Source organism: Shewanella sp., from assembly GCF_047975355.1.
GTDB lineage: Bacteria > Pseudomonadota > Gammaproteobacteria > Enterobacterales > Shewanellaceae > Shewanella.
The window spans coordinates 230685-274344 of record NZ_JBKEDJ010000004.1 but is presented as its reverse complement, the minus strand read 5'-3'; the positions used below and the strand labels follow the sequence as shown (position 1 = coordinate 274344).

Genomic DNA, 43660 nt, shown 5'->3' with positions numbered 1-43660 from the left:
CTCAAACCCACAGCACAGGTTGCGGAGGTTTGATAATGACCCCTGCTAAACATGTTAGCCACTTAGCGCCTAAACCTATCGTCTGGACCATAGCCGGTTCGGACAGCGGTGGCGGCGCTGGGATCCAAGCCGACTTAGCCACCATCAAGGATTTGGGCGGCCATGGATGCAGCGTGATCACCACATTGACGGCGCAAAACTCGGTGGCGGTTAATTTAGTCGAGCCAGTGAGCGACGCAATGTTATTGTCGCAGCTTTCGACCCTGTTAGCGGATCTACCGCCTCAAGCGATTAAGATTGGTTTACTGGCAAATCAGCAGCAACTGCGCCAGCTTGCCGACTGGCTAGCCGGTTTTAAAATCCAGTTTCCGCAAGTACCCGTTATTCTCGATCCCGTCATGGTAGCAAGCTGTGGGGATGGGCTAGGGGATAAGAGCACGGAGAGCACGCCATTGGATTTTACCCCATTTAAAGGTTTGATTAGCCTGATAACACCTAATGTGCAGGAGCTAGCAAGACTTACGGCGTTCACTGATAAACAACAACCATCGTCGATTTTGATTAAAGAAGAGTTCGCCGCTGCGGCAATGCAATTATCTGAGCAATTAGGCTGTAGCGTGTTAGCCAAGGGCGGCGATATTGATTTTGAGACTCTTTTTAATACAGGCATTAACTTGAGCACTGATTATCAGAGTCAGGCCGAAGATCTGCTGATCTGTCGTGATGTCACCGCTTGTTCACCACTCGACACTAATGGTTGTTTTTGGTTCAGCAGTGCACGGATAAACACGCCCCATAACCACGGTAGTGGCTGCACTCTATCTTCGTCCATCGCCTCTGTATTGGCATTTGGTTTTGTATTGCAGGATGCCGTTGTTGTAGCAAAGGCCTATGTGAATCAAGGCTTAACTCATGCGCAAGGTATAGGTCAAGGGCCTGGACCATTATCGCGCACCGCTTGGCCGCAGATATTAAACTACTATCCAAAAGTAAGTGCCTGTCCTAAGTTAACTGCCCGTCGTAAGGAGTTGAGTGAATTTAGTGGTGCGTTGCTATGTGGCGAGTTTAAGCGCCTTGATCCTGACTTAGGAATTTATCCAGTTGTCGATAACTTACTGTTACTCGAGCAGTTATTGGCGGCTGGCGTGAAGACGGTACAGCTCAGGATAAAGTCTAATGCGCTAACGTCGGACGAACTTGAGGTACAAATCCAAACCGCGATTGCCTTAGGTAAGCATTATGATGCGCAGCTTTTTATCAATGATCATTGGCAGTTAGCGATAAAGCATGGCGCATTTGGGGTACATCTTGGCCAAGAAGATCTGGCTGTTACAGATCTTAGGGCGATTCAAGAGGCTGGATTAGCACTTGGCATCTCGAGCCACGGTTATTTTGAGCTGCTTCACGCCCATCAATACGCGCCATCATACATTGCCCTCGGGCATATTTTTCCTACGACCACTAAGCAAATGCCGTCAGCGCCTCAGGGATTATTCAAATTAACTCAATATGTTGAGTTGTTAAATACGCACTATCCCTTAGTGGCAATTGGCGGTATTGGGCTTTCGAATCTTGACCAAGTTAAAGCGACTGGGGTGAGCAATATTGCCGTGGTGCGTGCAATTACAGAGGCCGCTGACCCGATTGTAGCTTTGGCGGAGTTGACGCGTGCTTGGGAGCAGGATCTATGAGTGCAGCAGAGCACCTGGTGCAATCCCTTACCGATAAAGATTTTATTCGTTATTCACGGCAAATTTTTCTGCCTGAAGTTGGTGAGACCGGCCAGCTACAGCTTAAACAGGCTCATGTGGTTATCGTTGGTTGTGGCGGCCTTGGACAATTGGCGGCGCAGTATTTGGCCTGCGCCGGTGTAGGACGCCTGACGCTTATTGATGGCGATAGGGTGGAGTTATCCAACCTGCCGCGGCAGTTACTCTTTAGTGCCTATGATATTGGCCACCATAAAGCTGTTATTGTGAAACAGAAATTGGCTGTGTTGGCGCAAGGTTGTGAGATTGATGCCTTTGCACAAAACTTGACGCTGGAGACTGCATTGCAGGTATTTGCTCAGGTGTTGAAGGAGAAAAAAAAGACGAGATTAGTACTTGATTGTACGGATAATCTTGCCGCGCGGTATTGTATTAATCAGTTTTGTATTGAGCATGCCTTGCCTCTCGTTAGCGCATCTATTGCCGCTTTCAGTGGTCAATTGTTTGCCGTTGATCAGCTGCGTTTCCCCCAGGGGGGCTGTTATCACTGCATTTTCCCCTCTAACACAAGTGCGCCACAAAACTGCGCGAGCCAAGGTGTGCTCGGCCCTAGTGTGGGCGTGATGGCTTCTATGCAGACGCTGCTGGCGATGCAACTATTGCTACGAGCGATACAGGAACCCTCAACTACACACCAAGTATTTACTTCACGGCAAACGGGAAATAAGTCTTCCGATAATCTTGAGCCGCCAACGGTTTCAGCCGAGGTGCTACTTGGACGATTTTGGCGCTTTGATGCCAAGTCACTGCAATGGCGTTCGGTTGCGTTAACCCGTGATCCAGAGTGCGAGGTATGTGCGTCAGTGCCAAGTAAAAATACCAGTCATTCAATTGATTTAGCCAAAATTCGAGGTTTGTTATGATTTTAATTCATCTCAACAATGTTCCCCAAACACTTCCACAACCGCTTAGTTTAGCTGCGTTGTTAGAGACACAAAAAATTAGTCAACAATCGGTCGCCTTGGTGCTTAACGAGGCTGTTGTTCCAAGGCATAGATGGTCATCAATTCTCTGTCATCATGAGGATAAAATTGATGTGTTCGCAGTGGTCGCGGGAGGCTAATATGTTAACAATTGCGGGTGTGGAATTTGAATCTAGGCTCTTTACGGGCACGGGCAAGTTTAGCTCAAGTCAGCTGATGCTTGAGGCGATAAAGGTTTCTAAATCACAGCTGGTTACCGTTGCGATGAAAAGAATTGATTTAAAAACTGGGGCCGATGATTTGCTATCACCGCTTAGGCAAACGGGCGTGCGGATCTTGCCTAATACTTCTGGTGCTCGAAATGCTAAAGAAGCAATATTTGCCGCCGAACTGGCGCGGGAAATGTTAGGTACTGAATGGATTAAACTCGAAATTCATCCTGATCCTAAATACCTGATGCCAGATGCGGTTGAGACTCTCGCAGCGGCTAAAACCCTATGTGAACGCGGTTTTATCGTGATGCCCTATGTACACGCAGATCCTGTGCTGTGTCGCCGCTTAGAAGAGGTTGGCTGCGCCGCCGTGATGCCACTGGCAAGCCCAATAGGGACTAATCAGGGGCTGGTGACAGAGCCTTTTATCAAGATGATTATTGAGCAGGCAAGGGTGCCAGTGGTGATTGATGCAGGGATTGGCGCGCCATCCCATGCGGCGCACGCGATGGAGCTGGGTGCTGATGCTGTGCTAGTCAATACCGCTATCGCCAGCAGTGCATCCCCCATTGAAATGGCGCAGTGCTTTAAGGACGCGGTGGATTGTGGCAGGCGAACCTTTGAAGCGGGGCTGGGCCGAGTGCAAACTCAGGCTATGCATACCAGTCCGTTAACGGGATTCCTACAGCAATGAGTTTTGTCGATCAATTTGCCCGAATAGAACGGGATAAGTTATTGCTGGCGCTTTATTCCTGCACTGCTACGGAGGTTGAGCGAGCCCTAGCTCAACCCGAAGGCAACTTGCAGAGTCTACTCGCCTTGTTGTCTCCTGCGGCAGAACCCTATATCGAGGAGATGGCCCAGCGCTCGGCAGCCCTCACTCGGCAACGTTTTGGGGCCAATATCGGACTCTATTTGCCGTTATACCTATCGAACCTGTGTGCCAACGAGTGTGACTACTGCGGCTTTAGCATGAGCAATAAACTTAAACGCAAAGTGCTTAATGAGCAGGAACTTGCGGCCGAAATGGCGATTATAAAATCCCGTGGCTTTGACTCCATCTTACTGGTGTCGGGTGAACATGAAACCAAGGTGGGGATGGATTACTTTAAGCGCATGTTACCCATTGTAAAACAGCAATTTAGTTATTTGTCCATGGAGGTACAGCCGCTTGAGGAGTCTGATTATCATCAGCTCGTCGAGCTAGGCCTAGATGCCGTGATGGTGTATCAAGAAACCTATCAAGTGGCGACCTATGCTAAGCATCACACCCGAGGCAATAAGCAGGACTTTACTTATCGACTCGCGACCCCCGACCGCGTTGCCCGTGCGGGTGTCGATAAGATAGGCCTAGGCGTCTTACTGGGCTTAGATGACTGGCGACTCGATGCTTTACTCATGGGCCATCATCTGGATTACTTAGAGCGGCACTATTGGCGCACCCGTTTTAGTATTTCTTTACCACGATTGCGGCCTTGTACTGGCGGCATTGCACCTAAAGTGCATTTAACCGATCTTGGACTCGTACAAATGATCTGTGCCTTTAGGCTTTTTAATCAGCAACTTGATATCAGTTTATCGACACGCGAGGCGTCATCGCTTCGGGATAATTTACTGCCACTTGGGATAACACAGATGAGTGCGGGCAGTTCAACACAACCAGGCGGCTATCAGGCGCCTGACAGTCAATTAGATCAGTTTGAGATAAGCGATGAGCGTAGTGTCGAGCTGGTGATGGCTCAGATGCGGCTGAAGGGATTTAACCCTGTATTTAAGGATTGGGAATCGGCTTGGATTGCGCGTTAGCATTGTGTTGAAAGTGATTTTAAAATGCCGTAAGGAAGGGGGATAAACCTGTACTTTGCCTTAGGTTTGATTAATAATTAACCCAATCATCACCAGATGCAGGAATACTCCTATGCAAATCCAATCTGCTTATGCCTCCGGTCTGCAAGGCTTGCAAACGGCTCAATCAGGGTTAACGCAGGCAACGATTGATGTGGCCAAACCTAGTCCTTCGCAAAGTGCAGCGCCAACAGAAACCGCTAAGGCGGTAGATGAACCCGATAAATCCTCGGCGTTACTGTCGGCAAACGAATCATTACGACAAGGTGAGGCCTCGACTGAGGTGCTCGAACGTGAATCTGAAACCATAGGTTCGATTATCAATATTAAGGTATAGCTATGTCGGTTATGGCGCTGTCATCTCAAATTGGCGCGCCATCCTCTTCGTTTTTGGGCGCGGATAAGTCGATTGAGCCGCCAAAAGGGGGAAAACCTCAAAGCGGGCAGACTTATCAAGGGGGAAATGGTCAGGCGGTCGTAAACCTATCCACTTCAACTGTTAGCCTGAATGCTCCTAAATTCGAAGCGAGTGGAGCACTTGAACCATCATTAAGCGGCCTAGGTGCTGTGATGGATAAAGCTGCGCCTGTGAGTGCGAGTCAGCCCGAGTTAACCATTGGTGTCGCATCTTCCCGTCCTTCTATGTCATCCAGCGTTGATGGCACATCTGCTCAAAAGGCATTCACCGATCTCGGTGCTAACGCGAAGGCTCAGCTTCATTCAAATCCTTTCGATTCAAGACTTGTTAATTCAAGGCTTGTTAATTCAAGCCTACTAGCTTCGAACAATAGTAGTTTTAGTTTACTTACTGGTGCTCGCTCGATTAGCGGATTGAGGGATGGGCAAATTGCTGCGATGCCCGCAGTGTCAGCCCTGAGTGTACCGGATGTGGGTCTGACAGCCCCGAGTAGCACTATTAACCCATTTGCTTCTCTGGCGCCCAGTTTCACGGCGGCAACGGTTGCAACGAATGGTGGCAGTGTGAATTCTGCGAGCTTGGGGCTAGCCAATATATTCTCAACATCAATTGCTACTTCACCGAGTACCACTTCACAGGGACATTCAAATGTCACCACAGCGATAAACCCTTTTGAGGCTGAGTTTGCCGGTGTCGATGTGGCAGGCACGTATTCAGGCTCTACCCCGTCAGCCTTTGCCAATCCTGGTGCACAGCCTGATAGTGATCAACCAAGCAGTCTGAGTGAGCAGTTTAATAACATCTTTGGTCAACCCGAGGCGGCAAATGGTCCAGCAGATGTTGGAACAACGGCAAATGCTCAAACGCAACAGCAGCAATCCCAAACTGAACAAAACCAAACTCAAGCTCAATTGACCCGAGATGAACAAGCCAAACAGGCGAGGGGGCAGGCTGCTCAAGAGCAAGAAAAAAAACAACAGACGTTAGCTGAAGTATTTGCTAAAGTCGACCAGAGTGAACAGGCTCAGCAAACTCAGAACGAACAAACTCGTCAGCAAGACTTAGCAAAGGAGCAAGTTAAACAGGCTCAGGAAAAGGCGATTGAGCAGCAAAAGGCTCAAGTGGAGGAGTTAAAGTCTCGGGATACAGAAGTCAAAGCCCATGAGCTTGCTCATGCGACCGTGGGCGGTCAGTATGCTCAAAGCCCCAGTTTTAAGTATGAAAAAGGCGCCGATGGTCAGCGCTATGCCACCGACGGTGAGGTGCAGATCGATGTTTCCATAGTACCTGGCGATCCATTAGCAACCATCAATAAGATGAAGCAGGTCTATGCGGCAGCGATGGCGCCCGTTGACCCATCCTCTGCGGATATTCGCGTGGCGGCGGAAGCCTTGCAGAAAATGAATGATGCCAAAGCCAAACTTGCACAGGAACGACAGCAGCAAATTATTGACCAACCCACAACGGAAACCCTGATAGGCGCTGAGGCACAGATTGAAGGTTTACCGCCGCTTAAAGAACGTCAAATTCAAGTGACGGGCGAGATTGATGCCAATGGCAATATCGCTGCGCCCCAAGACGCGCCAGCAGCCCCTGTTACAGAAGTGATTGATAAGATTAAGCAAGCCATCGCGGCGCAGGTTGCATCGAACAACACCTCAGATACTGTTAATGCCACAGAGGTTGAGCCCACAGAACCCATTGAGCCGCCAACGGCGACCCTAGCCATGGGCACTGCATCAAATAGGGATGAACCTCCACAGGTTTCTAAGCAGCGGTTGGAGTTTTCTTCTCGTTACGACAAGGACCTATCGAATACGGCGCCAAGGGACAGCAATGCGATGCGCTTCTATGGCTCGGTCGCCGTGGCAACGCTGGCAAGTAAAGAAAACGCTGAACTAAGTCAACATAGTTTGAGTGTGAACACCCTTGAGCGGATAAGCAATTCAGCGCTACCAACTCATTCGATTACCCATGAGGGGGAAAGTGTTATTTCCAATGGATTAGTGCTCGAGTCTTCGAACCGTCAAGCATCGCGCGGCCTGTTTAATCCTCAAACCTTGGCGTTACATCGTCCAAGCTTTTTAGATGTGAATGCCTAGTCTCTGATATCGCAATGCATCAGTAAATCTTAACGAAGCTAAACGTGCGCGCTTTATGCCAAATCGTTTAAGCTTTTTTGCTTGGAAACTCGTTATTTCTTTTTTAAATCAATAAGTAAGATTAATCTGTAAAGCGTCTAATTTTGCAGAGGTAAAGAGGTTAATGAGCATTTTAATCTGTTGTACTCACCCCATGGTGCTTGAGGATATAGAATGCCAACAGTTTAGAGGCGGGGCCCTGCTGGTCACGATTCGGGATCACAAGGCTTAACATAATACGCCGTTTCTGGCTACCTTGAAGGTGTAAACGCACCAGTTTGCCTGTGGCCAGTTCTTCTTGAATAAGGAAGGATGGGATCCAACAGAAACCAATTCCTTGGTTTAAAATGACTTTCGCCTCATGGAAGTTCGATACAGTCCAGCGCTGCTCGGCTTTTAGCCAGCCGATATCGATATTCGACTGCACCCCCGTGTCTTTGATTACCAGTTGCAGGTGCTGCGCCAGCAGCTTGTCATCGTCTAATGTGCCCATTTCGGCCAAAGGGTGACTTGGATGGCATACCAGATGCAGTTCCTGCTCGCATAGCGGCTCGGATAAATATCCCTTAGGGGGAATTCCTGCGCAAATGGCGATATCGACTTTATTTTGAAGGATTAACTCCTGCGTACCCGTAATGACTGAGTCCAACATAATGATGCGAGTGCCACGGCTATGGGGCAAAAAGTCACTCAGTGCACACACCAGACTTTCCATCGGATAGACGATTTCGCGAGCTATGGTCAGCGTTGGCTCCCAGCCTTGCTCAAGGTTGCTGGCGAGTTGCTCTAACTCATTCACCGCCTGAGTCACATGACGCGAACGGCGCAATAATACTTCGCCCTGTGGTGTCAGATAAGCTTTGCGACCACGAACCTCGAGCAGCTCTATGCCTAGCTGGTGTTGCAACTTAGCCACCGCATGATTGAGTGAGGATTGGCTCTTATTGAGCTTTTCTGCCGCCTGCGCGTAGCCGCCATAATCGACGACAGCCTGTAAAATACGCCATTGCTCAAGGGTGGATTTCGCGCGAGTCATGGTTGTCCTAATGTCGAAAACGACAGGTTTCTAAAAAAGCGATAGATTGACGCTTATAGTGGCGAGCTATGATCGTTTTTTCAATACTATTATTGTGTTAATTAAGAAAACGGCCATCGCGAGGCAGAGCTTTGCCGCTATGACCGTTTATCCCAATGTTTATTAGCACTGAATTAATCGATAGCTTTTGGCGTGACACCCATGGGCAAATACTTTTTGGTCGGCTTAAGCTCATTAAGATAGGGGCCGGGATGAAGCGTCTCGGGCCAATTGAGCAACATAATGGCGAGTACATTACGATGCTCGCCTAGGGCTAAATCCGGATTGCCCTTGGGTGAGGGGATAATTTGGCTATTGGCATCGAACGAGTTGGCAATGTAAGCCCGTGTTTGGGCCACGACCGGATGGTTAGTTTTACCCGCTAGCAGGAAACTAATGCCCACTTCGGCAATAATATCGTCGGTTGCCTCTTGCAAAATGCGCTCAATATTGGCGTTAAAGTAGTCTAAAATCCATGCAAATTCAGTGACATCCACCTGATGCTGATAATATTCACTCGCGGCGAAGATAAAATGCGTCATGCCATACAGCTTATTGCGAAATTGTGCTTTGCTGAGTGTGGTATCTCGCGAATCAGGGTAAACCGCAGTAAACGCTTTTTTATAGTCCTCAAGATAATCACCCACGCCTAATTGTTTGGCCCAATACACATAGTTAATCAGCTGCGCCGCCCATGCTTTAATCATCGCAGGATCGGTTAAACCTTGGCGTAAGTCGGCTTTTTTGAGGGCTTGGACCATTTGACTATGGCAAGGGCCAGTAAAGCCTAACTCATCGATACGACTGGCAAATCGCAACAGCACATCGGAGTAAAATAAAAACTCGGGAAAGGGCGCGAGGGCCTTTTTACGAGCCTTGGCCCTGGGACCATTGCCCAATTCTGCGATGGCGACCTCAGACGCTTGGCGAATAAACTCAGGGTTATCAACTTGGCAGGCATAAAAAGCTTGGGCTTCGGTTACCGCATAGAGATCGACTAACGCCGCGTTTGCATATTGCTCATCACCCGTTAGGCGATAAAGGCGGATCCCATAATGACCTTGCACTCGAGGCGGCAATTTATAGAGATTGGTTTCCAGGTTTTGTTGAATAAGCCGTGCAACTTCGTTTTGAGTTAACTGACTTTTATCTGATGCGTTTGGCTTTAACGCGCTTTTCGGCTGCTCAAGCCCAGTGCTACTTAGAGCAGCGCTGGTGGCATTAGCGAAGGCATTATTTGCCGTAAAGAATGCTAACCCGCTAAAAATCGCAATGGAGAGCGTGAGTTTGTGTAACTTGTGGGTGATTTTCAGATCCTGAGACATGGATAATCCTTTGGATAAGCGCAGCGGCATCCACGGGTTCGCCAACAATGGCGCGCAGTTGCTCGCTCAAGGTGAGTGCGGTCTCATTGACCACGAGGAGATTAAAAAGCCCAAGTTTATCTTGGCAGTGTTGTGTGGATTCATAGACAAGCTTAGCTAACTGCGCTTGCCATAGGGATTGATAATAGCGTGGACCTTCGTTGGCGATCGCATTAAAACTGTATGGATAATCAATCGCTTGTTTCCAATTTACGCCAAAGCTTTTGCTAAATTCCGCTTGTAGATCCGGATAGCTTTGCTGGTTTAAGGACTGGTAAAAGTTAAGTGCTACCTTAGCGCGAAAGACTTTAAGCTGCGTTGCATAGGCGCTTGCGAGCGTTTCTCTTGGTTGAATATATTGGGTATCAAATTGGGGAAATAGCGCTTGGCGTAATGCCTTTGCGAGCCAAAGACTCGGTAATTGATTGGTATCGAGCGTCGGGCCTAAAGTGTTGTTAAGGTAAAAATGACTGCCGCGCGCCAGTGAAGTCATTGCATCGGCGAGGGTTTGGGTAAAGCGTTCGATATCTTTGAAATTATTGAGTGTCGCGGGGAGCTCAAGCGCCTGTTGACCAAATTGCTGTCCAATCACATTTTGCCTGAGGGTGTGTTGGCTAGCATTCCTAGGTTTATTCACTTTATCTTGAGCGCCAATGGCCAGATACACTTCTCCCAATAATCTATCCATATGGTAAACGCGGAGGATCTGTTGCTGCGCTTGTGCGAGTGCCGTTTGAGAAAGTGCCGTTTGAGTAGCTGTCGAGTCCTGATGCTCGCCAATCACCTCAAAACGCAAACCAAACTGGCCTAAGGTATTCAAGCCCTTGTCGAGCAGGTCTAGAGTAATTAGGGCATTGTTTTTCGCACTAGGTAATTGCGACAAGGAACGGCCAATATCCCAAGGGGCAACCTTAATCGCTTGCGTTTGGCTGTCGAGAAATTGTTTAACCAACTCAGGGGTATTGAGTAGCTGGTCATTGAGGCTATAACTGGCGAAATCGGCAAAGCCTGCGTCATCGGCAATACTTTGTCGCAGCTCTGCAATACGATGCAAGGCGACTTGATTATGCTCCCGCGCTCGACCTTGATAGGCTTGCCACAGGGTTTGTCGACATTCGGCATTGGCTTGCTTTAACAGATAACTGGCAATGGTGTCTGAGAAGCGAGGACTTTGCGTCTCAACGGGCTTGTCTGCCGCCTCAGTATCGATATTTTCGGTATTGACTTTAGCATCGTCTGCGATGAGTTGGCATGTAGCCTCCTGGATATCCATCTGAAACTGTTGGTTGCCTAAACCTTGGCGAATCGTAGCCTGCGCCGTATGCAGCTTGGCCTTATCCATGATGGACAAATGTTGACGTAGTAACGCTGTTAATTGTTCACCGAGTAAGTACAACTCCTGATTTGGTACATCGTTATTTGCCGCAGCCGCTTGAGTCAGCTCAAAAGCCAGTTGGTTAAACTCTGTTTGGCTAAACAGATCGATCAGGCTATCGGCTAAGCGCAATTGACATTGCAGTAACCCTTGGCGCTCGTCCCCCGAGAGATTTAAACCTCGGTAGTAGGTGAGTCTGTCGTTGACATTATTCAGCCCAATGGTTTGCTGCTCTAGTACTAATGCCTTATCTGCTAGTGTTAAAGTGGAAAGCTGATGGATGCTGGCATAGTTGGCGTAGGCGCTAGCCAAGTTAATATTGGGTTGACGCAAACATTGTTCTACCAGCAGCGGCACAGGACTTGGCGCAGCATAGGCTGCACCGAGGGTGGATAAACACCAGCCAAGCAGGCTAGCCGTTAAAATGTTTTTTTGCATAGGCAACACGTTTTGCAACTGTCATTGAATGGGATGACATGGCTTCGACATGCTTAAGTCTAGGCAAAATGCCTTTTCCATTTGCAATCTGGATCGCCAGTCCTGGGCGTGCATTGAGTTCCAATAACAGCGGGCCTTTGGTCTGATCAAGCACCATATCCGTGCCTAAATAGCCCATCTCACACATCTCATAGGCGCTCGACGCGGTATGAAGCAGGCTGTCCCAATGGGGGACGACGATATCGGTGAGCTTTTTGCCAGTGTCTGGGTGAAACTCAATTGGAGCATCAAATTGCACTGCATGTAACCCTTTTCCCGTGGCAATGTCAACGCCTACGCCAACGGCGCCTTGGTGCAAGTTGGCCTTACCATCGGAGGCGGCGGTGGAGAGCCGTAGCATTCCCATCACCGGAAATCCTTTAAAGACAATCAACCTGATATCGGGCACGCCTTCGTGGCTGTAACCATCAAACACAGGATCGAATTCAATTAAGCCTTCTACAATTGCCACATCGGGTTTGCCGCCAAGGGAGAATAAACCGCTGAGGATGTTAGATACGTGTCTATCCAATTCCGATGGACTAACTTCGTGTCCACTGGGTTTATAATAACGACCTTGTTCGATATGGGTGATCACTAAGATCCCTTTGCCGCCGGAGCCCTTGGCCGGTTTGATCACAAACCCAGTGCGGCCTTTGACACGCTCTGGAATATGCACGATTTCGTGTTGCTCGCGCACAACAGCGATTAAATCGGGCACTGCGATGTCATTGGCCAGTGCCAACTGTTTAGTGAGTAACTTATCGTCCACCCGCTTGTAAAATTTGCGCGGATTATAGCGACCTATGTAATCGATATTGCGCTTATTCATATTGAGTACGCCGCGCTCGCGAAGCTCCCATGGCCAGGCAAAATTCATTAGTCGTCCCCCGCGAGTGGTTTAAAGCGTTTTAGTTCCAGCAAGCGATAGCCTGTGTATTGGCCCATTAATAGGACTAAGGCCAAGATCACTAAGTGGATACCAAGGAAGTTAAACACCCAGTGTTGTACCCAACTGGCGCTCATGGCTAAGTAGGCGAGGGTTGCGACCATTAGACTGCCACCGCCTTGCACTACCACTTCTTTCGGGCCTTCTTCCTCCCAGAGGATAGACATACGCTCGATGGTCCATGCCAAAATAATCATCGGGAAGAAGGTAATCGTCAGTCCTTCGCTTAAGCCGAACTTATAGGAGAGCAAGGTAAAGACGCCGATAATGCCTATCACGACAATGATTACCGCCGATCTTCGCGAAATCAGCAGCAAGTTTAACTGGGATAGATAGGAGCGGATCATCAGGCCACAGGCAACGATCAGCAAGAAGCCAACTAAGCCCGTGACTAAACTGGTTTGAATAAAGGCGAGGGCGATGAGGACTGGCATAAAGGTGCCTGAGGTTTTCACCCCAATGATCACCCGTAAAAACACCACCATCAGCACCCCGATGGGGATCAATAAAATGCCCTTAAATAGACTCTGCTCCTCTAGCGGTAATTGATAGAGTGAAAAATCCAAGGCATTGTTATTCATCATCATATCGATGGATGTCGCCAATGCTGAGCGAGTGTCTTGCAACATAGAAAAATGCACCTGCGAGTTTACCCCGCCCATCACATCGAGCACCGAATGGCCCGAGCGTTCCCATAGCAGTAAATTCTCTGGACGGCCTTGCTTGCCTTTGACTAAATCAAACAATACCCATTCACCGTTGTGGAACACTTCCACAAAGGGTGAGAGGGATTGACGGCGACGTTGATCCTCAAGGTAGAGACCATTGACTTCGCGGGCTGGAATACCTTTGGTTTGTAGCATATGCAAAAACACTTGCGTCGCGGTTTGGCTCGACAGCAATAACTCAATATTCTGGCTGCGCTTAGTGGCCGTGATCGCATTCATTAATTGCTGCGCGAAGGATAAGTTTGATGCACTGCGTGCCCATGTCTCGCTGATCACTTGTTCTGCGGCGGTTTTCTCGGTCGCGGGCCAGAGGTAAGGCTCTGGTTGACTTGGGATTTCGTTACTGTGGATTTGGGTGACACCCGTCGGCACTAAGGTCACTTTATAGTAGAGATCTTGTCTGCCATAGGCTTTACGAATAGACCAAATTGCACGGCGCGCGTTTTTGTCATCGCTCACCGATAACCCAAAGCCTGGGGAACTGGCGTTCTCGACCAAGACTTCATAGGCGGGATCCTGCGGTAAGGAGAAGGACACTTCGGCCGCATCGCCAGTGCCATCAAAGCTTATCTTGGCGTCTACGGCCCAGCTTTGCACTTGCTCGCCGGGTAAAAAAGGCACCTGATGTTTAAAGCCGCGGTAGATACTGGCGCTTAAACCGACAATAAAAAGTAATGCCACCAGAATGTAAAAAGGTTTACGTGAATGCATAGGTGTTTCCCATATTGCGCCAATGGCCTAAAAACGTGGTACAAACCCAAGGCATTGGCGGTTCGAAATCGACTTAACGCGTCAGATTTTGTGCGTGTCGGATTTTACGTACTTCAGACTGAGTTGTGCTATCACAAGCTTGATAGACAAATATAAAGGGCAGTCCAGCCCCATCAATCTTATCTTGTGATTAGCCTTTGGTTCAAAATAGCCTTTATTCTTTGGTGCTGGAAGCTATAGCTGACTCAGTTTTGGGTGACTGTGGTTTGGGTTGTTTGGCTTTACCGTGCACATAGCGCTGGCCGACATCGACAACCGCGATATCTTTAATAAATTTACGGCCGAGCAATAAGGGGTAGTCGAGATGACTACGGTCGGTGAGGTTAAGATCTGTCTCTGCCGCATATTGACCAATCTTTAGGTGCGCGTGGATCACGGGGCGGCGGTCGTCCTTTTCATTGGCGTCCTGCTTGATCCGCACAAAGCGCACGACCTTAGATTCGTAATTGGTCGCCGGCTGTTTTTCCCCTTGCGTATGCACATCGAAACGCACCCACTGGGCGCCATCCCGTTCAAATAGGGTGATATTACGGGCATCAATCGAGGAAGACTCGGCGCCTGTATCAATGCGAGTGGCAAAGCTGGCGTTGAGTTCATCGACAAACACATTTTCGACTTCACCGAGTATGAACTTGTCCCCAAGAGCGGATTTGGGGCATTGTCTCGGCGCTGGCGTCATTACTGCGGCTTGTTTTTGCGCGGTGAGGTTTTTTGCCGCTTGATTTAAGTTATCGATTTGCTGGCTTAACTGCTCGACTTGGCTGTTGAGTGTAGCAAGCGCCGTTAAATCGGCAGGCTGGCATTGTTGGGCAATCGTCGCCTCTAAATGGTCTTGCTGCTGATTAAGACGGGTATTAAAGGTATCGGTGTCGAGTGGTTTGGGGGCGTTGGCGGTCGGTTCTGTCGCTGCGCATCCCATTAAGCTGCTGGCAACGGCGATAGCGATCAACTGCTTTAGCATAATACTTCCTATTGGCGTTAAAACGGATGTTATGCCTAGGCGATTGCCAAGGCATAAGCGTATTAGGCCACTGGAGTTAACTCGTTAGGTCAAATCTTGATTGGGTTGATTTTTCACTGCAATAATCGTTGCGCGTTTCGGCGCGGGGTAACCTTCGATTGTCTTAGTGATATCGTTAGGGTCAAGATATTCAACCAGTGACTCATTCGGCATCCAACCGGTTCGACGTTGCTCAGCAAGGGCAGTGACATCGGTATCCACACAACGTATGTCGGTGAAATCACACTTCTTTAACCAGAGCATCAGCGCGGCAACGGACGGAATAAACCATACATTATTCATTTTCCCATATCTATCTTGAGGGACCAGAACGGCGTTTTCATCACCATCTATTACCAAAGTTTCTAACACTAATTCTCCACCCATACGTAATTGATCACGTAATTGCAACAAGTGATCAATGGGCGAACGTCTGTGATACAAGACGCCCATGGAGAAAACGGTATCGAATGCATCAAGCGGCGGCAGCTCTTCAATGCCAAGCGGGAGTAGGTGCACGGGATGATTTTCACCACTTAAACGTTTTACCGCTTCAAATTGGCATAAAAACAACGGTGAAGGGTCGATACCGACCACGCGTTTGGCACCAGCACCAAGCATGCGCCACATGTGATAACCGCTACCGCAACCCACATCGAGCACAGTGCGGTTCTGTAAGGGGGAAATATGCGGGCTTACACGGTCCCATTTCCAATCGCTGCGCCACTCAGTATCGATATGAATGCCGTGGATATGGAATGGGCCTTTGCGCCAAGGCATAAACAGGCGCAGTAGATTCTCAAGTTTTTCCTTTTCGCCGGGAGTGAGTTGCTCACCCGTGCCGACCGTGACGCTGTTTACAAAGTCAACGTGGTCGGGGGCGGGATAGTGCAGTTTATTGAGCACTTTTTCCCACTTGGGCAAATTGCCGTGTTTATGTTCTCTTTGCCACTTACCTAGGATGGCGGGCAGGGTCTCGAGCCAATGCTGTAAATTGGAATCGGCAATTTGTTGGTAAAAGGAGCTGAAACTGATCACTTGATGGCCACCATAGATGCAAAGTTAAAACATTGGAACCACATGCTAAAATGGCTAAACCCTTGGCGAGTCAAACGCTGCTGGTGGATGCTTAAGGTATCGGGCTTCATCACGTTTTCGAGCGCGCTGCGTTTTTGGCTAATTTCTAACTCGCTATAGCCATTGGCGCGTTTGAAGTCTAAGTGCAGCTCTTCGAGCACACTTTGAATTGGCGCATCATCGAAACGAATTTTTTCCGACAGCACTAAGAGGCCGCCAGGATTTAAACCATGATAAATTTTTGCGATCAGTGCTTCTCTGTCTTCTGGCGGTAGAAATTGCAGGGTGAAGTTAAGCACGACTAAGGAAGCGTTTTCGATGTGAATATCGCGAATATCGCCACAGATCAGCTCAACCTCGGTATCACTCACATAGGCATTGAGGTTTTCTTGGCAGCGCGTCACCATGGATTCGCTATTGTCCACGGCAATAATGCGACAATCGCGGCCCTGGATCTGGCGACGAATACTCAAGGTGGCGGCACCTAAAGAGCAACCTAAGTCATATACTTGGGTATTAGGCTTGACGAAACGATCCGCAAAATCGCCAATGGTATTGATAATTTGCGTATAGCCAGGCACCGAGCGGCGGATCATGTCACTAAAGACGCCCGCTACACGGTTATCAAACTGGAAATCGCTAATGTGTTCACTCGCTTGAGCGTAGATAGTATCTTGGGAAGCGTTCATTTGGGAATATCTCGAAAATTCAACCCCGCATTTTAACGAATACGGTTGACTAGCAGCAAGTCTCAGGCTAGTAATTTGCCAGAAATTTCTGTCTAATATGCATCAATAACAAAATATTTACATTGTACATCAAGTACTAGGGAATCCAGTTGAAGTTAGTGCTCCAGCTTATCGTGATCCTGTGCTGCACATTCTCAAGTAGCGCAGTAAACGCTAGTCAAGGACAGACTGAGTCACTGATTGTGGTCATGGGAGAGGACAGCTTTCCCTATCAGTTTGTCGATAACGATGGCGAAGCCACGGGACTATTGGTCGATCTTTGGAAGGAATGGGGCAAGCGTACTAATACGCCACTCGTGTTTGTTGCGCGCCACTGGAATGAGTCACTCGGGCAATTACAGCAAGGCAAAGCCCAAGTGCATATCGGTATGGGACAGACGCCAGAGCGGGAACAACTGTTTGATTTTGCAGAGCCCATTGTTAATGTCAGCACCTATTTATACCTACATAAATCCTTGCAAGGCAAAAAATTCATCAAGGAACTCATTCCTTACCAAATCGGTATAGTGAGCGGCTCATCCCATGAGGCGGAGCTGCGCCGTATCGAACCTGGGTTAGTGTTTAAATATTATGAGAGCAGGGAAAAGTTACTCGCCGGAGTGGCTGCAGGCGAGACGGTCGTGTTTGCCGGACTCGATGGGTATCTTCGCGATCCCGCGTCTAGTCAAGCGATTGCCGGCAGTTTTCCTATCAGCGCCCGCATTCCCATCAAGGCCATGCAGTTTGTGCCTGCGGTGATGAAGGGCAATCACGCCTTAGTCGAGAAGATTAATAATGGTTTCCAAGCACTCGAACCGCGTTTTATGCAACAAACCGAGCGGCGCTGGCTTGGGTATCATGGTCAAAAGGCAGGCCTAGTAGTGGCCATGCAATTGGGCGTTGAACCCTTTGTTGATCTCGGCGTTGACGGTTTGCCCCATGGGCTTTATGTGGATCTATGGCAATTATGGTCGGCAAAAACGGGTATCAATGTCGATTTTATCCCTGGCGACATGAATGCTACCGTCAACGATGTGCGTCAAGGCTTGGCCGATGCGCATATTGGTTACCCAGAAAGTGACGATCTGAAAACCGGCTTAACCCGTGCGTGGCAACTCTATACGCTCAAGAGTCGGCTGTTTTTATATCAGCAGCAATTAACTGATTTACAGAGCTTAAAAGGCAAACGTATCGGTGTTGTGCCTACGGCACCTTATTTAGTGGCGCTGCGTAAAGCGCTGCCCGACATTACTCTGCGTTATTACGACAATATGGATAACATGGTGGCGGGGGCGAGATCTGGGGAAATTGTCGGCTTTGTGGCTGCGGGGGCATGGACTTCCCATTATTTATTGCAAAATAAGGCCTGGTCAGAATTTTATCAATATCCTGAGCTTGAGTTTCCGACCGATGTGTATGTGCTCACGCGAAGTGACGATCCAGGCTTAACCCAACGCATCGCCAATGGTTTTCGCAGCATTAGCATGCAGGAATTTGCCGAAGTTGAGCAGAAATGGATGCTGAATCCAAAAGACCGTATTTTTAACCAGAAGGGATTACATGGTACTCAGCTCTCAAGAAGCGAACAGGATTACCTCGCACAATTAGGTGAAGTTAAGCTAGGTTACTTAAAACAGTGGCCACCGATGGAGTTTAACGATGACGAGGGTCAATTTGCGGGGATTAATAGTGATGTAAGCCATATCCTCGCCGAGCAATTGCAGATAAATCTTCGACCCGTTGCCTTCGATGATTGGCAATCGCTGATCAGTGCTTTACGCTCGGGGGAAATTGCGCTTGCGGGTAGTATTGCCCAAACGGCTGAGCGACAACAATATTTAACCTTCAGCGATCCCTACTGGCCATCGCCGTGGGGTTTGGTGTCACAGCTTGAGCAGGTGTCGGTATTTAATCTGGCGCAATTGGCGGGGCAAAGAGTCGCTGTGGTGGAGGGGTATCATCTTGTGGCACAACTGATGGCGTTGCAGCCGTCGCTCAAGCTCGTGTTGGTGCAAGATATCCAGTCGGGACTCGCTGCGGTCAATGAGGGTCATGCGGATGTATTTATCGACAAAGTAGTGACGCTGGCCTCTGAGTTAAAAACGGGCCAATATCCGCTACTCAAAATGTCGCTACTCAGTGATTTAGCCGATCAGCACAGCCACTTTGGACTTAATCCGCAATATGCGCCTTTGGTTCCCTTAATCAATCGTGTGTTAGCGCAAATAGACCAGCATACTCAGCAACAAATCTATTCCCATTGGGTGAGTTTCTCCCTTGATTCGGACAATAGCCGCTATGTGCAATGGATCCGCTATCTATTGGTTGGTGCGCTAAGCTTAGCGGTCGTTATGGTTGCGGTATTAATGGTGAATCGTCGCTTAAACTTGGAGATCACTTGCCGCATTGCCGCAGAAAAACGTTTACAACACGTTGCCAGCCACGATGCTTTAACCCAGTTACCTAATCGGGCACTCTTGGATGACAGATTGTCACAGGCTTTGTTGGCCCATCGGCGGGATCATAGTCATTTTGCCTTACTGTTTATCGATTTAGACAACTTTAAACAGATTAATGATCAATATGGTCACCCGGTAGGAGATGCGTTGTTATTGCAAGTGGCGGGATTACTGACCAAAGCCATTCGTCATTCTGATACAGTGGCAAGATTCGGGGGAGATGAGTTTGTGATCCTGCTAAATCGTGTGCAAGATCTCGATGCTGCCACCCAAGTTGCTGATAATATTCTGCACTCGCTTTCGTCACCTTTTAGCGTCGAAGGGGTGACAGTCGAGGTTGCCATCAGCATAGGTGTGGTGATTTATCCCCGCGATGGCGATACGGCCATCGATCTATTGAAGAAAGCCGACCAACTGATGTACCAAGCCAAAACAGCGGGTGGCCGTTGCTACCGCGTGGCTTGATGATTTTTTGAACGCTTATACGCAGATAGTGCGTTCGCCTCTAGTCAAGGGCGTAAAACTGTTTGATACTTCACCGCCTAAAAGTGAAGTACTTTGGTAATCGGCATTATTTGACTATAATGCCGCTTTTATCTCGTTTTGATTATTTCCAAAGCACCGGTTTCCGGATAAAGGATAGAGTTAGATGCGCAGTCATTATTGTGGAGACGTCAATAAGTCTCACGTTGGACAAGAAGTTACCTTGGTAGGTTGGGTTAATCGTAGCCGTGATTTGGGTGGCGTAGTCTTTTTAGATTTAAGAGACAGAGAAGGTCTGGTCCAAGTGGTTTACGATCCAGATTTACCTGAGGTGTTCAATGTGGCCAGTACGCTGCGCGCCGAGTTTTGTGTGCAGGTAAAAGGCGTGGTTCGTGCCCGTCCTGATAGCCAAGTTAACGCGCAAATGAAGACCGGCGAAATTGAAGTATTAGGTAAAGAACTGACGATTATCAACAGTTCTGAGCCGCTGCCGCTGAGCTTAGATAACTACCAAAACAACAGTGAAGAGCAGCGTCTAAAGTACCGTTATTTAGATTTACGTCGCCCAGAAATGGCGCAGCGTTTAATGTTCCGCGCGAAAGTGACCAGTGCAGTGCGTCGTTTCCTCGACTCAAACGGCTTCTTAGATATCGAAACGCCAATCCTGACCAAGGCAACCCCAGAAGGCGCTCGCGACTACTTAGTGCCGAGTCGCACTTACAAGGGCCAATTCTTCGCGCTGCCACAATCGCCACAGCTGTTTAAACAATTGTTGATGATGTCAGGGTTCGATCGTTACTATCAAATCGTAAAATGCTTCCGTGACGAAGACCTACGTGCTGACCGTCAGCCTGAATTTACTCAAATCGATATCGAAACCTCATTTATGACGTCTGAGCAAGTTATGGCTAAGACTGAAGAGATGATGCGTGGCCTGTTCCTTGAGATGCTGAATGTCGATTTAGGCGAATTCCCACGCATGACCTATAACGAAGCCATGCGTCGTTTCGGTTCAGATAAGCCCGATTTACGTAACCCATTAGAGCTGGTGGACGTTGCCGATTTACTCAAAAACGTTGAATTTGCGGTATTCTCAGGTCCAGCCAATGACGAAGAAGGCCGTGTTGCGGCGCTGCGTATTCCAGGTGGCGCGAGCTTATCCCGTAAGCAAATCGATGATTATACTAAGTTCGTGGGTATCTACGGTGCTAAAGGTTTAGCGTGGATGAAGCTAAACGACCTGACTCAAGGGTTAGAAGGCATCCAATCGCCTGTGCTGAAGTTCTTGAATGAGAGCATTGTTAACGAAATCATCAGCCGCACTGGCGCACAAACTGGCGATATTATCCTGTTTGGTGCAGACCAAGCGACCGTGGTTGCTGAATCGATGGGTGCACTGCGTCTTAAAGCCGGTGAAGACTTTAATCTGCTTGAAGGTCAATGGCGTCCATTGTGGGTGGTTGACTTCCCAATGTTTGAGAAGATCAACGGCAGCTTCCACGCGGTTCACCATCCGTTTACTGCGCCGCGCGGCGTGACACCACAAGAGCTGGAAGCCAATCCGGCTAACCGTGTGTCCGATGCCTACGACATGGTATTAAACGGCTGCGAATTAGGTGGTGGTTCAGTACGTATTCATAACCAAGAGATGCAATCTGCGGTATTCCGCATTCTGGGGATTACCGATGAAGAAGCCAAAGAGAAATTCGGCTTCCTACTCGAAGCGCTGCGCTACGGTACGCCACCACATGCGGGTCTAGCATTCGGTTTAGACCGTATTATCATGCTGATGACGGGCGCAAGCTCAATCCGTGATGTGATGGCTTTCCCGAAAACCACCACAGCGGCGTGTCCGTTAACCAATGCCCCAGGTTTTGCTAACCCACAACAATTAGCTGAATTAGGCATTTCCGTGGTGAAAGCCGCGAAGACTGAAGACTAATCTTTAGTGATAATCGAGTACCGAGGCGCAAGCCTCGGTCTATTTTTACCCCGTCATTTCATTTCTTATCAATATCTGCGTTATCGACGTCACTGAATTTGTCGTCAATCTTTGTGTAAAGGAACATAGGTATAGGAACCTCACAAGAGGCGCCGTCAAGGTTACCTTAGGCTATTGATAAGATGTGCAATGGCTATGTGTAGAGGAGAACTCCCATGGCAGGTCATAGTAAGTGGGCCAACATTAAACACCGCAAAGCAGCACAAGATGCTAAACGCGGTAAACTTTTTACTAAATTTATCCGAGAGTTAACTGTGTCGGCCCGTGAGGGCGGCTCCGATCCCGATTCAAATCCGCGTCTGCGTATCGCCATCGATAAAGCACTCGGCGGTAATATGACCCGTGACACCATCGAGCGCGCAATCAAACGTGGCGCAGGTGAGCTTGAAGGGCAACAACTCGAAACCATTATTTACGAAGGTTATGGACCGGGCGGCACGGCGGTGATGGTCGAAACCATGACGGATAACCGTAACCGTACCGTCAGCGGCGTGCGTAATGCCTTTAGCAAATCCGGCGGTAATTTAGGTACCGATGGCTCGGTTTCCTATTTATTTACAAAGCGTGGAGTGTTGTCCTATGCGCCTGGTACCGATGAAGATGCCCTGATGGACGCGGCGTTAGAAGCTGGCGCCGAAGATGTGGTGAGTTACGATGATGGTGCGATTGATGTATTTACTGAGCCTACCGAGTTTTATGGCGTTAAAGATGCCCTCGATGCTGCGGGATTTGTCAGTGATAACGCTGAAATCGCAATGATTGCCTCGACCAAGGCTGAGTTGGATGCCGAGACCGCAGAGAAGTTTATGCGTCTTATCGATACCCTCGAAGAGCACGATGATGTGCAAGAGGTGTATCATAATGCCGAAATCTCCGATGAGATTATGGAAAGTTTAGGTTAGGCCTTAACGTTAACTTTAGTTAGGTGGCCTAAAGTCAGCTGGCAAACTTAGCTCCAGAGCTGTAGAGACTATGATTGAGTTTAGCGCCAGTGTTTCGCTATAGGGCTACCTTTAATTTGTCTCAGTTTGATTTATGATTTTTTGCGCTGTTGCGAGTGCTTAAGTTAGCCGCGGAATGGGTTGTCTTAAGTCGGGCACAGGCATTAGGGATAGCATGGCGATTATTTTAGGGGTTGACCCAGGTTCACGGATCACTGGCTACGGTGTTATCCAGTGCCAAGGGCGGCAGCAACTTTATTTGGGCAGCGGCTGCATTCGTACCTCGGGTGAGGATTTACCATTAAGACTCAAGCAAATTTTTGATGGTATAAGTGAAATTATTTGCCAATATCAACCCGATGAATTTGCGATTGAGCGGGTGTTTCTCGCCAAAAACGCCGACTCGGCCTTGAAATTGGGTCAAGCCCGCGGCGCGGCTATTGTCGCTGCGACTGTGGCTAACTTACCCGTCGCAGAATACAGTGCTACCCAGATTAAAAATGCCGTAGTGGGCACGGGACGAGCCAAGAAAGAACAGGTTCAACATATGATCCAGCAATTGCTTAAGCTGCCCGCTGCGCCGCAGGCCGATGCTGCGGATGCGCTCGGCGTTGCGGTATGTCATTATCACACCAATCAAAGTTTGGTTGCCTTAAGTGGCCGAGCGACAACAAGAACATATGGACGGTACAGATGATAGGTCGTTTACGTGGCGTGTTAATTGAAAAGCAAGCGCCTGAGGTGTTGATTGATGTCAATGGCGTGGGGTACGAGTTACAGATGCCCCTCACCAGCTTTTATGAGCTCCCCGAGGTCAATCAACCGACCACAGTGTATACCCATTTTGTGGTGCGTGAAGATGCCCAGCTGCTTTACGGCTTTATCACTAAGCAAGAGCGCTCACTGTTTCGATTACTTATCAAGGCCAACGGCGTGGGCCCTAAGCTCGCGTTAACCATTCTTTCTGGCATGACCGCCAGTGAGTTTGTCGGCTGTGTTGAGCGTGATGATATAGTGACGCTGGTGAAATTACCCGGTGTCGGTAAAAAGACCGCAGAGCGCTTATTGGTTGAGATGCGCGATAAACTGAAGAGCTTGATGGAGGCATCCATGGGCTCTGAGCGTGAGTTTGTGTTGCAATCCAACTACTCACCAGCACCGACGGTCAACAGTGCCGAAGAGGATGCGATTTCAGCCTTGATCTCCCTCGGCTATAAACCACCACAGGCGAGTAAAGCCGTTTCCGCCGCCTATAAAGAAGGCATGGACAGTGAGACCTTGATTAAGGCCGCGTTAAAATCGATGCTCTAATGGCATGGTTTTTATTGAGGCGAGTGTTATATTGCGGTACGCGATTTTTGCAGCCAGTTAGGTTGCAACTGCGCCCAAATTGCAAGGTGCCGTATGCCGATGCGGTAACAGGAATAGGTAAATGATTGAAGCAGATAGACTGATCCAGCCGCAGCTGCAAGGTCAAGATGATGTTATCGACAGGGCCATGCGCCCTAAATTGCTCGATGAATATACAGGGCAGGATGATACACGTGCCCAATTAAAAGTGTTTATTCAAGCGGCAAAGAATCGCGAAGAAGCCTTAGATCATATGTTGATCTATGGTCCGCCGGGTTTAGGCAAAACAACCCTAGCCATGATTGTGGCCAATGAAATGGGTGTAAATATCAAATCGACATCGGGTCCCGTGCTTGAGAAAGCAGGGGATTTGGCTGCATTGCTCACGAACCTTGAAGCGGGCGATGTACTCTTTATCGATGAAATTCACCGCTTAAGTCCTGTCGTCGAAGAAATTTTGTATCCTGCGATGGAAGACTATCAGTTGGATATTATGATCGGTGAGGGGCCCGCAGCACGCTCGATTAAGTTGGATTTACCTCCTTTTACCTTAGTCGGCGCCACGACTCGAGCAGGGGCGTTAACCTCACCGCTAAGAGCGCGCTTTGGCATCCCGCTGCGACTCGAGTTTTATAATGTCAAAGATTTAAGCACCATTGTGACCCGTTCCGCGCAAGTGATGGGATTAGCCATTGATAGTGAAGGGGCAACCGAAATTGCTAAGCGGTCACGGGGTACACCAAGGATTGCCAACCGTTTACTGCGCCGAGTGCGTGATTATGCGGAGGTCAAACACGATGGTGCAGTGACCAAGAAAGTCGCAGAGCACGCGCTAGATTTACTCGATGTTGATGGCGAAGGTTTCGATTATATGGACCGAAAACTGCTGCTCGCGATTATAGATAAGTTTATGGGTGGCCCAGTGGGACTTGATAACCTTGCTGCGGCCATTGGTGAGGAGCGGGAAACCATTGAAGATGTACTCGAGCCTTTCCTAATCCAGCAAGGTTTTATCCAACGTACCCCACGCGGCCGGATTGCCACAAACAGAGCGTATTTGCATTTTGGTATGATAAAACCAGAGTAATCGTCTAAGACGAATAACTTTATGATGATAAAAGCGGCCTTGGCCGCTTTTTTGTCTTTGTAGCTCGATCAAAATCTAATCTCAATATGTAGATAAATATAATTTAATGATGAGCAACTCATTTTAAAAATGCGTTATTGAGCTGCTGTTTTTATTTGAATTTATTTGGTTGAAAAATAACCGTCGCTGAGTTTATAAATAATATTTAATGCTTGTGGTTAGCATTAACGAAACAAATGTATTTTTATGTTTAGATTTAATAGGACATGATTTTATATTATTGTTCATAAAATAAGCTTTTGTGGTGTGACTTATTAAGCTGTTTCATTCTATTGAATTTTTTTACTTGCCCTTTCTTAGTGTCAATTCTGTCTTTCTGCGCCTCGTTATTATTCTCGATATTAATTGACGGTAATTTGTTGCATTTGTGTTTTATGCACTCTTGTGGTGCATAAAAATCACAATTTATTCATTTTGTATCAATGCTAGGTGTGAAAATGCTGATGTTTACTTGGTTATTTGTGTTGCATCTAATGCTTATATGCATATTTCTCCATAATTAATCGACACATTATTCTGTGCGCTGGATGGTTCACCTTTTATAAAATGTGATGTGGATCACATTTATGAGGAGATGCTATGTTTTTAAAATGTTGCATTATTAACAGTCTATATCGCTATTTTTTGCGGATTTATACGGTTATTAATGCTGTAAATAATTAAATTCTAGTATTCAAAGTTTTGCTTAAACATGTGGTTAACAAAATTGGTTAATTTATTAAACAATAATTCGTTTAAGGTTAAAAAAATGAATATTGACTGAATGAAAGTGAATCCTCAGTATCAAGCGCAACAGTCGTACAGCAATAGTTGTACAAACTGTAAGCATAAAAATAATAGTAAGATCTAGGGAGCATTCATTCATGATCAAAAGAACCAAAGTTGCGTCGGCTATTAATTTAGCTGTCGTTAGCTCAATTGCTGCTGGTACATTTGTTGCGTCAAGCGCATTTGCAGCTGAAGAGACTGCAAAAGTTGAGCGTATTGAAGTCACGGGTTCACGTATTCAACGTCAAGATATGGAAACAGCTTCTCCTGTTACCGTTATTGATGCTGCTGCAATTAAAGCCGAAGGCTTCACCTCTGTAGACCAAATGCTACAAGTTCAAACCTCAATGGCAGGTGCTGCGATTGGTTCAACCACTAACAACGGTGCTGACGGTGTAGCACAAGTTGACTTACGTGGCATGGGCTCGCAGCGTACTCTCGTGTTATTAAACGGCCGCCGTATGGTGAACTCAGGTTCTGGTGCTGACAGTGCTGTGGATTTAAACTCTATTCCTGTTGCTATGATCGCTCGCGTTGAAATCCTGAAAGACGGCGCTTCAGCGGTATACGGTTCCGATGCGATCGCCGGTGTAGTGAACATTATCACCAAGAAAGATTTCGATGGTTTCCAATTAGACTTCAATGGCAGTGGCACCGACAAAGGTGACGGTCAAAACGGTGATGTCAGTGCATTATATGGTTTCAACACCGATGGTGGTAACTACACCTTTGGTGCTGCTTACTCAGATCGCCGTGGCGTGATCCAAGGTGACCGCAACTGGACTGAACCAGGTGCCAGTTCATTTATTCCAACAGGTTCTTTAGGTGGTAAAGTTCAAGACGCTAACGGCAACTGGGTTGACCGTACTTATGGCTATGACTTTACTCAAGATAGCTACTACCAAACACCAAACGAGCGTCGTAGTTTGTTCGCAAACATGACTCAAGAGCTAGGTAACGATGTGGTATTAACCGCTGACGCTATCTACACTAACCGTCGCTCAAATCAGCAAATGGCTGCTCAACCAGCAGATATTATGCTGAATGTTTGTGGTGATTCACATGTGCCTACAGGCGCACCTTGCGTAACTTTAGACAGCGCAATGACTGCAGCTGGTATCAAAGCTGATGAGAAAGGTTTAGTAAACTATCGTCGTCGTACTAATGACGTCGGTCCACGTATCTATACTCAAGATACTGACACTTGGCGTTTATCTGGTGGTTTAGCGGGTACTTTGGATGTACATACTGGTATGAACTGGGATGTCACTTACACCTATGGTAAAAACCAAGCTAAAACTGCGGTAGAAAACTCAATCAATGCTTCTGATATGGCAACCTCAATCTATGCAAGTCCAGATGCATGGTTCAGCGGTGCACCATTAACTCAGCAAATGATTAATGACATTAGCTACACAGAAGAAGCTAAAGGCGGTAACGAGCAACAAACTCTATCAGCTGGCTTAAACGGTGAATTATTCGACCTGAGCGCGGGTGCTGTAGGTTTCGCTATCGGTGCTGAATACCGTCGTGAAAGTGGTTTCTACACGCCTGACGAAGTGGTTATTGCGGGTGAGAGTACTTCTGCTCAACAAGATCCAACTGATGGTAACTACAACGTTATTTCTATCTTCCAAGAAGTGAGCGTGCCATTTACTGAAAAACTAACTGGTGAATTTGCTCTGCGCTTAGACGATTACTCAACCTTCGGTAAAGCGACTACTTGGAAAATAGGTTTAACTTATAATGCGACTGACGAGCTGATGGTTCGTACTGTTGCTGCAACAGGTTTCCGTGCACCAAGCGTAGCTGAGCTATATGGTGGTAACTCTGGTTCATACGACTACTTAGATGACCCATGGGGTAACGCTCAAGATCCACAGATCTTAGTAAACCGTACTTCAGATCCAGATCTTAAGCCTGAAGAGTCAGAGTCATATACAGCTGGTTTAGTATACTCACCAAGCTATCTCGATGGCATGTCAGTGACGCTTGACTACTGGCGCTTTAAAGTAGACAACGCAATTGCGCGTATGGATACTCAAGCTGGTTTAGATGCTTGTTATGCTGGTGATCAAACAGCTTGTGAAACTTTCAATATCGGCCCTAATGGCGATTTGGAGAACTTAACAAACGCGTTAACTAACGTAGGTTCACAAGACACTAGCGGTATCGACTTCAACTTAGCATACAACTTCGAGTTAATTGGCTTAGATTGGAAAGTAAACAACGATACGACTTACTTAGTGAAGTTTGAGCAGGATGGTGAAGAATACACTGGCACTATCGACGGTAACTTCGGTGCTTATGCTCGCGTACGTAATAACTTCAGCATCTCTGCTGGTCAAGATGATTGGAGCGTAATGTACTTCAACCGTTTTATCGGCGACATGCGTGACCTGAGCGCAGGTAACAAAGTGGGTGATATCCTTTATCACAACATTTCTGGTACTTACCATATCAATGATATGGCAACTGTTAGCTTAGGCGTGAAGAACTTTACCGATGAAAAACCATTGACTGTATCTAACGGTAGCGATGGTGGTACTGTTCCAGAAGTTTACGACACTATCGGCCGTACCATTTACGGTGGTGTAACAGTTAAGTTCTAATCTTTAATAGAACATATCCTCCAAAAGCGCCTTCGGGCGCTTTTTTGTTTTGGTGCAAAAGGTTACAACCCATTATTCATCGCTGCCAACTTGATCACAAATAAGCTAAAACTGATTTTTAATCACTTATGATGCTAGAGACATATTTTTAGTTATGGTAACATAAATGATATTGATTCTCGTTTGGTGTTTAGGGATGAGTAGAATACTGTTAGTCGATGATGATCCTTTATTCAGAGTTTGGTTAACTGATGCACTTAAAACTCAGGGACATGAGGTTGAATGTGCCATTAACGGCCTTGATGGGTTGAAGCGTATCCGCAGCTTTATGCCCGATATTATTATGCTCGATTTAGTGATGCCGCAAATGGATGGTTTTTCGCTATTGCAGGCGCGGGACTGTATGACGCCGATCATGATGCTGTCTGCCCGTGACAACGAGGCTGACAGGATCAGAAGCTACGAGCTTGGTGCAGATGATTTCCTAACGAAACCCTTTAGCATTAAAGAGCTATTGGTGCGTATGCATGCATTAGAACGGCGATTAATCCCTCGCGCCACAGAGCCAATGGCAATCGAGCAGGCGACAATCCAGCCAGTCAAATTCGATGATGCTACCTATAGGATCACTATTGGTAAAAATGCCGTGGAACTCACGCAAACCGAGTTTAGGTTGTTTAAGTATCTGTTTGAGCGTAAAGGGCAAGTGATCACTAAGCAAGAACTGCAAAAATCTGTATTGCAGAAGGACTTAGGACGCTTCGATCGTAACTTGGACATGCATATCAGTAACACACGGCGCAAACTGGCGAATACCCGTTTGCCACGGACATTAATCAACACTGTTCGCGGTCAAGGATACAGTTTTAGCGCTTAATGTTTTGCGAATGCGGCTGACAAACACAGGTGCAGATGAATAAAAGCACGACTGCTGGCTTCTTAGGCAAATTTGGTCGCTTTCATTTTCCCCTGATACGGATTTGGTTTATTCTAACGGGCATTATAGTAGATGCGAATTCAGCATCATTACCCTCACATGAATAACCAAGTAGGAATCATTATGCGGATCAGTGCCAATTTTGATGGCGGTAATATCCAAGTCATTAATCTTGATAATAAAGACGATATTCAACTGGCGATCCGTCCCGATGCGGGCGGTGAGTTTTATCAATGGTTCAACTTCCGATTCGAAGGTGAGGTAGGTAATCAATACACCTTGAATATCATCAATGCGGGCACCGCTTCCTATCCTAAGGGATGGCAGGATTACCACGCGGTCGCCAGTTACGATCGCCAGCATTGGTTCCGTGTGCCAACTCAATATATTGATGGCAAACTGAGCATTCAGTTAGCACTTGATTGTGATGCGATTCAAATTGCCTACTTTGCACCCTACAGCTACGAGCGTCACTTAGATCTACTGAGCAATGCACAATTGCATCCCGATGTTAATCTAGAACATTTAGGTCTGACCTTGGATGGCCGTGATATCACCCTGATGAAAGTCGGTGATGGTAATCCCGATAAACGTAATATCTGGATCACCGCAAGACAACATCCCGGTGAAACTATGGCGGAATGGTTAGTCGAAGGCTTAGTCAACCGTCTGCTGGATAACGATTGTCCAACGGCAAAAGCGTTGCTCGATAAAGCAAACTTCTACATAGTGCCTAATATGAACCCAGATGGCAGCGTAAGAGGGCATCTGCGTACCAATGCGATTGGGGTTAACCTTAACCGTGAATGGCAAACCCCAAGCTTAGAAAAAAGCCCAGAGGTCTACCATGTGGTGCAGAAAATGCAGCAGACTGGCGTAGACTTATTTTACGATGTCCATGGCGATGAAGGTTTGCCCTATGTGTTCCTCGCAGGTTGTGAAGGTGTGCCAGGTTACAGTGAGCGATTGACACAGTTGCAAGCTGACTTTAGTCAGGCATTAACCTTGGCCAGTGCCGATTTCCAAACCGAGTTTGGATACGCCAAAGACGAGCCAGGTCAAGCCAACTTGACCGTGGCATCTAATTGGGTGGCGTATACCTTTGATTGCTTGTCGAACACCTTAGAAATGCCTTTTAAAGACAACAACAACCTGCAGGATCCGTTTGTGGGTTGGTCGCCAGAGCGCAGCATTTATTTAGGCGAAGCCTCACTGATTGCCATGCTCGCCGTGGTTGATAAGTTAAGATAGGTGCGACTATGGCATTAATCGAATGTCCAATCTGCCGTAAACGGATGTCGAGCAAAGCGCCTGCTTGCCCGCATTGTGAGGCAAAAACCAATGGTGATAATGGCTCGCTCGTACGGATTAATCATATCCAAAAATCAAGCAACTTAATGAACCAAAGCTTTGTCGCTATGACGCTGTTTATTGCAGGTGTGGTGATTTGGTTTTGGGGTGGAGAGCCTGCCGAAGGATTACGCGCGACCATTGGAGCCATCTGTTTTGTCTTTGGTTTTGTGGGCTATTTAATTACCCGCGTTAGAATCGTATTACATAAGCGAAAGAGTGTATGACCGACATTAATCAAGTAATCGACCAAATGCCCGAGGAAGTCTATGAAAGGCTGCGTAGCGCCGCTGAATTAGGTAAATGGGAAGATGGCACTGTATTAACCGAAGCCCAGCGTGAATCGACCCTACAAGTGGTGATGCTCTATCAGGCGCGCCGCTTAGATCAAACTGAGCATTTCACCATAGCGGCCGGTGGAAAATTAAATGAGCTGTCGAAGGCGGAGTTGAAAAAACAATTCCGTGGCGAGTCGATTGCCGAGTTTAAAGCTGATGAACTGTAATAGCAGACGTTGATGCTTAAACAATAAAAAGCCCACTAATGTGGGCTTTTTCATGTGTAAGGCTGCGATATTTAGTCGGGGCTGAGCTCACCAACCAAGTTTTGCAACATGGCAGTTTTAATTTCGCTCGGTTTTAGGTTTTTCGACAGCAGATAATGTAACTTCGCCAATGCGGCTTCAATGGTCATGTCAGCGCCACTGATCACGCCCGCTTTAGCAAGGGCATTCCCCGTGGCATAACCGCCCATATTGACCTTACCTTGGAAACACTGAGTCAGGTTCACGAGTACAATTCCACGTTCATCCGCTTGCTTCAGGGTATTGAGTAATGCTGCATCCTGTGGGGCATTGCCCACGCCAAAAGTCAGTAAAATGAGTGCTTTAACGGGTTGCTGTAGAATGTTCTCAAAAATCTGCGTCGAAATGCCAGGATAGAGAGTAACCACACCGACGGGCTGTGGACTGATATTGGCCACTTCTAAAGGTTTGTCGCTTGGTGTCGCAATTTTACCTGCTCGCAGATTAATTTTGATCCCCGCTTCAAGCAATAAGGGGAAGTTTGGCGAGGCAAAGGCATCGAAGCCGTCGGCGTGGGCTTTGGTAGAGCGATTGCCGCGGAACAGTTTGTTATTAAAGAATAAACACACTTCAGCCACCGGATAGTTGGCGGCGATATACAAGGAGTTGAGCAGGTTAGTTTGCCCGTCAGATCTCAGCTGTGCTAAAGGAATTTGTGAACCGGTGACGATCACAGGTTTTGACAGGCCTTGAAGCATAAAGGATAAGGCTGATGCGGTGTAGGCCATGGTATCTGTGCCGTGGAGGATCACAAAGCCATCGTACTTATCGTAATTGGCTTTAATATCGTCGGCGATCATTTGCCAGTCGGTCGGTGCCATATTTGATGAGTCGATGAGTGGGCAATACTCGTGGATCACAAATTCAGGCATTTCGTCATGGTAGAACTCAGGCATGGATTGGACACATTGGGTCAAAAATCCTGCCACCGGTGCAAAACCATTCGCGGTTTTTTGCATGCCTATGGTGCCGCCCGTATAGGCTACATAAATGGAGCGTTTAGTCATTCTTGTCATTATCTTAGCTGCAAGTGAGCTAATTATACGATTTTGCAGGCATAAACCCAATAAAAAAGCCCGAGGCTTCGGGCTTTTCTCTATCATCTTAAGTCTGCGTTAGTTGATCGCACAGCTGTCACAATACACATACACATGGTTAGGGTCGTTAAAGGCGGCGATCGTCTTTAAGCTGCCAGTCCATTGAGCCAGCATTTGCTCAAACAGCGTTGAATGGCTAAGTGACGCGGGTAAATAGGCTGAAACTGAGGCAAACATTTGCTGCACAAAAAGCTGCTCAGGCGTTAATTCCTGCTCAATCACACGGGTATCGAACAGGCTTAAATCCGCGAGTTTAGCGGCTTTGGCAACAGCTTGGTCGATATCGCCAAGTTCATCTACTAAACCTAACTCTAGGGCTTTTTTGCCGCTCCACACGCGGCCTTGGGCGATGCTATCCACTTGCTCTAAGGTCATTTTACGTTCCTTAGCAACCAGTGAGATAAAGTCTAAGTAGCCACGCTCGATATGGCGCTGGATAACCGATTCAATTTGCGGCGAGAGGGTGCGAGTCACTGATAATCCCGCCCATTCTGAGGTCGATACCCCATCTGTATGAATACCTAAGCTGGCGAGTGAATCTTCGAAGGTGGCGATCATCCCGAAGATGCCGATAGAACCCGTCAGCGTTGTTGGTGTCGCGAAGATATAATCGGCGCTTGCCGAAATCCAATAGCCGCCAGATGCCGCAAGACTGCCCATACTCACTACCACTGGTTTACCCGCCGCTTTGAGGGCGAGTAATTCTTGGCGGATTTGTTCAGAGGCAAAGGCGCTGCCGCCAGGGCTGTCGACTCTAAGCACTAGCGCTTTGATATGCTTATCAAATCGTGCCTTACGCAACAGTTCTGCCGTGCTGTCGCCACCAATTTGGCCTGCGGGTTGGCTGCCATTTAAAATGGTGCCGCTGGCAACGATAATGCCGACACTGTCTTGCTCAACAAAGCTTGGCAAAGGTGTCACTAAGGTTAAATAGTCGTAGAAGCTGACCTGCTTGAAGCTGTCACCCGACTTCTCTTTACCCACGGTATCGAGCATGACTTTACGGAACTCTTCATCGGTCGCTAGGGTATCGACCCATTTCATATTGATGGCCATAGTGGCGGAGTCGCCTTCGGCCTTATCGAGTTGTGCCAGATAGTTTGCCGAATCCAGCACTAAGGTATTGGCATCGATGTGGCGATTAGCGGCCACCGTTTGAGTGTAACTCTGCCAAACATCGGCGATTAGGGCGCTGCTGGCCTCTCTGGCCGCATCAGACATATCGTCACGCATGTAAGGTTCTACCGCGGATTTAAAGGTGCCGACGCGGAAGATATGCGCTTTTATCTTGAGCTTCTCGAGGGCGGACTTGAAGTATTGGTTATACATACTCAAGCCATCGAGGGAGACGCTGCCTTGGGGATTGAGGTAAATGGTATCGGCAAAGCTGGCAAGAAAGTATTGGTTTTGCTCGTAATAATTGCCGATTGCGACGACCTTTTTGCCACTTTCTTTAAAACGATTTAGGGCATCGCCAATTGATTGTAATTTGCTGATCCCCGCGCGTTTCAGCTCGGCCAAGTCTAAAACTATGGTGCTGATCCTGTTATCGTGCGTCGCGTTATCAATCACATAGATAATGTCTGCCAGCAGGATTTCGCCGTCACCGCTGCCGTTATTGCCTTGTTTGAGTGCGGCTTCAATCGGGTCGACCTGTTGTTTTTGATCGACGATAGAACCCGCCAGATTAAGCACCAGTGCCGAGTTATCTTCGACCTGAATATCCTCACTGCTCCCTATGGCAATAAGAATGATGGCCAGGAAGCCAAAAAAAATCAGGTTGAGTATGAATTTACGGATCCCGTTAAGGGTATTCCAAATAAATAAACATATTCTCTTGAAAAACGATGGGTTAGCGGACATTAGCCACTCCTTTGCTTATCGAATGTGCCAATGCTAACTGAAAATCCCCTCACTGGCTAAACACAATTGTAAAGGATTTTAACTTTTAACCCCCAAGCAACAGTTGAGCTTACATTTGACTAAAGGTATGCTCATTTAAATCACTTGTTTAAAAAGGATGTTTGAATGTCGTTTCCCCATTTATTAGAACCCTTAGATCTGGGATTCACCCAGCTCAAAAATCGTGTGTTGATGGGTTCCATGCACACGGGTTTAGAAGAAGAAAAGGGCGGATTTGAGAAACTGGCCGCGTTTTATAAAGAGCGCGCGTTAGGCGGAGTGGGTTTGATTGTCACAGGCGGTATTTCGCCAAACCTACGTGGCCGATTGACTCCCCATGCTTGCCAGCTGAGTTTCCCCTGGCAGGTTGGTAAACATCGCATTGTGACTCAGGCGGTACATGAGGCTGGCGGTAAAATTTGCATGCAAATTCTGCATGCAGGGCGCTATGGTTATCATCCTTTCTCGCAAGCGCCAAGCAAAATTAAATCGCCGATCACTCCCTTTACACCCTCGGCGATGTCGACTCGCCAAGTACGTGCCACGATTAAAGACTACGCCAGTTCTGCAGCGTTAGCGAAAAGAGCGGGCTACGATGGTGTTGAGGTAATGGGCTCTGAAGGGTATTTGATCAACCAATTTATAAGTTCGCGAACCAATACGCGCATCGATGAATGGGGAGGCAGTTTCGAAAAACGTGCGCAATTCCCGATTGAGATCGTCAATGCCATTCGCGCCAAAGTGGGTAAAGACTTTATCATTATCTTCCGTTTATCTATGCTCGATTTAGTCGATAACGGCTCCACTTGGGATGAAGTTGTACAATTGGCCAAGTGGCTTGAGCATGCGGGCGTGTCAATTATCAACACTGGCATCGGTTGGCATGAAGCCCGTGTACCGACCATTGCGACCAGTGTGCCCCGCGGTGCCTTTGCTTGGGTCACGGAAAAGCTCAAAAAATCGGTTTCTGTGCCTTTGATTGCCACAAACCGCATCAATACACCTGAAATTGGCGAGCAAATCATTGCCTCTGGTCAAGCTGATATGGTGTCTATGGCGCGGCCGTTCCTTGCCGATCCTGACTTTGTCAATAAAGCTGCGGCCAACACGCCAGAGCTTATCAATACCTGTATCGGCTGTAATCAGGCCTGTTTAGATCATACTTTCTCACTGAAACGTGCCACTTGCTTAGTCAATCCTCGTGCCTGTTATGAGACCGAAATAAACTTTTTCCCCACCAGTAAAAAGAAGCGTATTGCAGTGATGGGCGCGGGCCCTGCTGGAATGGCATTTTCAGTGTATGCGGCGATTCGCGGCCATGAGGTGGTACTCTTTGAGGCGAAATCCGAGGTGGGTGGTCAATTTAATCTGGCACGTAAAATCCCTGGAAAAGAAGAGTTTAACGAGACGATTCGTTATTTCCTCAATCAAATTAAATTGCATAAAATCGATCTGCGTTTAAATACCCGTTTGGATGCTAAGGTGTTGGAAACGGAAAAGTTTGATGAAATCGTCATCGCCTCGGGCGTGGTACCACGTGAGTTAAACTTGCCAGGATTTGATAGCCCCAAAGTGGTGGATTATCAACAAGTACTGACGGGTCAAGCCACAATCGGCGACAAAGTGGCCCTGATTGGTGCCGGCGGTATTGGGTTTGATATGGCACATTTCCTCTGCGAATCTGAGTCGAGCACCCTCAATCCAGAAAAATGGTTAAAGCAGTGGGGTATAGACAAGCAATATCAGCATGCGGGCGGTTTAGCCGAGCCTGAAGTCGATAATAGCGTTCATAGACAAGTCTACTTGCTACAACGTAAGACTTCTAAGATGGGCCAAGGCTTAGGTAAAACCACTGGCTGGATCCACCGTTTAGTGTTAAAGCAGCACGATGTGAAGATGAAAACGGGCGTCAGCTATGACAAGTTTGACGATGCTGGCCTACATATCCGCATTGGTGAGCAAACCGAAGTGTTAGTCGTGGATAATGTGATCCTCTGCGCCGGACAAGAATCTAACCGCACCTTAGTCGATGAGATGAAAGCAACGGGTATTCCGGTGCATTTGATTGGCGGTGTCGATGTGGCCGCCGAACTCGATGCGAAACGCGCCATTCGTCAAGGCGCCGAACTTGCTATGCGACTGTAGTTGTTAAGCGGTTTATGAATAAAAAGCCTGAGTCTGACTCAGGCTTTTTTGTTGATTGTTATGAAGATAAGAGCCAAGCAGAATGAGTAGGTCATCTGCTTAGTTGGGTAAATGCCCATAACTGACGACCCGAGTGACTTGCCACTGGCCATTGGTGCGTTGCCAGACCATTAAAAATTTGGCTTTGCCATCACAACTGCCTGTTTCTAGACTGCAAAATTTATGTACCCCTTCAGTTATCGCGCCAAAGTCTTTGATGGGATAGGCTTGAAAGCTTTCCTCAACCAGTGAGCGAGTGTATTTGCCGCAGGCATAGTTTTTAGTGTTGTTGATCATCGATTGGCGATCCCAAGTCACACCGCCATTGTCATGGTAAAACTCTACCCTCTCGGCAAAGTAACTTTCGTGCAGCTTGAGTTGTTGCTCATCGGCACAACGATTAAATGAATCAAATACTTTGCTATCCATGTCTTTCATCTCGGCAACAAGGTTATCTTCATCCGAAAATGCACTCATCGACACAAGCAGCAAGATGATCGCGATTAACTGGCCCATAAATCTCCTTGGAAATACTAGTCCATTAAAAAAGGTGAAAGTAAGTGGAAAGCAATAACATAATGCTCTTTAGGCAAGCTAACAAGGGCGAGTGGTAAAGCATTTTGGAAGTTGAAAAGATGTAGTCTTTTACTTAATCAGCAGATGTTGTGCAGGAAATACCAATCCCTTACAGACGACTCAGTTAGTCTTCTACCACTTCTTGCTTTGCCACAGCTTTTAGATTGGCGGTTTTACGCGTCGATGGGGCTTGGGCGCGAGTGTTACTGCAAGGATAGGTTACCACGGCAGCACCTTCGGGGGATAAATCGAGTTCTAAATCTTCGCTGGGAATACAGCAGCAGGGCAGGCATTCGTCGGCATTAAGTTCGGCCAAAGGTTCGGTTAAATAGCTGACGCTGCCGCTAATAATACGGGTCTTGCAAGCGCCGCAAAAACCACTGCGGCACTCAGAGAAAATGGTCACTTTTTTGGCTTCGAGTGCTTGCAACAACGAATTGTGCTGCTCGGTAAACAGCAGCACAGGTTGCCCCTGAAGGCGCACAATGGGCGCCTTCGCAAAGGGGTTGTTTAAGAGCAGGTTCGATTTAGCCATAAGCAATCAAATCCCGTTATAGATCGAAATCGAGGAATTCATCACTGTCGACGGCCGAATCGATTTGACCGACAAGATAAGATGACACTTCGACTTCCTGCGGCGCTACTTGTACCGCGTCACTCTCTAACCAGTTCTTCATCCAAGGAAGCGGGTTAGACTGCTCGGCATAAGGAAGCGGCAGGTTAACGGACTTCATCCGTTGGTTAGTGATGTACTCAACGTATTGGCAAAGGATCTGTTCGTTTAGACCGATCATCGAACCATCTTTGAACAGGTATTTCGCCCATTCTTTTTCTTGCTCGGCCGCTTTGAGAAATAAGTTGTACGCTTCTTGTTGGCATTCTGCGGCAATTTCACCCATTTCAGGATCGTCTTTGCCGCCCTGCATAATGGTTAAAATATGCTGAGTGCTGTTTAAGTGCAGCGCTTCGTCACGGGCGATAAGACGAATAATTTTCGCGTTACCTTCCATGAGCTTACGCTCTGCAAACGCAAAAGAGCAGGCAAAACTGACATAGAAGCGAATCGCTTCGAGGGCGTTGACTGACATCATGCACAGGTATAGTGCTTTCTTTAGCGTACGTGTATTGACTTCAATCGGCTCGCCGTCAATCACGTGAGTGCCTTCACCTAACAGGTGGTAAACCTGCGTCAGCTTGATTAAGTGATCGTAGTATTCGGCAATGTCGGTCGCGCGGCGCAGGATCTCTTGATTCACCACGATATCGTCAAAAATCACGGAAGGATCGTTTACGATATTGCGAATAATGTGCGTATATGAGCGCGAGTGAATGGTTTCGGAGAAAGACCAAGTCTCAATCCAGGTCTCTAACTCGGGCAGCGACACTAATGGCAGAAATGCCACGTTCGGCGAACGACCTTGAATAGAGTCGAGCAGTGTTTGGTATTTCAGGTTTGAAATAAAAATATGCTTTTCATGATCTGGCAGTGAGTTGTAGTCGATTTTATCGCGGCTCACGTCGACTTCTTCTGGGCGCCAGAAGAAAGACAGCTGCTTTTCAATCAGTTTTTCAAACACTTCATATTTTTGTTGGTCATAACGTGCGACGTTAACCGATTGTCCAAAGAACATAGGTTCACGGGTGGCATCGTTGGGTGTTTGGCAAAAAGTAGAGTAGGTCATGGTACGAGTATTCCAATAAGTCGGGATCCCAAAGGGATCCCGCAACCGTAAACATTGAAGATTAGATTTTGCAGGCGCCGCCAGCACAGCCGTCATCTTCTTTCTCTATGTTGGTAATGTCATCGTGTTGATCCGATGCACCATCGCGAGTGTTATGGTAGTACAGCGTTTTTACACCTAACTTATAGGCATTGAGTAAGTCTTTCAGCAGAGTCTGCATCGGAACCTTACGGCCTTCAAAACGCGTTGGGTCATAGTTAGTGTTGGCCGAAATCGCTTGGTCAACGAATTTTTGCATGATACCCACGAGCTGTAAGTAACCTTCGTTGCTTGGCATTTGCCATAGCAGCTCGTAGTTGTATTTCAGCTCATCAAAATCAGGCACCACTTGCTTTAACTGGCCATCTTTACTCGCTTTAACGCTGATCAAACCGCGTGGCGGTTCGATACCGTTGGTCGCGTTTGAGATCTGTGATGAAGTCTCAGACGGCATCAGCGCAGACAGGGTCGAGTTACGTAAACCGTGCTGTTTGATGTCTTGGCGCAGTGTTTCCCAGTCTAAATGCAATGGCTCGCTGCAAATCTTATCTAAATCACGTTTGTAGGTATCGATAGGTAAAATACCTTGAGCGTAAGTGGTCTCATTAAATAATGGGCACGCACCTTTCTCTTTCGCCAGATTCATTGACGCCTTGAGCAGATAGAATTGAATCGCTTCAAAGGTCTTATGAGTCAGGTTATTTGCGCTACCATCGGAGTACTTCATGCCATTCTTCGCTAAGTAGTTAGCGAAGTTGATAACACCAATACCTAAAGTACGACGGTTCATCGATGAAATTTCGGCCGCTTTGATTGGATAATCTTGGTAATCAAGCAGGTTATCCAGTGCACGTACCGCTAAATCGGCTAATGGCTCAAGCTCGGCTAAGTTTTTGATCGCACCTAAGTTTAATGCTGACAGTGTACACAGCGCGATTTCACCGTTTGGATCGTCAATGTTGTTCAATGGCTTGGTCGGCAGCGCGATTTCAAGACAAAGGTTAGATTGTCTGATCGGCGCCACTTTCGAGTCGAACGGGCTGTGGGTGTTACAGTGGTCGACGTTTTGGATGTAGATACGGCCCGTTGAAGCACGCTCTTGCATCATCAATGAGAACAGTTCGACTGCTTTTAATGTCTTCTTACGAATGCTGTTGTCTTGCTCATATTGCAGGTACAGACGTTCGAATTCCTCTTGATCTTCGAAGAAGGCATCGTAAAGACCTGGCACGTCCGATGGACTGAACAGGCTGATATTTTCGCCTTTGATCAGACGTTGATACATCAGCTTGTTGAGCTGCACGCCGTAGTCTAAGTGACGAATACGGTTATCTTCAACACCGCGGTTGTTTTTCAGTACCAGCAGGGATTCCACTTCTAAGTGCCAAATTGGGTAGAAGAGGGTGGCTGCACCACCACGAACGCCGCCTTGCGAGCAAGACTTCACTGCCGTTTGGAAATACTTGTAGAAAGGTAAGCAACCAGTGTGGAAGGCTTCACCGCCACGGATTGGGCTACCTAAGGCACGGATACGACCGGCGTTAATACCAATACCCGCACGTTGACTCACATACTTCACGATAGAAGAGGCGGTCGCGTTGATAGAATCTAAGCTGTCGCCACATTCAATCAGTACGCAGGAGCTGAATTGACGGGTTGGTGTACGCACGCCCGCCATGATTGGCGTTGGCAGTGAAATTTTAAAGGTCGATACCGCGTCGTAAAAGTCTTTCACGTATTGCAGGCGCGTTTCTTTTGGATAACGGGCAAACAAACAAGCCGCCACCAGAATATAGAGGAACTGGGCGCTCTCGTAGATCTCATGGGTCACGCGGTTTTGTACCAGATACTTACCCTCGAGCTGTTTTACCGCCGCGTAGGAGAAGTTCATATCGCGCCAATGGTCGATATAGCTGTCCATGATATCGAGTTCTTCGCGGGTGTAATCCTGCAGAATATGCATATCATACTTGCCCAGCTCAACCAGTTTAGTCACATGGTCATATAACTTTGGCGGCTCGAACTGACCAAAGGCCTTCTTACGTAAATGGAATACGGCTAAGCGCGCAGCCAGAAACTGATAATCCGGTGATTCTGGGGAAATTAAATCCGCAGCAGATTTGATGATCGTTTCGTGGATAGCTTCGGTTGGGATCCCGTCGAAAAACTGTAAATGCGTGCGAAGTTCAACTTCAGAAACAGAAACGTTTTTTAATCCCTTGGCTGCCCAAGTAATTACGCGGTGTATTTTGTCGAGATCGATAGTCTCACGTGCACCACAGCGTTTTGTGACTGTCATATTGCTATTCATTGAAGAGAGGCCTTGGTTCTGATATCTGTTCAGGTGAACTAATTCACCGTACGTTTCCTTGTAAAACAATCAACCTGAAAACCCTTAATACAGCTGACTATGCAAGAGATAGTCGATTTAATGGGGAACTTCTAGTGTGTCTGATTGCTACCTATACACAAGATATGGTGTTTTAAATAATCTGAGATACAAGATAGTGAGGTTTGCCGCTATTTGCAAGTCTCAATTCAGGGGGTATCTTGTGGATATCTTGAGGATAAGGAAAAGCGTTAGTGATGACTAACCCTGAAGCTCAAATTGAGATTAGCGTGCGTCTTCCATGGCGGTTTTTTGCCCAAATATCACAGTGTGATCGATCGCTACAATAAGCAGCGATCGCGATCGCAGGGATTGACCCTTAGCATGAATTCCATTATCGGACGATTTGCTGAATATGAGCTTTTATCGTTGGCCAAACAGTAACATTTATTTGGTTAATGCTTGGCTTAATGCCGAATGTAAATTTGAAGGCGAAGTAAACTGCGCATAGGATGGCCATGCATCGGGTGTATCAGCCTCACCTAAGTATCCCCACAGCGCCACACCGCCGAGCATGCCCGCCGCTTGGGCCGCCAGTAAATCCCGCTCGGCATCCCCTAAATAGAGGATTTGCTGTGGCTGGCATTGCAATTGCTGGGCGCCGAGTAGCATAGGTGCGGTATGGGGCTTAGGGTAACGAGTCGAATCGCCACTGATCATCACAGGCATACGCGAGGTGAGCTTAAGCTTATGCAACAGAGGGCGAGTAAAGCGGGCGGGTTTATTGGTGATCACCCCAAACGGTATGCGGCATAATTCGAGCCAATCGAGCAGTGGGGCGATACCTTCAAACAACTGACAATGGTCGCCATTAATCCGCTGATAGTGTGCGAGGAGTCCCTGCTGCACTTGGGTGCGCAGTGCGTCATCCGCGCCCGGAATGGCGGCATCGACTAAGGCAAAGCTGCCATGGGAGGCGGCGCTACGCATATCTGCGAGGGGTTTTGCCGTGATACCGACATCAGACAAACTGAGGTTAAGGGCCTGAACCAGATCCGGCGCGGTATCGGCAAGGGTACCGTCAAGGTCGAATAAGACCCCTTTAACCTCAGCTAAGCTCATCTTAATCTACCTTTTGCGTCGCAATCATATAGTTAACATCGACCTTTGGTGTGTACTTGAAGATCCCCGTCAGTGGGTTATAGGTGATCCCAAGTGCATCTTTACAGAGAAGATCGGTGTTATCGACTAAGGCTATTAACTCTGAAGGCTTAATAAATTTATTATGATCATGGGTGCCAATCGGTAGCATCTTTAATAGATACTCGGCGCCGATAATGGTCTCGACAAAGGACTTAATGTTGCGGTTAATGGTAGAGAAAAATACAAAACCGCCGGGTTTAACCATATCGCAGCAAGCTTGAATGACCGATTGTGGATCTGGCACATGCTCGAGCATCTCCATACAAGTCACCACATCGTAGTATTCGCGGTGATCTTCTCGATGGGCCTCGGCAGTGTTTTTGACATAATTAATGCTCACACCGGTTTCCAGTGCATGTAAACGCGCGACTTCTAATGGTTCTTCACCCATATCGAGGCCGTCAACGACCGCGCCGATACGCGCCATGCTTTCGGATAAAATACCGCCGCCGCAGCCGACGTCGAGTACTTTTTTACCAAAAATCCCGCCCGCCGTTTGATCGATATAGTTAAGGCGCAGGGGATTTAATAGATGCAGCGGCTTAAACTCGCCGTTCAGATCCCACCAGGTTTCGGCCATACGTTCAAACTTTGCGATTTCCTGCGGGTCTACGTTGGTATTCTGTTGCATGCTATTACCTATAGCGGCTGTATTGTGCGGCTATTATAACGACAATGGGGCATAAACACAGTATTGCGCGGATCTAAGTCTTTGTGGTTGAGTGAAATTTCAGCAATTATCATTAATTCTTCGACACTTTGTGATGCTATGCGGATTTTTCTGCTCAGAGATTAATCAAGTCTTGGCATCAATTTAGCCGTTAACGACGGATTTTATTGGGTTTAATAGGCCAAATTGACAGTGTTTTCATCTATTAAGCCACATCCTTCGCAATTCACGTAGGATAGGTCTGGCGACATTAAATAACTGTGTTAGAATGCCAAATCACGTTTTTGGGCCGCTCAATGATACGGATTATGCGTTGTCGGCTAATTTTCAGGGGAACGAGCAGTTTATGACTGATCTGGCATCATCTATTTCGCCAATTAATATCGAAGACGAACTAAAGAATTCGTACCTTGATTACGCAATGAGCGTCATCGTGGGACGTGCATTACCAGACGTGCGTGATGGCCTTAAGCCTGTACATCGCCGCGTGCTGT

Annotated in this window: 36 protein-coding genes (1 of these 36 running past the window's edge); 20 read left to right on the top strand and 16 right to left on the bottom strand. The window is 47.5% G+C overall.

Annotated features, from left to right (window positions below):
- Nucleotides 1-35 precede the first annotated feature (35 nt).
- The 7 genes from thiE to ACK5NH_RS02420 all read left to right on the top strand — a co-directional run bounded on the left by thiE (nucleotide 36) and on the right by ACK5NH_RS02420 (nucleotide 7269).
- The gene (gene thiE / locus ACK5NH_RS02450) at nucleotides 36-1691 is read left to right on the top strand and encodes a thiamine phosphate synthase (protein WP_416917646.1); all 1656 of its coding nucleotides are present in this window, start codon (nucleotides 36-38) and stop codon (nucleotides 1689-1691) included.
- On the top strand, nucleotides 1688-2632 hold the full coding sequence (locus tag ACK5NH_RS02445; RefSeq protein WP_416917645.1) for a HesA/MoeB/ThiF family protein: 945 nt from the start codon (nucleotides 1688-1690) through the stop codon (nucleotides 2630-2632). Before thiE ends, ACK5NH_RS02445 begins: the two co-directional genes overlap by 4 nt.
- Nucleotides 2629-2832, top strand: coding sequence for a sulfur carrier protein ThiS (gene thiS, locus ACK5NH_RS02440; RefSeq protein WP_416917644.1), 204 nt, complete (start codon nucleotides 2629-2631; stop codon nucleotides 2830-2832). The genes ACK5NH_RS02445 and thiS overlap by 4 nt, the downstream gene beginning before the upstream one ends.
- Before the next feature lies 1 nt (nucleotide 2833).
- Nucleotides 2834-3598, top strand: coding sequence for a thiazole synthase (locus ACK5NH_RS02435; protein ID WP_416917643.1), 765 nt, complete (start codon nucleotides 2834-2836; stop codon nucleotides 3596-3598).
- Complete coding sequence (thiH, locus tag ACK5NH_RS02430) at nucleotides 3595-4710, top strand: 2-iminoacetate synthase ThiH (protein ID WP_416917642.1); 1116 nt, start codon at nucleotides 3595-3597, stop codon at nucleotides 4708-4710. The genes ACK5NH_RS02435 and thiH overlap by 4 nt, the downstream gene beginning before the upstream one ends.
- Nucleotides 4711-4822: 112 nt before the next feature.
- A complete protein-coding gene (locus ACK5NH_RS02425) occupies nucleotides 4823-5086 on the top strand; it encodes a chemotaxis protein (RefSeq protein WP_416917641.1) in 264 nt (87 codons plus the stop codon).
- 2 nt (nucleotides 5087-5088) lie between these two features.
- The gene (locus ACK5NH_RS02420) at nucleotides 5089-7269 is read left to right on the top strand and encodes a putative metalloprotease CJM1_0395 family protein (protein WP_416917640.1); all 2181 of its coding nucleotides are present in this window, start codon (nucleotides 5089-5091) and stop codon (nucleotides 7267-7269) included.
- 172 nt (nucleotides 7270-7441) lie between these two features.
- Here the strand turns inward: ACK5NH_RS02420 and ACK5NH_RS02415 are convergent, their stop codons facing one another.
- The 8 genes from ACK5NH_RS02415 to cmoA form a co-directional block, all read right to left on the bottom strand.
- Nucleotides 7442-8344 carry a LysR family transcriptional regulator gene (locus ACK5NH_RS02415; RefSeq protein WP_416917639.1) on the bottom strand — a complete coding sequence of 301 codons (903 nt, stop codon included), beginning with the start codon at nucleotides 8342-8344 and terminating at the stop codon, nucleotides 7442-7444.
- 173 nt (nucleotides 8345-8517) lie between these two features.
- Nucleotides 8518-9708 carry a DUF3541 domain-containing protein gene (locus ACK5NH_RS02410; RefSeq protein WP_416917638.1) on the bottom strand — a complete coding sequence of 397 codons (1191 nt, stop codon included), beginning with the start codon at nucleotides 9706-9708 and terminating at the stop codon, nucleotides 8518-8520.
- Complete coding sequence (locus ACK5NH_RS02405) at nucleotides 9644-11560, bottom strand: peptidase M3A (RefSeq protein ID WP_416917637.1); 1917 nt, start codon at nucleotides 11558-11560, stop codon at nucleotides 9644-9646. The genes ACK5NH_RS02410 and ACK5NH_RS02405 overlap by 65 nt, the downstream gene beginning before the upstream one ends.
- Nucleotides 11535-12479, bottom strand: coding sequence for an alpha-L-glutamate ligase-like protein (locus ACK5NH_RS02400; protein ID WP_416917636.1), 945 nt, complete (start codon nucleotides 12477-12479; stop codon nucleotides 11535-11537). The genes ACK5NH_RS02405 and ACK5NH_RS02400 overlap by 26 nt, the downstream gene beginning before the upstream one ends.
- Nucleotides 12479-13987: a UUP1 family membrane protein gene (locus ACK5NH_RS02395; protein WP_416917635.1), complete on the bottom strand. Its 1509-nt coding sequence runs from the start codon at nucleotides 13985-13987 to the stop codon at nucleotides 12479-12481. The genes ACK5NH_RS02400 and ACK5NH_RS02395 overlap by 1 nt, the downstream gene beginning before the upstream one ends.
- Nucleotides 13988-14201: 214 nt before the next feature.
- Nucleotides 14202-15008, bottom strand: a complete 807-nt coding sequence (locus ACK5NH_RS02390) for an ATP-dependent zinc protease (protein ID WP_416917634.1) — start codon at nucleotides 15006-15008, stop codon at nucleotides 14202-14204.
- Nucleotides 15009-15092: 84 nt separating this feature from the next.
- On the bottom strand, nucleotides 15093-16085 hold the full coding sequence (gene cmoB, locus ACK5NH_RS02385; protein WP_416917633.1) for a tRNA 5-methoxyuridine(34)/uridine 5-oxyacetic acid(34) synthase CmoB: 993 nt from the start codon (nucleotides 16083-16085) through the stop codon (nucleotides 15093-15095).
- Nucleotides 16082-16813 (bottom strand): carboxy-S-adenosyl-L-methionine synthase CmoA, encoded by a 732-nt coding sequence (gene cmoA, locus ACK5NH_RS02380; RefSeq protein ID WP_416917632.1) that lies wholly within the window; start codon nucleotides 16811-16813, stop codon nucleotides 16082-16084. Before cmoA ends, cmoB begins: the two co-directional genes overlap by 4 nt.
- 149 nt (nucleotides 16814-16962) lie before the next feature.
- Here cmoA and ACK5NH_RS02375 point away from each other — a divergent pair, with 149 nt between their 5' ends.
- From ACK5NH_RS02375 to ACK5NH_RS02325, 11 genes are all read left to right on the top strand, one after another.
- Nucleotides 16963-19776: a diguanylate cyclase domain-containing protein gene (locus ACK5NH_RS02375; protein ID WP_416917631.1), complete on the top strand. Its 2814-nt coding sequence runs from the start codon at nucleotides 16963-16965 to the stop codon at nucleotides 19774-19776.
- 184 nt (nucleotides 19777-19960) lie between these two features.
- Nucleotides 19961-21736: an aspartate--tRNA ligase gene (aspS, locus tag ACK5NH_RS02370; RefSeq protein WP_416917630.1), complete on the top strand. Its 1776-nt coding sequence runs from the start codon at nucleotides 19961-19963 to the stop codon at nucleotides 21734-21736.
- A gap of 215 nt (nucleotides 21737-21951) precedes the next feature.
- The gene (locus ACK5NH_RS02365) at nucleotides 21952-22698 is read left to right on the top strand and encodes a YebC/PmpR family DNA-binding transcriptional regulator (protein WP_416917629.1); all 747 of its coding nucleotides are present in this window, start codon (nucleotides 21952-21954) and stop codon (nucleotides 22696-22698) included.
- Nucleotides 22699-22912: 214 nt separating this feature from the next.
- Entirely contained in the window at nucleotides 22913-23434 is a 522-nt protein-coding gene (gene ruvC, locus ACK5NH_RS02360) for a crossover junction endodeoxyribonuclease RuvC (RefSeq protein WP_416917628.1), read from the top strand.
- On the top strand, nucleotides 23431-24048 hold the full coding sequence (gene ruvA, locus ACK5NH_RS02355; RefSeq protein WP_416917627.1) for a Holliday junction branch migration protein RuvA: 618 nt from the start codon (nucleotides 23431-23433) through the stop codon (nucleotides 24046-24048). Before ruvC ends, ruvA begins: the two co-directional genes overlap by 4 nt.
- Before the next feature lie 121 nt (nucleotides 24049-24169).
- Nucleotides 24170-25174, top strand: coding sequence for a Holliday junction branch migration DNA helicase RuvB (gene ruvB / locus ACK5NH_RS02350; RefSeq protein ID WP_416917626.1), 1005 nt, complete (start codon nucleotides 24170-24172; stop codon nucleotides 25172-25174).
- A gap of 923 nt (nucleotides 25175-26097) precedes the next feature.
- Complete coding sequence (locus tag ACK5NH_RS02345) at nucleotides 26098-28614, top strand: TonB-dependent receptor plug domain-containing protein (RefSeq protein ID WP_416917625.1); 2517 nt, start codon at nucleotides 26098-26100, stop codon at nucleotides 28612-28614.
- Nucleotides 28615-28810: 196 nt separating this feature from the next.
- The gene (locus ACK5NH_RS02340; RefSeq protein WP_416917624.1) at nucleotides 28811-29491 is read left to right on the top strand and encodes a response regulator transcription factor; all 681 of its coding nucleotides are present in this window, start codon (nucleotides 28811-28813) and stop codon (nucleotides 29489-29491) included.
- 183 nt (nucleotides 29492-29674) lie between these two features.
- Nucleotides 29675-30802, top strand: coding sequence for a M14-type cytosolic carboxypeptidase (locus ACK5NH_RS02335; protein WP_416917623.1), 1128 nt, complete (start codon nucleotides 29675-29677; stop codon nucleotides 30800-30802).
- Nucleotides 30803-30810: 8 nt separating this feature from the next.
- A complete protein-coding gene (locus ACK5NH_RS02330) occupies nucleotides 30811-31128 on the top strand; it encodes a zinc ribbon domain-containing protein (RefSeq protein WP_416917622.1) in 318 nt (105 codons plus the stop codon).
- The gene (locus ACK5NH_RS02325) at nucleotides 31125-31406 is read left to right on the top strand and encodes a YeaC family protein (RefSeq protein WP_011716957.1); all 282 of its coding nucleotides are present in this window, start codon (nucleotides 31125-31127) and stop codon (nucleotides 31404-31406) included. Before ACK5NH_RS02330 ends, ACK5NH_RS02325 begins: the two co-directional genes overlap by 4 nt.
- A 71-nt stretch (nucleotides 31407-31477) precedes the next feature.
- Here the strand turns inward: ACK5NH_RS02325 and ansA are convergent, their stop codons facing one another.
- Both ansA and sppA read right to left on the bottom strand, forming a co-directional pair.
- Nucleotides 31478-32491, bottom strand: coding sequence for an asparaginase (ansA, locus tag ACK5NH_RS02320; RefSeq protein WP_416917621.1), 1014 nt, complete (start codon nucleotides 32489-32491; stop codon nucleotides 31478-31480).
- 108 nt (nucleotides 32492-32599) lie between these two features.
- Nucleotides 32600-34444, bottom strand: coding sequence for a signal peptide peptidase SppA (sppA, locus tag ACK5NH_RS02315; RefSeq protein ID WP_416917620.1), 1845 nt, complete (start codon nucleotides 34442-34444; stop codon nucleotides 32600-32602).
- Between the two features lie 165 nt (nucleotides 34445-34609).
- On the opposite strand from sppA, the gene ACK5NH_RS02310 reads away from it, so the two are divergent.
- On the top strand, nucleotides 34610-36628 hold the full coding sequence (locus ACK5NH_RS02310; protein ID WP_416917619.1) for an FAD-dependent oxidoreductase: 2019 nt from the start codon (nucleotides 34610-34612) through the stop codon (nucleotides 36626-36628).
- Nucleotides 36629-36727: 99 nt separating this feature from the next.
- Here the strand turns inward: ACK5NH_RS02310 and ACK5NH_RS02305 are convergent, their stop codons facing one another.
- The 6 genes from ACK5NH_RS02305 to ubiG form a co-directional block, all read right to left on the bottom strand.
- Nucleotides 36728-37183, bottom strand: a complete 456-nt coding sequence (locus ACK5NH_RS02305; RefSeq protein WP_416917618.1) for a nuclear transport factor 2 family protein — start codon at nucleotides 37181-37183, stop codon at nucleotides 36728-36730.
- 184 nt (nucleotides 37184-37367) lie between these two features.
- Nucleotides 37368-37778, bottom strand: a complete 411-nt coding sequence (yfaE, locus tag ACK5NH_RS02300) for a class I ribonucleotide reductase maintenance protein YfaE (RefSeq protein ID WP_416917617.1) — start codon at nucleotides 37776-37778, stop codon at nucleotides 37368-37370.
- Nucleotides 37779-37794: 16 nt separating this feature from the next.
- Complete coding sequence (gene nrdB / locus ACK5NH_RS02295) at nucleotides 37795-38925, bottom strand: class Ia ribonucleoside-diphosphate reductase subunit beta (protein ID WP_416917650.1); 1131 nt, start codon at nucleotides 38923-38925, stop codon at nucleotides 37795-37797.
- 61 nt (nucleotides 38926-38986) lie between these two features.
- Complete coding sequence (nrdA, locus tag ACK5NH_RS02290) at nucleotides 38987-41275, bottom strand: class 1a ribonucleoside-diphosphate reductase subunit alpha (RefSeq protein WP_416917616.1); 2289 nt, start codon at nucleotides 41273-41275, stop codon at nucleotides 38987-38989.
- Nucleotides 41276-41740: 465 nt separating this feature from the next.
- Nucleotides 41741-42415 (bottom strand): HAD family hydrolase, encoded by a 675-nt coding sequence (locus ACK5NH_RS02285; protein ID WP_416917615.1) that lies wholly within the window; start codon nucleotides 42413-42415, stop codon nucleotides 41741-41743.
- A gap of 1 nt (nucleotide 42416) precedes the next feature.
- Nucleotides 42417-43127, bottom strand: coding sequence for a bifunctional 2-polyprenyl-6-hydroxyphenol methylase/3-demethylubiquinol 3-O-methyltransferase UbiG (ubiG, locus tag ACK5NH_RS02280; RefSeq protein ID WP_416917614.1), 711 nt, complete (start codon nucleotides 43125-43127; stop codon nucleotides 42417-42419).
- Nucleotides 43128-43512: 385 nt separating this feature from the next.
- Here ubiG and gyrA point away from each other — a divergent pair, with 385 nt between their 5' ends.
- A protein-coding gene (gene gyrA, locus ACK5NH_RS02275; RefSeq protein WP_416917613.1) for a DNA gyrase subunit A crosses the window boundary here: on the top strand, nucleotides 43513-43660 show its 5' portion. 2609 nt of this gene lie beyond the right edge of the window; 148 of the gene's 2757 nt are visible here — the first part of the coding sequence; the start codon lies at nucleotides 43513-43515; its stop codon lies beyond the right edge, outside the window.

What these genes read in the sequence shown, in the direction of transcription:
- thiE (WP_416917646.1), top strand. Translation starts at nt 36, where the DNA reads ATGACCCCTGCTAAACATGTTAGCCACTTAGCGCCTAAACCTATCGTC.
- ACK5NH_RS02445 (WP_416917645.1), top strand. Translation starts at nt 1,688, where the DNA reads ATGAGTGCAGCAGAGCACCTGGTGCAATCCCTTACCGATAAAGATTTT.
- thiS (WP_416917644.1), top strand. Translation starts at nt 2,629, where the DNA reads ATGATTTTAATTCATCTCAACAATGTTCCCCAAACACTTCCACAACCG.
- ACK5NH_RS02435 (WP_416917643.1), top strand. Translation starts at nt 2,834, where the DNA reads ATGTTAACAATTGCGGGTGTGGAATTTGAATCTAGGCTCTTTACGGGC.
- thiH (WP_416917642.1), top strand. Translation starts at nt 3,595, where the DNA reads ATGAGTTTTGTCGATCAATTTGCCCGAATAGAACGGGATAAGTTATTG.
- ACK5NH_RS02425 (WP_416917641.1), top strand. Translation starts at nt 4,823, where the DNA reads ATGCAAATCCAATCTGCTTATGCCTCCGGTCTGCAAGGCTTGCAAACG.
- ACK5NH_RS02420 (WP_416917640.1), top strand. Translation starts at nt 5,089, where the DNA reads ATGTCGGTTATGGCGCTGTCATCTCAAATTGGCGCGCCATCCTCTTCG.
- ACK5NH_RS02415 (WP_416917639.1), bottom strand. Translation starts at nt 8,344, where the DNA reads ATGACTCGCGCGAAATCCACCCTTGAGCAATGGCGTATTTTACAGGCT.
- ACK5NH_RS02410 (WP_416917638.1), bottom strand. Translation starts at nt 9,708, where the DNA reads ATGTCTCAGGATCTGAAAATCACCCACAAGTTACACAAACTCACGCTC.
- ACK5NH_RS02405 (WP_416917637.1), bottom strand. Translation starts at nt 11,560, where the DNA reads ATGCAAAAAAACATTTTAACGGCTAGCCTGCTTGGCTGGTGTTTATCC.
- ACK5NH_RS02400 (WP_416917636.1), bottom strand. Translation starts at nt 12,479, where the DNA reads ATGAATTTTGCCTGGCCATGGGAGCTTCGCGAGCGCGGCGTACTCAAT.
- ACK5NH_RS02395 (WP_416917635.1), bottom strand. Translation starts at nt 13,987, where the DNA reads ATGCATTCACGTAAACCTTTTTACATTCTGGTGGCATTACTTTTTATT.
- ACK5NH_RS02390 (WP_416917634.1), bottom strand. Translation starts at nt 15,008, where the DNA reads ATGCTAAAGCAGTTGATCGCTATCGCCGTTGCCAGCAGCTTAATGGGA.
- cmoA (WP_416917632.1), bottom strand. Translation starts at nt 16,813, where the DNA reads ATGAACGCTTCCCAAGATACTATCTACGCTCAAGCGAGTGAACACATT.
- aspS (WP_416917630.1), top strand. Translation starts at nt 19,961, where the DNA reads ATGCGCAGTCATTATTGTGGAGACGTCAATAAGTCTCACGTTGGACAA.
- ACK5NH_RS02365 (WP_416917629.1), top strand. Translation starts at nt 21,952, where the DNA reads ATGGCAGGTCATAGTAAGTGGGCCAACATTAAACACCGCAAAGCAGCA.
- ruvC (WP_416917628.1), top strand. Translation starts at nt 22,913, where the DNA reads ATGGCGATTATTTTAGGGGTTGACCCAGGTTCACGGATCACTGGCTAC.
- ruvA (WP_416917627.1), top strand. Translation starts at nt 23,431, where the DNA reads ATGATAGGTCGTTTACGTGGCGTGTTAATTGAAAAGCAAGCGCCTGAG.
- ruvB (WP_416917626.1), top strand. Translation starts at nt 24,170, where the DNA reads ATGATTGAAGCAGATAGACTGATCCAGCCGCAGCTGCAAGGTCAAGAT.
- ACK5NH_RS02345 (WP_416917625.1), top strand. Translation starts at nt 26,098, where the DNA reads ATGATCAAAAGAACCAAAGTTGCGTCGGCTATTAATTTAGCTGTCGTT.
- ACK5NH_RS02340 (WP_416917624.1), top strand. Translation starts at nt 28,811, where the DNA reads ATGAGTAGAATACTGTTAGTCGATGATGATCCTTTATTCAGAGTTTGG.
- ACK5NH_RS02335 (WP_416917623.1), top strand. Translation starts at nt 29,675, where the DNA reads ATGCGGATCAGTGCCAATTTTGATGGCGGTAATATCCAAGTCATTAAT.
- ACK5NH_RS02330 (WP_416917622.1), top strand. Translation starts at nt 30,811, where the DNA reads ATGGCATTAATCGAATGTCCAATCTGCCGTAAACGGATGTCGAGCAAA.
- ACK5NH_RS02325 (WP_011716957.1), top strand. Translation starts at nt 31,125, where the DNA reads ATGACCGACATTAATCAAGTAATCGACCAAATGCCCGAGGAAGTCTAT.
- ansA (WP_416917621.1), bottom strand. Translation starts at nt 32,491, where the DNA reads ATGACTAAACGCTCCATTTATGTAGCCTATACGGGCGGCACCATAGGC.
- sppA (WP_416917620.1), bottom strand. Translation starts at nt 34,444, where the DNA reads ATGTCCGCTAACCCATCGTTTTTCAAGAGAATATGTTTATTTATTTGG.
- ACK5NH_RS02310 (WP_416917619.1), top strand. Translation starts at nt 34,610, where the DNA reads ATGTCGTTTCCCCATTTATTAGAACCCTTAGATCTGGGATTCACCCAG.
- ACK5NH_RS02305 (WP_416917618.1), bottom strand. Translation starts at nt 37,183, where the DNA reads ATGGGCCAGTTAATCGCGATCATCTTGCTGCTTGTGTCGATGAGTGCA.
- yfaE (WP_416917617.1), bottom strand. Translation starts at nt 37,778, where the DNA reads ATGGCTAAATCGAACCTGCTCTTAAACAACCCCTTTGCGAAGGCGCCC.
- nrdB (WP_416917650.1), bottom strand. Translation starts at nt 38,925, where the DNA reads ATGACCTACTCTACTTTTTGCCAAACACCCAACGATGCCACCCGTGAA.
- nrdA (WP_416917616.1), bottom strand. Translation starts at nt 41,275, where the DNA reads ATGAATAGCAATATGACAGTCACAAAACGCTGTGGTGCACGTGAGACT.
- ACK5NH_RS02285 (WP_416917615.1), bottom strand. Translation starts at nt 42,415, where the DNA reads ATGAGCTTAGCTGAGGTTAAAGGGGTCTTATTCGACCTTGACGGTACC.
- ubiG (WP_416917614.1), bottom strand. Translation starts at nt 43,127, where the DNA reads ATGCAACAGAATACCAACGTAGACCCGCAGGAAATCGCAAAGTTTGAA.